This window comes from Flavobacterium endophyticum, assembly GCF_003634455.1.
Classification (GTDB): Bacteria; Bacteroidota; Bacteroidia; order Flavobacteriales; family Flavobacteriaceae; genus Flavobacterium; species Flavobacterium endophyticum.
The window spans coordinates 286,041-343,711 of sequence record NZ_RBLC01000003.1 but is presented as its reverse complement, the minus strand read 5'-3'; the positions used below and the strand labels follow the sequence as shown (position 1 = coordinate 343,711).

At 37.6% G+C, this 57,671-nt stretch carries 52 protein-coding genes and 1 tRNA gene (1 of these 53 only partly in view); 18 read left to right on the top strand and 35 right to left on the bottom strand.

Features of this window, described 5'->3' with window-relative positions; all coding sequences use genetic code 11:
* From cdd to porU, 3 genes are all read right to left on the bottom strand, one after another.
* Positions 1-146, bottom strand: the beginning of a protein-coding gene (gene cdd, locus CLV94_RS13065; RefSeq protein WP_121376931.1) for a cytidine deaminase. It extends 337 nt beyond the left edge of the window; only the first 146 of its 483 coding nucleotides appear in the window; the start codon lies at positions 144-146; the stop codon falls past the left edge of the window.
* A gap of 72 nt (positions 147-218) precedes the next feature.
* Positions 219-1,397, bottom strand: a complete 1,179-nt coding sequence (gene porV / locus CLV94_RS13060; RefSeq protein WP_121376930.1) for a type IX secretion system outer membrane channel protein PorV — start codon at positions 1,395-1,397, stop codon at positions 219-221.
* Between the two features lie 43 nt (positions 1,398-1,440).
* Positions 1,441-5,286, bottom strand: a complete 3,846-nt coding sequence (gene porU, locus CLV94_RS13055; protein WP_121376929.1) for a type IX secretion system sortase PorU — start codon at positions 5,284-5,286, stop codon at positions 1,441-1,443.
* 211 nt (positions 5,287-5,497) lie between these two features.
* Here porU and gldJ point away from each other — a divergent pair, with 211 nt between their 5' ends.
* From gldJ to CLV94_RS13035, 4 genes are all read left to right on the top strand, one after another.
* Positions 5,498-7,162: a gliding motility lipoprotein GldJ gene (gene gldJ / locus CLV94_RS13050; RefSeq protein ID WP_121376954.1), complete on the top strand. Its 1,665-nt coding sequence runs from the start codon at positions 5,498-5,500 to the stop codon at positions 7,160-7,162.
* Positions 7,163-7,226: 64 nt separating this feature from the next.
* Complete coding sequence (locus CLV94_RS13045; protein WP_121376928.1) at positions 7,227-8,510, top strand: UDP-N-acetylmuramoyl-tripeptide--D-alanyl-D-alanine ligase; 1,284 nt, start codon at positions 7,227-7,229, stop codon at positions 8,508-8,510.
* A 146-nt stretch (positions 8,511-8,656) separates the two neighbouring features.
* Positions 8,657-9,373 carry a MotA/TolQ/ExbB proton channel family protein gene (locus CLV94_RS13040; RefSeq protein WP_121376953.1) on the top strand — a complete coding sequence of 239 codons (717 nt, stop codon included), beginning with the start codon at positions 8,657-8,659 and terminating at the stop codon, positions 9,371-9,373.
* Complete coding sequence (locus tag CLV94_RS13035; protein WP_121376927.1) at positions 9,354-9,749, top strand: ExbD/TolR family protein; 396 nt, start codon at positions 9,354-9,356, stop codon at positions 9,747-9,749. The genes CLV94_RS13040 and CLV94_RS13035 overlap by 20 nt, the downstream gene beginning before the upstream one ends.
* Before the next feature lie 144 nt (positions 9,750-9,893).
* Here CLV94_RS13035 and CLV94_RS13030 read toward each other — a convergent pair whose 3' ends face one another.
* The 8 genes from CLV94_RS13030 to CLV94_RS12990 form a co-directional block, all read right to left on the bottom strand.
* Entirely contained in the window at positions 9,894-10,541 is a 648-nt protein-coding gene (locus CLV94_RS13030) for a hypothetical protein (protein ID WP_147406629.1), read from the bottom strand.
* A gap of 75 nt (positions 10,542-10,616) precedes the next feature.
* Entirely contained in the window at positions 10,617-11,453 is an 837-nt protein-coding gene (locus tag CLV94_RS13025) for a hypothetical protein (protein WP_121376925.1), read from the bottom strand.
* A 3-nt stretch (positions 11,454-11,456) separates the two neighbouring features.
* On the bottom strand, positions 11,457-11,648 hold the full coding sequence (locus CLV94_RS13020; protein ID WP_121376924.1) for a hypothetical protein: 192 nt from the start codon (positions 11,646-11,648) through the stop codon (positions 11,457-11,459).
* 110 nt (positions 11,649-11,758) lie between these two features.
* Entirely contained in the window at positions 11,759-12,334 is a 576-nt protein-coding gene (locus CLV94_RS13015; protein ID WP_121376923.1) for a dihydrofolate reductase family protein, read from the bottom strand.
* A 172-nt stretch (positions 12,335-12,506) separates the two neighbouring features.
* Positions 12,507-13,766, bottom strand: coding sequence for a DUF6161 domain-containing protein (locus CLV94_RS13010; RefSeq protein ID WP_121376922.1), 1,260 nt, complete (start codon positions 13,764-13,766; stop codon positions 12,507-12,509).
* Between the two features lie 38 nt (positions 13,767-13,804).
* Entirely contained in the window at positions 13,805-14,395 is a 591-nt protein-coding gene (locus tag CLV94_RS16915; RefSeq protein ID WP_147406628.1) for an SH3 domain-containing protein, read from the bottom strand.
* A 178-nt stretch (positions 14,396-14,573) separates the two neighbouring features.
* Positions 14,574-14,990 carry a helix-turn-helix domain-containing protein gene (locus CLV94_RS13000; RefSeq protein WP_121376920.1) on the bottom strand — a complete coding sequence of 139 codons (417 nt, stop codon included), beginning with the start codon at positions 14,988-14,990 and terminating at the stop codon, positions 14,574-14,576.
* Positions 14,991-15,911: 921 nt separating this feature from the next.
* The gene (locus tag CLV94_RS12990) at positions 15,912-17,006 is read right to left on the bottom strand and encodes a hypothetical protein (protein ID WP_121376918.1); all 1,095 of its coding nucleotides are present in this window, start codon (positions 17,004-17,006) and stop codon (positions 15,912-15,914) included.
* A 366-nt stretch (positions 17,007-17,372) separates the two neighbouring features.
* On the opposite strand from CLV94_RS12990, the gene CLV94_RS12985 reads away from it, so the two are divergent.
* Positions 17,373-18,353 carry a T9SS-dependent choice-of-anchor J family protein gene (locus tag CLV94_RS12985; protein WP_170148801.1) on the top strand — a complete coding sequence of 327 codons (981 nt, stop codon included), beginning with the start codon at positions 17,373-17,375 and terminating at the stop codon, positions 18,351-18,353.
* Positions 18,354-18,462: 109 nt separating this feature from the next.
* Here CLV94_RS12985 and CLV94_RS12980 read toward each other — a convergent pair whose 3' ends face one another.
* A complete protein-coding gene (locus tag CLV94_RS12980; RefSeq protein ID WP_121376916.1) occupies positions 18,463-18,741 on the bottom strand; it encodes a hypothetical protein in 279 nt (92 codons plus the stop codon).
* A gap of 121 nt (positions 18,742-18,862) precedes the next feature.
* Here CLV94_RS12980 and CLV94_RS12975 point away from each other — a divergent pair, with 121 nt between their 5' ends.
* Positions 18,863-19,756, top strand: coding sequence for a hypothetical protein (locus CLV94_RS12975; RefSeq protein ID WP_121376915.1), 894 nt, complete (start codon positions 18,863-18,865; stop codon positions 19,754-19,756).
* An 18-nt stretch (positions 19,757-19,774) separates the two neighbouring features.
* Here the strand turns inward: CLV94_RS12975 and CLV94_RS17065 are convergent, their stop codons facing one another.
* Positions 19,775-19,930, bottom strand: a complete 156-nt coding sequence (locus tag CLV94_RS17065) for a hypothetical protein (protein WP_170148800.1) — start codon at positions 19,928-19,930, stop codon at positions 19,775-19,777.
* 447 nt (positions 19,931-20,377) lie between these two features.
* Here CLV94_RS17065 and CLV94_RS12965 point away from each other — a divergent pair, with 447 nt between their 5' ends.
* The 4 genes from CLV94_RS12965 (at position 20,378) to CLV94_RS12950 (ending at position 23,600) form a co-directional block, all read left to right on the top strand.
* Positions 20,378-22,066 (top strand): T9SS-dependent choice-of-anchor J family protein, encoded by a 1,689-nt coding sequence (locus CLV94_RS12965; RefSeq protein ID WP_121376913.1) that lies wholly within the window; start codon positions 20,378-20,380, stop codon positions 22,064-22,066.
* Positions 22,067-22,073: 7 nt separating this feature from the next.
* On the top strand, positions 22,074-22,271 hold the full coding sequence (locus CLV94_RS12960; protein ID WP_121376912.1) for a LytTR family DNA-binding domain-containing protein: 198 nt from the start codon (positions 22,074-22,076) through the stop codon (positions 22,269-22,271).
* Between the two features lie 257 nt (positions 22,272-22,528).
* Positions 22,529-23,071, top strand: a complete 543-nt coding sequence (locus CLV94_RS12955) for a hypothetical protein (protein WP_121376911.1) — start codon at positions 22,529-22,531, stop codon at positions 23,069-23,071.
* 31 nt (positions 23,072-23,102) lie between these two features.
* Complete coding sequence (locus tag CLV94_RS12950) at positions 23,103-23,600, top strand: hypothetical protein (protein ID WP_121376910.1); 498 nt, start codon at positions 23,103-23,105, stop codon at positions 23,598-23,600.
* Positions 23,601-23,728: 128 nt separating this feature from the next.
* On the opposite strand, the gene CLV94_RS12945 is transcribed toward CLV94_RS12950, so the two are convergent.
* From CLV94_RS12945 to CLV94_RS12925, 5 genes are all read right to left on the bottom strand, one after another.
* A tRNA-Val gene (locus CLV94_RS12945) sits at positions 23,729-23,803 on the bottom strand.
* 58 nt (positions 23,804-23,861) lie between these two features.
* Positions 23,862-25,082, bottom strand: a complete 1,221-nt coding sequence (locus tag CLV94_RS12940) for a bifunctional folylpolyglutamate synthase/dihydrofolate synthase (protein WP_121376909.1) — start codon at positions 25,080-25,082, stop codon at positions 23,862-23,864.
* Positions 25,083-25,119: 37 nt separating this feature from the next.
* Positions 25,120-26,001 (bottom strand): energy transducer TonB, encoded by an 882-nt coding sequence (locus CLV94_RS12935; RefSeq protein WP_121376908.1) that lies wholly within the window; start codon positions 25,999-26,001, stop codon positions 25,120-25,122.
* A gap of 86 nt (positions 26,002-26,087) precedes the next feature.
* Positions 26,088-27,314, bottom strand: a complete 1,227-nt coding sequence (locus CLV94_RS12930) for a Glu/Leu/Phe/Val dehydrogenase dimerization domain-containing protein (RefSeq protein WP_121376907.1) — start codon at positions 27,312-27,314, stop codon at positions 26,088-26,090.
* Between the two features lie 92 nt (positions 27,315-27,406).
* Positions 27,407-28,474, bottom strand: a complete 1,068-nt coding sequence (locus tag CLV94_RS12925; protein ID WP_121376906.1) for an anhydro-N-acetylmuramic acid kinase — start codon at positions 28,472-28,474, stop codon at positions 27,407-27,409.
* A gap of 97 nt (positions 28,475-28,571) precedes the next feature.
* Between CLV94_RS12925 and CLV94_RS12920 the strand changes: the two genes are divergently transcribed.
* Positions 28,572-29,714 carry an acyl-CoA dehydrogenase gene (locus CLV94_RS12920; RefSeq protein ID WP_121376952.1) on the top strand — a complete coding sequence of 381 codons (1,143 nt, stop codon included), beginning with the start codon at positions 28,572-28,574 and terminating at the stop codon, positions 29,712-29,714.
* A gap of 94 nt (positions 29,715-29,808) precedes the next feature.
* A complete protein-coding gene (locus tag CLV94_RS12915; RefSeq protein ID WP_121376905.1) occupies positions 29,809-32,223 on the top strand; it encodes an ATP-binding protein in 2,415 nt (804 codons plus the stop codon).
* Here the strand turns inward: CLV94_RS12915 and CLV94_RS12910 are convergent.
* Positions 32,220-33,560, bottom strand: coding sequence for a sigma-54-dependent transcriptional regulator (locus CLV94_RS12910; RefSeq protein ID WP_121376904.1), 1,341 nt, complete (start codon positions 33,558-33,560; stop codon positions 32,220-32,222). The genes CLV94_RS12915 and CLV94_RS12910 overlap by 4 nt on opposite strands.
* A 159-nt stretch (positions 33,561-33,719) precedes the next feature.
* Positions 33,720-34,013 (bottom strand): hypothetical protein, encoded by a 294-nt coding sequence (locus CLV94_RS12905; protein WP_121376903.1) that lies wholly within the window; start codon positions 34,011-34,013, stop codon positions 33,720-33,722.
* Between the two features lie 384 nt (positions 34,014-34,397).
* Between CLV94_RS12905 and CLV94_RS12895 the strand changes: the two genes are divergently transcribed.
* Together CLV94_RS12895 and CLV94_RS12890 are read left to right on the top strand one after the other, a co-directional pair.
* Positions 34,398-35,342 (top strand): M28 family peptidase, encoded by a 945-nt coding sequence (locus CLV94_RS12895; protein WP_121376901.1) that lies wholly within the window; start codon positions 34,398-34,400, stop codon positions 35,340-35,342.
* 37 nt (positions 35,343-35,379) lie between these two features.
* Positions 35,380-36,057, top strand: coding sequence for an SDR family NAD(P)-dependent oxidoreductase (locus tag CLV94_RS12890; protein WP_121376900.1), 678 nt, complete (start codon positions 35,380-35,382; stop codon positions 36,055-36,057).
* On the opposite strand, the gene CLV94_RS12885 is transcribed toward CLV94_RS12890, so the two are convergent.
* Both CLV94_RS12885 and CLV94_RS12880 read right to left on the bottom strand, forming a co-directional pair.
* Entirely contained in the window at positions 36,043-36,759 is a 717-nt protein-coding gene (locus tag CLV94_RS12885) for a VanW family protein (protein ID WP_121376899.1), read from the bottom strand. The two genes, CLV94_RS12890 and CLV94_RS12885, sit on opposite strands and share 15 nt — an antisense overlap.
* Positions 36,756-37,430, bottom strand: a complete 675-nt coding sequence (locus CLV94_RS12880; RefSeq protein ID WP_121376898.1) for a class I SAM-dependent methyltransferase — start codon at positions 37,428-37,430, stop codon at positions 36,756-36,758. The genes CLV94_RS12885 and CLV94_RS12880 overlap by 4 nt, the downstream gene beginning before the upstream one ends.
* Positions 37,431-37,477: 47 nt before the next feature.
* Between CLV94_RS12880 and CLV94_RS12875 the strand changes: the two genes are divergently transcribed.
* Positions 37,478-38,077, top strand: a complete 600-nt coding sequence (locus tag CLV94_RS12875; protein WP_121376897.1) for a SprT-like domain-containing protein — start codon at positions 37,478-37,480, stop codon at positions 38,075-38,077.
* A gap of 80 nt (positions 38,078-38,157) precedes the next feature.
* Positions 38,158-39,216 carry a mannose-1-phosphate guanylyltransferase gene (locus tag CLV94_RS12870; protein WP_121376896.1) on the top strand — a complete coding sequence of 353 codons (1,059 nt, stop codon included), beginning with the start codon at positions 38,158-38,160 and terminating at the stop codon, positions 39,214-39,216.
* Positions 39,217-39,242: 26 nt separating this feature from the next.
* Here CLV94_RS12870 and CLV94_RS12865 read toward each other — a convergent pair whose 3' ends face one another.
* The 6 genes from CLV94_RS12865 to CLV94_RS12840 all read right to left on the bottom strand — a co-directional run bounded on the left by CLV94_RS12865 (position 39,243) and on the right by CLV94_RS12840 (position 43,937).
* The gene (locus CLV94_RS12865) at positions 39,243-40,031 is read right to left on the bottom strand and encodes an ABC transporter ATP-binding protein (RefSeq protein ID WP_121376895.1); all 789 of its coding nucleotides are present in this window, start codon (positions 40,029-40,031) and stop codon (positions 39,243-39,245) included.
* Positions 40,028-40,777 (bottom strand): MlaE family ABC transporter permease, encoded by a 750-nt coding sequence (locus CLV94_RS12860; RefSeq protein WP_121376894.1) that lies wholly within the window; start codon positions 40,775-40,777, stop codon positions 40,028-40,030. Before CLV94_RS12860 ends, CLV94_RS12865 begins: the two co-directional genes overlap by 4 nt.
* Before the next feature lie 133 nt (positions 40,778-40,910).
* The gene (locus CLV94_RS12855) at positions 40,911-41,759 is read right to left on the bottom strand and encodes a glycosyltransferase (RefSeq protein WP_121376893.1); all 849 of its coding nucleotides are present in this window, start codon (positions 41,757-41,759) and stop codon (positions 40,911-40,913) included.
* 13 nt (positions 41,760-41,772) lie between these two features.
* Complete coding sequence (locus CLV94_RS12850; protein ID WP_121376892.1) at positions 41,773-42,303, bottom strand: methyltransferase domain-containing protein; 531 nt, start codon at positions 42,301-42,303, stop codon at positions 41,773-41,775.
* 72 nt (positions 42,304-42,375) lie between these two features.
* Positions 42,376-43,434: a 3-oxoacyl-ACP synthase III family protein gene (locus CLV94_RS12845; protein ID WP_121376891.1), complete on the bottom strand. Its 1,059-nt coding sequence runs from the start codon at positions 43,432-43,434 to the stop codon at positions 42,376-42,378.
* 125 nt (positions 43,435-43,559) lie between these two features.
* Positions 43,560-43,937, bottom strand: coding sequence for a group III truncated hemoglobin (locus tag CLV94_RS12840; RefSeq protein WP_170148799.1), 378 nt, complete (start codon positions 43,935-43,937; stop codon positions 43,560-43,562).
* A gap of 119 nt (positions 43,938-44,056) precedes the next feature.
* Here CLV94_RS12840 and CLV94_RS12835 point away from each other — a divergent pair, with 119 nt between their 5' ends.
* Positions 44,057-44,581 (top strand): hypothetical protein, encoded by a 525-nt coding sequence (locus CLV94_RS12835; protein WP_121376950.1) that lies wholly within the window; start codon positions 44,057-44,059, stop codon positions 44,579-44,581.
* A 133-nt stretch (positions 44,582-44,714) separates the two neighbouring features.
* Here CLV94_RS12835 and gcvP read toward each other — a convergent pair whose 3' ends face one another.
* Complete coding sequence (gene gcvP, locus CLV94_RS12830) at positions 44,715-47,564, bottom strand: aminomethyl-transferring glycine dehydrogenase (RefSeq protein ID WP_121376890.1); 2,850 nt, start codon at positions 47,562-47,564, stop codon at positions 44,715-44,717.
* Positions 47,565-47,701: 137 nt separating this feature from the next.
* Between gcvP and CLV94_RS12825 the strand changes: the two genes are divergently transcribed.
* Entirely contained in the window at positions 47,702-48,511 is an 810-nt protein-coding gene (locus CLV94_RS12825; RefSeq protein ID WP_121376889.1) for a UbiA prenyltransferase family protein, read from the top strand.
* Between the two features lie 41 nt (positions 48,512-48,552).
* Here the strand turns inward: CLV94_RS12825 and CLV94_RS12820 are convergent, their stop codons facing one another.
* The 6 genes from CLV94_RS12820 to purE all read right to left on the bottom strand — a co-directional run bounded on the left by CLV94_RS12820 (position 48,553) and on the right by purE (position 57,649).
* Positions 48,553-49,458: a TIGR01777 family oxidoreductase gene (locus tag CLV94_RS12820; protein ID WP_121376888.1), complete on the bottom strand. Its 906-nt coding sequence runs from the start codon at positions 49,456-49,458 to the stop codon at positions 48,553-48,555.
* Positions 49,455-50,282 (bottom strand): DCC1-like thiol-disulfide oxidoreductase family protein, encoded by an 828-nt coding sequence (locus tag CLV94_RS12815; RefSeq protein ID WP_121376887.1) that lies wholly within the window; start codon positions 50,280-50,282, stop codon positions 49,455-49,457. Before CLV94_RS12815 ends, CLV94_RS12820 begins: the two co-directional genes overlap by 4 nt.
* A 76-nt stretch (positions 50,283-50,358) precedes the next feature.
* Positions 50,359-50,862, bottom strand: a complete 504-nt coding sequence (locus tag CLV94_RS12810) for a GbsR/MarR family transcriptional regulator (protein ID WP_121376886.1) — start codon at positions 50,860-50,862, stop codon at positions 50,359-50,361.
* A 128-nt stretch (positions 50,863-50,990) separates the two neighbouring features.
* Positions 50,991-54,794, bottom strand: coding sequence for a gliding motility-associated C-terminal domain-containing protein (locus CLV94_RS12805; protein WP_121376885.1), 3,804 nt, complete (start codon positions 54,792-54,794; stop codon positions 50,991-50,993).
* Between the two features lie 151 nt (positions 54,795-54,945).
* Positions 54,946-56,973, bottom strand: coding sequence for a M3 family metallopeptidase (locus CLV94_RS12800; RefSeq protein ID WP_121376884.1), 2,028 nt, complete (start codon positions 56,971-56,973; stop codon positions 54,946-54,948).
* A 196-nt stretch (positions 56,974-57,169) separates the two neighbouring features.
* Complete coding sequence (gene purE, locus CLV94_RS12795) at positions 57,170-57,649, bottom strand: 5-(carboxyamino)imidazole ribonucleotide mutase (protein ID WP_121376883.1); 480 nt, start codon at positions 57,647-57,649, stop codon at positions 57,170-57,172.
* Positions 57,650-57,671: the final 22 nt, after the last annotated feature.

The following is a 57,671-nucleotide window of genomic DNA, read 5'->3' as shown; positions in this document are numbered from 1 at the left end:
GCGGCTCCGACTCTGAATTTTGAATAAGGCGCATAGGCTCTTTTTCGTATTTCAATAGCTTGATTCATCAGATTTTGCACATCTTCTGGCAATTCTTCTTTGTTGTCAAATACTGAGAAAGTGGTCGTAATGTTGATTTGTTTCATAAATGTTTTGAGGAAAAAAAATCCAAATTACTAATGAAAGCAATTTGGATTTTTTAGACTTTAAATTATATACTAATATTCATCATATTGATCTCCGAAGGCAAAGCTAAGAGAAAAACGCAATGTGTTTTCTAATGGGTTTCTGACTTTTGAAGCAGAGAATAAGTACGATACGTCTAATTTTACGATATTGTATTTAAATCCGGCCCCAAGCGAAATGAACTTTCTGGCTCCTTTTTCTTTACTTTCGTTAAAGTAACCTGCTCTTACAGCAAATGAATCTTGGTACCAATATTCAGCTCCTAATGCCCAAGTAACTTCTTTTAATTCTTCTTTTATTCCGTCAGGCGCATCTCCAAATGATTTGAAGATTCCTTCTGTCCATCCGATGGAACGGTAATCTCTATTGTTTTGTGCTCTTTCCTCATCGGTGATGTCGCCGTCACCATTTAAATCTGGATTCTGTGGAGTTGGAACCAATAGCTTGTTTATTTCTGCATTTAAAGAAACCTTGTTGTATTCGTCAAAGATAAAGTCGAATCCTCCTCCAAGTTTCAAGTTTGATGGAAGGAAGTTTGAGCCTTCATCTGAATCGTCTAAGTCATAATTGATTTTTGGACCTAAATTTTGGAAATTGAAACCACCTCTCCATCTTCCGTTAAAATCTTCGTAGGCTACTTCTTCAGATTGATAGTAACCAGAAATGTCGACTGCAAATGAGCTTGCTGCCGAAGCATCATTGCTCAATTGCGCCAATCTCAGGTTGGAACGAATGTATCTTCCGGCAACCGACATAGAGAATCTTTCACTTAATTTCAAAGAATAAGATAAGTCTACGGCAAATTCGCTAGGATTTACTTCCACCGCTGGATCGTCTGGGTTGTCGTTTCTGAATTCGATAACTCCAAGGCTGAAGTAACGCAAGCTTCCTGCAAAAGCACTTCTTTCGCTGATTCGGTTAAAATAAGTCAACTGGCTTAAGGAAATATCATTTACAAGTTCTGGAAGATAAGGTGTATAACTTACAGAAAAGCCTTGTTTGTCTAACGAAAAGGCATATTTTGCAGGGTTCCATTGCTGTGAATAAGCATCTGGAGACGAAGCAACACCGATGTCGCCCATACCAGCAGATCTTGCATCACCAGCAATAAGAAGAAAAGGCACTCCTGTCGTAATCACTCGGCTTTCTTCTTGGGCATTGGCTATGTTGAATCCTAATATGCAGATAATAAATAATGCGGTTTTTTTCATTCTGAGATTGGTATTAATTGAATTGAACAAATATAGTATTTTATTAAAGTATAACAAGTTTTTCGTATTTTTCTGTTTTTTTGTTAGTCAGGGTCGATTTGACTGTCAGCTTATAGACATATACTCCTTTGCCTATCTTGTCGCCAAAATCATCTTTTCCGTCCCAAGAAATCTCTCTAGACAAGAAGCCTTCTGTCGTTACTATCTGATTGATTGTCTTTACGATCTTTCCAGTAATGGTAATGACTTGTACCTGTACTTCTAGCGGCTCATACGGGCGGTTATGGGTGAACCAAAACTGCGTGTAGCTCACAAACGGATTAGGATAGTTCAGTACATTTTTTAAGGTCACGGTTTCATCTCCAACTACAATAAATTGTATTTCTGCTGTGACCGGATTGTTATATACGTCCCAAGCCTTGAAGGTAATTGTGTGCAATCCAACTGCTAAATTTCGGAAAGGAAAGCGTACTTTTCCTTTCGTATGATTGTCTAATTCGGTTTCGTAATAGTCATTAAGTATGTACGGATTGTTCTCGTCTCCGTCTAAAATTGCGACAATATCGTGACCGATTCCGCTGGCGGTGTTGATTCCGTTTTCATCTTCCAAGAAAGCCAAAAATATAGGCGACTCGTTGGTAATGCCTCCCGAAATAAACGTTTCGTCGTTCATGTACAATCGCACTCTCGGGCCTATGTTGTCGGCGACGGCATTCGGATTGATTCCTCCAATTTTAATATCAGTATTGTATCCTGTCTGGTCTTCGAGGACTTGGTTCTTTTTCGCGTAAAAGCTGATTCTTCCGTTTCCGACAGGTATAGAAATGTCTCTTGGCACTACAAAATTAAATTCAAACTGTCCGTTGGTAACCGATGCGTTGCCGCGGAAAACAGTTTCTCCTAATAACACAAAATCCATCAAGATTAGGTTGCCCGTCCCATCGGTTATGCCATCGTTTCCTAAAGTGGTTCGCTGTACGTTTTTATCGAATATATTTACGGATAAATTGCCGTTGTAGTTTGGAAGTATAGCATTTCCGTCTACGTTTCTTACCTCACCTGACAATTTTACCGGACTCAAGGCATTAAAAACAAAAGTAGAAGAAGCTACTGGCTGGTCGTTTATTTTGGTCAAGACGATCGTAGGCTTAGGGATGGCTAATCTTAACGCAGGGTCGCCGACATATGAGACCATCAAGGCCGTGCCGTTGTAATTGTTTTTTGCAACCCTTAGAGCTTCTGATATTGGAACATTGCTCGTGGTACCGTAGCCGTATAATTCACTAGAAAAAGCTTCATTAATATCTTGTCCGGTTGTCACGCTTATCTGTCTCGTGGTCGTTACCATTGATATAGCACCGCCTTTCGGATTCCAATACGTATATTCTCCGGCCGTTGGTCTAAAAGGATTATCAAATCTTGTGAATTCACAAGTCACGGTCACAAACAGCGGATACTTATAACGGTTGTTTAGGTTCTGAGCGTCGGCTTTTTCAAAAATTCTTTCCTTTGCCAGTCCGTCTTCACCGCCATGTCCGAAATAATTAAAGACCAAAGCGCCTTGGTTTATCGCATCCACAAAATCCTTTCTGGCTTTTGGATAACGGAAACCTCCTGCCGAAGCTTCTTGTACATAAGAATCGGTGTGTATTTTTTCTACGTTCACGAATGGTTTCTGTGCTGCAATCTGGTTTCCTAAAGCATCAATTCCAGTTTGGATTGAATTTTCCCAAGCCACATCCACGTCGTCAGAAACCAATACAAAGTTGTTTCTCCATTTTCCATACGATTCAATGGCGTGGTATTCGATAACTTTAGTGACCATTTCTTCTGCTTGTCTTGCATCCGAAACGAGCATTCTTCCAACAGCAAGTTCCATATCTTGGACAGATCCGCTCAAGGTCATTGTTCCTTCGTTATCGTCTAGCATGGTAAAATAATCGTCGGACATATAAGAGCCGCCTAGTGAAAAACTGTTCAGCGCTTGGAATACGGGTACGATGTTCGTATTGTTTGAAATCCTGTTTTTGTAATCGAAAGAAGCATCTCCAAACAAATTCAGGTATTTGATTCGCTTGGTAGGAATCGATCCGTTGTTATAGATGTATTTTACAAAATTTCTGATTGCTCCGATATCTTGCTTTCCAGAAGAAAACTCTTCGTAGATATTTTCAAGATTGACAACTTTTACGTTCAATTGCGAATGTGTCCTGTGGAAATTTGCCAATCGTTCTGCTTGTGAATTCAGAAATGCAGGAGTCACGATTAAGTAATCGACGTCTTGAAATGCGCCTTGAGAATTTTTAAGGATAGTTCCTTTCAGGTTCTGATTTGCTACGCGGGTTTTGGATTCCTTTAATGGCGAGTAATAATCAGAGGCATCAATGGCAATGTATTTTCTGTCTTCGCCCAAATATGCTTTAAAAGCAAATGTGGCCGCTCCGTTATTTTCTACTTTTCTTACATTATAGATGTCTGTAATATCCCATATCTGCGTTATACCTGCCGCGTTCGAAAGCTGGTATTGAATTACTCCCGTGTTGACATCGGCATCATTATATTGGAATCGGAATTGTTTTCCATAACCTTGCAGGTTTCTTTTGGCTTCTACTATAATGTAGTCCAGATAAGCGTCGGCGCTAGGAACGCCTCCGTTATTATAGCTTAATTTTACTGCAACATTTTCTGCCGCAGGGAAATTGCCTGTAAGGCTTCGTTCAAATGCAACATCGCCATCAGTACTTGTAGGTGGGAAATTCATCGCGCCTATGTTTTGGCTGTTAGCAGTAACGCTCATAGTCGTTGCCGAAAAAGCAGCTGCGGCTGTGTTAACGGTAAGTTTTATCTGGGTTCCTGTAGCAATATTCGGGAACTTGAAATCAAAAGTCTGCTCGTTTTCGATATTAAACCGTTCTCCAAACCATTTTCTTCCTAAACGGCCTATGTTTGTCTTGTCTTGCTCGTGATATTGGTAATCGTCAAAAGTAGTAGCGTTAAGTGTCGGATTGTCGTTAATAACGTCCATATTTCCGATTCTTTTCCCCGGTCCACCTTGTGCTGTTACATAATAATACGACCGGTCTGCATACAAATTGTTGTGTGTATGGCTTTCGCTGTTCCAGTTGTCAAGTCCTTCGGCATAAAAAAGAATGTAATCTTGGTTGTCAAGAGAGCCGTCGTTTTCTCCTATAATAGTAATGGCGTTTTCGGCCAAATCTTCGGGATAAAAAGTTCCGTTGAGCAGCGGCAGCATTCGACCTCCGTTGCCATAAATTTTTATGTTTCGGGCATCTACGCCATTCAGGTTCATGCCTAAACTCTGCAAGAAACTCCTTGATATTTTATATACTCCAGATTTTAGGACGTAAAATCGATACCAGTCACCCGAACTCAAGACAGAATTTGAAATAGACGCAGAACTCTGGGTAGAATAACGGCTCGGCCTGTTGGCGGTTGTCGTAAATGAATAGGTGAACGATTTTACTCTTTGAAAACCTGTGCCCGATTTAATGATAGGCGACAAGGCAAGCACCGCTCTTTGAGAAGCAGCGTTGTTCATATTCGTGATAGTCGCTCCTATAGTAGAAGGAATTGATGCTGTTCTTAAATCGCCCAGCTGTTCGCGACTAATCGTTTCGTAAACAATATTGGTAATCTGCAGGCTGCTTTCGTCGGCAAAACCCGATACAGGGATTTTAATATTGAAAAAAATAGCTTTCTTGTCATAATCATACTGAAAGCTGGACGATTTAAAGATAGGTGCTTTTATCTGGATCTGCTCCGAATAAATACCTGAGTTGTCAATCCATTCAATGGAAATATTGTCTCTCTGCTGGGCAAAAGAAACATAAGAACACATAAGCAATAAGAGGAAGGTAATCTTTTTCATTAACTTGAATAACGCTGACTGCGCTTAATTATTACGAAAAGTAAAAATAATTTTTTTAACTTAATATTAAGTACAATAAACCCATTAAATTTGCGTTCTTAAAAAAGGCTTTTAACAAAAAATTAGTTTTTTATTAATATTTGAAAATTGTTGTTGCAGTTTAATGGTTAATTATTATATTGCGGCTCGAAATTTATTACCTACTGAAAGTATGAAAGTAAACAAAATTATGGCTTTGAAGCTGATGCTGTCCTTAGCATTGGTTATGGGTTTTACTAGTTGTAGTAAAAAATCCAGTTCAAAAAACGCATCTTCTGCCACGGGTTGGAAAATCAATGACAAGAAAGGCGGGTTCCAATACAACTCTAAATTCAAGAAGCAAGAGACTGCACCTGGATTGGTTTTGGTTGAAGGAGGAACGTTCACTATGGGTAAGGTTCAAGACGATGTGATGCACGATTGGAATAATACTCCTAACCAGCAGCACGTTCAGTCTTTCTATATGGATGAGACTGAAGTTACCAATCTTATGTATATGGAATATCTTGACTGGTTAAAAAGAGTTTTTGATCCAGAAGATGAAAATTATAAAAATATCTACGAAGGTGCACTTCCTGATACATTGGTTTGGAGAAATAGATTAGGTTATAACGAAACAATGACCAATAACTATTTGAGACATCCTGCTTATGCAAACTATCCTGTAGTTGGTGTAAACTGGATCCAAGCTGTTGAATTCAGCAAATGGAGAACAGACCGTGTTAACGAAAATGTTCTTGAAAGAGAAGGCTACCTTAAAAGAGATGCTAAAGTTACAGATGCTAAAGGTGACAACACTTTCAGTACTGAGACTTACTTGAATACGCCGACTAAAACGTACGGTGGTAACGAAGAAATCGTCTTGAAAGGAAGAAGAGGAAAATCTAAAGACAGTGTTAACCTATATGCGCAAAGAACTTCTGGTATCATACTTCCAGAATACAGACTTCCAACTGAAGCTGAGTGGGAATATGCTGCTGCTGCTGATGTAGGAAACAGAGAATACAACCTTTACAGAGGTCAAAAGAAATATCCTTGGAAAGGAAACTACACTCGTTCTGGAAAAAGACAAGTTAGAGGTGACCAATTGGCTAACTTCAAACAAGGTAAAGGAGATTACGGCGGAATTGCAGGATGGTCTGATGACGGTGCTGATATCACAAACGTAGTTAAATATTACCCACCAAACGATTTTGGATTGTATGACATGGCAGGTAACGTTGCAGAATGGGTTGCCGACGTTTACAGACCGATTGTTGATGATGAAGCAAACGACTTCAACTACTACAGAGGTAACGTCTACATGAAAAACAAAATCGGCGAAGACGGAAAAGCTGAAATCGTTACAGGAGAAAACATCGCTTATGATACGCTGGCAAACGGTAAGATCATCGCAAGAAACTTCCCTGGACAAATTGCTCAAGTTCCAGTTGATGAGAAAGAAACTTACTTGAGACAAAATTTCGACAAGTCTGATAACAGAAACTATAGAGATGGTGACAAGCAGTCAACTAGATATTATGACTTCGGAAGTTCTGAAGACGGTGAGAAAGTAGATGATTCTAAAAGAATGTACGATTCTCCAAAACATAATGTGACTACTGACAGTTTAGGAAATATGGTTCGTAAATATGACCATTCATCAAAAAGAACAACTTTGGTAGATGATAACGTTAGAGTTTACAAAGGTGGTTCTTGGAGAGATAGAGCGTATTGGTTAGATCCAGCTCAAAGAAGATATTTCCCTCAAGATATGGCTACTGATTACATCGGATTCAGATGTGCAATGTCGAGAGTAGGTCCTAAATCTGACAAAAAGAAAAAAGCAAGAAACTAATTTTCTATACTAAATTCTACAAAAGCCCTTTTATTAGGGCTTTTGTTTTTTTAAACCACTTGTAATGGAAATTAAAGACATACACGATTTATTTTTAAGATGCACTTCCGTCTCGATCGATACCCGAAAGATTGAAGATAACTGCATGTTCTTTGCTATCAAAGGCGAGCGTTTTGACGCCAATACTTTTGCCGCAGAAGCCTTAGAAAAAGGAGCTTCATTTGTTATTATTGACAACAAGGAGTATTTTATAGACGACAGGACAATTCTGGTTAGCAATACTCTGGAAACATTGCAGGAAGTAGCTAAGTTCCATAGAGATTATCTAGGACTGCCGATTATTGGGTTGACAGGAAGTAATGGAAAAACAACTACTAAAGAACTAATCAATGTAGTGCTTTCAAAAAGATACACTACAAAAGCTACGATCGGAAACCTAAACAATCATATCGGTGTGCCGCTCACATTGCTTTCTTTTAATTCGGATACTGAAATCGGAATTGTAGAAATGGGAGCCAACCATCAAAAAGAAATAGAATTCTTGTGTAGCATTGCCCGTCCTGATTTTGGCTATATTACCAACTTCGGAAAGGCGCACTTAGAAGGCTTTGGAGGAGTAGAAGGCGTTATCAAAGGCAAAAGCGAGATGTACCAATTTCTTTCCGAAAACAATAAATACGTCTTTGTAAACCTTGATGATACTATTCAAAGAGAAAAGACAGAAAAAAATCTCCGCATTACATTCAGCCATTCCGACAAAAATGCTTCTGTCTTGATTAACAAGATTACGGCGAATCCATTTGTTGCTGTTGAATTTGATGGAATAAAAGTCAAGTCGCACCTAATTGGCCTGTATAATGCAAACAACATCAACGCTGCCATTACGATTGGCCGTTATTTCAAGATTTCAGACGACGAAATAAAAGAAGCCATCGAAAGCTATATTCCAGAAAATAACCGCTCGCAGATGCTGGTCAAGAATTCTAACGAAATCATTCTAGATGCCTATAACGCCAATCCGAGCAGTATGGAAGTAGCCATCAAGAACTTCTTGCAGCTCGACAAGCCAAATAAGGTTGCCATTTTAGGCGATATGTTTGAGCTGGGTAAAGAGAGCTTGCGCGAACACAAGCATATTGTAGCTTTGCTTAAGAATGAAAAAGAAGTTATTACCTATTTTATTGGCAAAGATTTTTATTCTAACATGCTAGACAAAAAAAACCTGTTCTTTTTTGAGACATTCGATGAATTTTCTGAAGCCTTTAGACAAGAAAAGATGGAAAATAAAACGATGCTGATTAAAGGATCGCGAGGCATGGCATTAGAAAGAACGCTAGAATTGTTATAGACGAAAGGGCAATTAGAGAGGACAAAGAGATACTATATTTTAAAAACTGCCGTTATACTTTTAAAACTAAATAAAAAACTTATTTTTGTCTTGAAGCAATAAATGCTTTACGATTCAAATAACCAAAATTCCGAACGATATTTATGATATTTTCAACCATTTTACTGCAGACTGATACCATTGCAAAAGCTTCTACCAATACAGTAATTGAGGGAATCGCAAAAAATGAAGAAATGAATCTGTTTAGTTTCTTGATGAAAGGAGGAGCTTTCCTGGTTCCGATTGTCATCCTTCTTTTTTATACCATCTATCTGATTTTCGAAAGATACCTTTCGATCAAGAAAGCAACCAAGCAAGATTCGCACCTGATCAAGGATATCAGCATACAGTTGAATTCTGGAAACATCAACGCTGCGTTGTCTTTGGCCGAAAGATCAAACACAGCCTCTGGCAATGTATTGAGAGAAGGAATCCTGACCATCGGAAGACCGATTTCTGAAATCGAATCCAACATGGAAAGAGCTGCCAATATCGAAATTGGCGAAATGGAGAAAAGAATGGGACACTTGGGGCTTATTGCCGGTATTGCACCGACTTTAGGTTTCGTAGGTACGATTTCTGGAGTTATCAAAATTTTCTACAGCATTTCGCAGACAGAAGATATTAGTATCGGTAATATTTCTGGCGGTCTGTATGAAAAGATGATCAGTAGTGGTGCAGGACTTGTTGTAGGAATCATTGCCTATGCAGGCTACCACTTGTTCAATGGGGTGATTGATAATTTCTCCCTGAACGTCCAAAAGCAGATATTGGAATTTGTAAGTATAATCCAAAGACCTAACGATGGCTCTAAAACGAAATAGAAGATTTCACGCGGAAGTAGCTACTTCTTCCCTAAGTGATATTATGTTCTTTTTGCTGTTGTTCTTTTTGATCATATCAACACTGGCAAATCCGAACGTAATCAAGATGACGTTGCCTAAAACGCAGCAAAATGATAAAACGAACAAGCAGCACATTACGCTGTCGGTTTCGGAAGAGAAACAGTATTATGTAGACAAGCAAAATGTTTCTTTCGAAGAATTGGAAGCGACGCTATTAAACAAAATGGGCGATGCCAAAGACCAGACCGTAATTGTAAGAATACCGTATAACCTGCAAGTACAAGACTTGGTCGATCTGCTTCAGATTGGTGTCAAGAACAACTTAAAGTTTGTCATTGCGACAGATAAAAAATAAAAAAAACGCTTCGGGAAACCGAGGCGTTTTTTGTATAACTAAATTTGCTTTTGAAGCAAGCTGGTCATTTTTTTAATTAAGAGACATATAAATAGCTTTGTCCTGAAATCTTCTTTTGTTGCCCAAACAGGATTCGTTCTGTTTTTAGTAAGCAATTTGTTTTTTCGGCATGTTTAGCTCCTCCTGTCCACAATCTATAAATTCCTCCTCCTTTAAAGGCAGCAATCCAATTTCAATTCGGGCCTTATTGGTTGCTTCTTTGGTCTGAATACAAGGTTTTCCAAATTCTGAACCATAAAAAACTTTTCTTTTCTTTTTATTAGGACTGTTGATCCAATAATATTTATCCAATACCGATGCGAAAAAGTTGCTGTCAATGTTTCCTTTTTTGACTTCCTTTAGAAACAGGTCAAAATATACTTTTTCGTTTACGAGTCGATGCGGATTATGTAGCAAGATGGCAACTGCTGCAGATTCCACACATTCTTGCTTTATATTTCTTTTTCCCAGTAATGTCTCTGTAGGATAGCCGTTCTTGGTAACAAAATTGACAAGATTAGCAAAAGAAATAGAATCGACCTTAGGCATTAATTCTTTTTTGTTGAATGTCAGTTTGCTGTCTCTGATGCCTTGGTCAAAACCATACATTTTGCATAATTCAAATGCCAGGCTGTCTTGTTTGAATGTGATTTCAGAAATCGCAACGTTTGTTTTAGAAGTATGCTTGCGGCTGCAGCCATAAAATGCAGTTGCTGCTATAATAATCGGAATTATATTTTTGAAGATGTTCACAGTATGCATTATTTTGACAATAATTTTAGGGATAGCCTGAAAAAAAACTCGGTTTCCCGAAGCGTTTATTATGATTTATTTACATCTTGAGGAATACTCTTTAATGACATCCAAATAGAATTTCAAATTGTATTCCGTATCCATGTCATCTGCCATTTTTCTTCTTTCACGATTATTTTCTATCTGTTTCAGCTTTTCTTTTTTATCCTTTTCATGTTCCTTAAAGTCGGCTAAGCGTTTTTTTCCATAACCTTTGCCATTATATTCAGCTTTCTTCTCCGCAACATAGCTTAAGAATTCAGAACAATCTTTCCCAACTTCTTCAAAGGCCCTAAAGAACTTATCATCAATCTTTCCTAAGTTTAAGAGATTTACTCTGTTATAGTCAACAGGAACAAACGCAAACTCATCATTAGGCTTCTTTACATAAGTTAGTATCCACATTAAAGTACAACCCGGAGAGCATTCATATACTCTCAGCCCGTACACATTGATTTTTCCTTCTTTAATAAGCGGAGCCATTATTTCGCGTTTCAGGTCAACCAATTCTAATTTAGAATTGATTGTTTTTAGTTTTAATTTTTCATACGTAATAGTATCCTCGCTTTTTAAAGTAATCGATTGGATGGTGCTTAAATCTATTTTTTCAGAAGTGCTTTCAAGAGTTTTCTTAAAGTTGAATTTTGTCCGGTCCAGACGCAGTTCAGACTCAAGATTAGTACTAAAAGAAAACTCCGGAAATTCAACAGCATTTGGCACATTAAATTCTTTAATATAACCTGTGATAATTTCTCCGTTGGTCAATTTTATTTCTGCTGGAATAAAATCTTTTTTTGCAGTATAAATTAAAACGGTCTGACAAAAATGAGTTTGCCAAACAAGAATCATTGTCAATAATAATAGTTTTTTCATCTTTTATTTTCTAACCTTATTTTTATAGTTTTTTACAAGAATATAAACAGAAAACACAAAAACTACTAAGTAAATAATACCTAATCCAATATTTTTAAACTTTAGATTTTCAAAATCGAATTCCTTATACAATGCCGATCCTACAATGATGGCTATAATGCCAAAAATAAATGATGATGCTTGTTTGTTTTCCATGTTTTTAAGGTATTATGCGACAGAAGTTGATTTTAAAAAGTTAAGAAATAGAATAAGTAAATAGCGACTGATTATTTATGCTAAAGATAAAATTTTTCATCAAAAAAATATCAAGACGAGGGTTGCTTTTCTTTTCTTGGCTCATAATAAAGGATAATTGCCCCGCCGCGAAAGATTTTTGTTTTTATGAGCTTAAAGATAGTGCTGTCGTGTATATTTTCAAATAAAGGCAAACTGCCTCCCCCAACAATCGGATAGACACAAAGCTGGTATTCATCAATCAGATTGAGTTTCATTAATTGCAGAATCAAACTCCTACTGCCCACAAAAATAGCTTTGCCTGATTGCTGCTTGAGCTGTAAAACTTCTTCTTCAAGGGTTTGATCAGACAATCTAGCGGTATCCCAATCTATAGCTTTTAGCGTATTCGAAAAGACAATTTTGGGTATTTTGTCTATAACAACGGCAAAATCATTCATTGATTTTTCTTCCGAAGGTTTTTCTAATAGCGTTTTCCAAAATTCCATAAGTTGGTAGGTTTTTCTGCCATACAAAATGGCATCTCCGTGACTTAGCAGCTCTCTATAATGTTCATGTATTTCGTGCATTTCTTCCTCTGGAAGTGAAACAGTATGATCGCAAAATCCGTCAATGGTCAAATTGATTGTTGCAATTATTTTTCTCATAGCTGATTTAGATTTGTTGTATGCAGACAAGCATTATAATGATTGAATAATAAAATTACATAAAATTTTCAGTCACAGTTAGTTGATTGCAGTTTTTTGTTGACGATAGGGACGAAGAAAATATGTCGAAGCTGAATAAGCACTAGCTCTTGCTTAAAATTGCTGTAGTAAGTTAATTTTTTATTTTATCTAATATTCCTGGCATTGTGGGACTTGATTCTTCTTTCAATAAACCGGTATCCGATCTACTGAATAATGCCTGCAACACCAAACTTCTATCTTCTTGTGTAATTGTACTATCTTTAATTAAAGACAAATAAAAAACGGTTAATTTTTCACGTTCTTCTGCATCACGAGCTAGATGATAGCTTGAGAACATAGCTTTTTTTATAGCTTGTATACCAACAAATAATAAAGACATTAACGTTATAAAGATTATTGACCACCTAATAGCTTTTGAAGGACTACCAGAAAAAATACTTTCTAGCATATCTTCAGGTGTAAACCAAAGTAAAGAGAATAAGATTAATATACCTAATATAACAAGTCCTATAAGCCAACTAAAAAATTTCTTCCCTTCTGAATTAAGGAATGTCGCTCTTTCTTTCCAATATTCTGCAGGAGCTTGAAATCTCATTTGTTCTCTGTATGCTTGTTCTAGTTGAATCTTTTTAGTGAGAGATTTTTTAAGGAGTGCTTTTCCTGCATCATTACTTTTATCTATTTGATTGTTCGCCAAAGATTGTAATTCGGTCAGATGTGTGCTGTATTCTGAATCCCAGGAATCAAATAATCTTTTTAGATTTTCAACTTCTGAATCTGCCTGAGTTTGAGTTGTGTTAACTAAATTTTCAAAATTACTGAGAATGTCGATTTTTTCTGTTTCAAATTCAGTTTTGAATTGCATAAAAGATTTTCTATCTGCTTCTTCAGATGATAACGTGTCGGTATTTTGTGTGTCAAATTTTAATGCTAAAAAAACACCTCTAAAATAATCAGCCTTCCCAAGCTGACCATATTCAATAGAATTAGTCATTACAGCCATCGCTCCAGTAAAATATTGGTTATAGTTGGAATGTAAATTTTGAAGAAACAAAGATTTTGAAGAATCTGGAAAAAGAACATTTTTTGTTACTCTATCCAAGCTATTAATAATATCCTGATGAAAGCTACCATCTGTTTGCTGATTTCCGATTGCAGCTTCTATTGAATTGAATAAGTTATTGAAAAATTTCAGTGAATTTGAAAACTCAGTAATATTAATGTCTTCTTCCCACTTTTTCTTTTTTTCTCCAATAATTTTATGAAGTCCAATCAAATCATAATTGTGGTCGTAATTTTCAGAAGGAATTTTAAGCGAATAGTTTTGGTTTAGTAAGATGCTATCCTCTGGCTTTAGATGAAGAGCTTTTTTAAATTCTGAATTTTTCATGATAATTTACCGTTACACTGTTGTTAGAAAGCAGTTTTTTATTTTATAATCTCAATATTCTCAGCCTTCACATACCCAAAATTCTCACTTTTTGTAATCGATACAAAAACCCATCCGTCAATTACGCTTCCAAGTATTTGTCCGTAGTCTGTCTTATGAAGTTCCTGGATGGTATCATAAGTTATACCTGGCCCACTTCTAAGATTCAGTTTAGTTCCCTTTATCATAAAGAAGGAACCTTTTTTTATTGGCTTGTAATCCTCTGTGTATGATTCGTGATTACTTGTATTTGTATTAGAATTCGAGCCGCTATAAAAATTATTAGCGGGCCTTACCTTTTTTGTTTTCGGTTTCTTTGCAGTAGATTTTGATGGAGTGTAATAAGTTGTAGTACTATATGATCTTGAAGGAGCTGATGATGCACATACACCGCATGAACCGCCGCTATTACAATATTTGCAGCCACTACAGTTTGTACATGCCGTGCAATACGCACTTCCTGTACAGCGGCCTACTTTTTTTGTATCACAACATGATGCAACCAACTTTGCGTTTTGGGAATAGGAGAAATGTATTGCGAAAAACAGAAATAAACAATAAAGACCTTTCAATACGTTTGTATCTTTCATTAGCTAGGGGATTAATCAAAAAAATCCACATAACCTACCTCTTTGAAGAAAGTAGTTTATCTGGATTTTTAGTTTTTTAGCAAATGTGGTTTTTGCTTACGTCAAATATAATAATTTTTTAACATAATCGATATTTAATCAAAAAAGTTGAATTGACTTAGGCCTTATTACAAATTGTTTACTTCCCAATCAACCTCTCCAACTTCTCAATCATCTCATCCTTTTCTTTTAACATACGCTCATAAAGTTCCACCATCTTATCAATAGGATTGAAGGATGGTTGGTAATTAAATCCTGAGGCACTGGCATTATCTTTAAAATCTTGAAAAGAATAAGTATTCGCAATAATATTCACAGCCTGTTCTTCATCAAAATTCTCAAAAGCTTCTACAGGTACTTTTAATATTTTAGAAACCTGAGCGAGTATGTTGGCTTCTACGGTTTCTTTCTGCTCTAGTAAAGATATTTTCTTTTGGTTCCAGTCGTCACCCAATTCAAAAGCTAGAGCTTCTTGCTTGATGCCCAGCATTTCGCGAAAGCGCTTGATGTTTCGGCCTTGGTGTATTTTTTTGTGTGGCATGTCGTTGTGTATCATAATCGTAAGTATAAAATTTTTGTTAAATATAGAAAAATATAGTTTATAGTCGACAGTGAATAGTGGATAGTGGAAAGTTATTAAGATTGGAACTGGAGGCTACAAACTGGAGCAAGTAACCTACCTTTTGTTCTTGGCCGGCGTCACTATATCTGCTGAACGATGGGATGATTTTTAATCTTCTTCATAATGATTAATTTTTAATGTTAGTATAAAATTTCTGAAACTCCGTATAATATCTTATGATGCAGCATAAAATCAGCTCGATACGGCATAGAAGAACTTTTTGCTCTCTACTATTTGCAATTGCAGTATTACATCTGCTTGGCGCTGTTTGCAAAAGCTTTTTGCTAGATTACATTTTGCAATTGTTATATTACATTGACCAGATGTAGTCATACAAAAAAACCTTTCGTGCATGCTGTTTTATAGTTGTTGTTTTACATTTGTCTAATGTTGTATTACAAAAGCTCCTTGCTAGATTGCATTTTGCAATTGTTGCTAGCATCTGCCTGATGTTGATTGCGGCAACTTTTTGTAACATGACATTTTGTAATTGCAGGACAACATCCGTTCTATGCACGCTGAATCGACATACTGTAATGCTCATTTTTCTGTATGTTCTGATCAATAGCTCCATCTACGCTTTTTTTATCACGAAGCAGTCCAAAGTCGGACTACTTCTGTTTTTCTTGATACAATACTAAAAGTTCAATCGGAAAAACGCAACCGGAAAGTAATAAGTGGTCAAATACGGGCGTAAGTGGTCAGTTTTTGGGTGTAACTGTTTTTTTGACCTGGCTCAAATTGGGAGAAAATAGGGTAGGATGAAGTTTGGTGGAAGTAAAAAAAGTAAATCCGATAATTCAATAAATTATCGGATTGTAAATGTATGAATACTAGATTTAGGACATCTTGCCTTTATTTCATGTATTCGACTTCTCTTTTGTATTTTGAAAGCTCATAACGCTGTTCCTTTCTGCCGTCTGCAAGATGATGTGTCACCAGTTGCTTTTTTTTCATTTCGATTGCGTTTCCTTTAGCGTCAACTGTATAATCATATTGCGTACTTAGCACATCTTCTTTATAATAGACCGAATAGGTTTTTAAGTTGCCATTCTTATCATAGGCAAACTCATGACGCGATTGCATGCTGCCATCGGGATTAAAATTAATGGTCTTTATTTCATTGCCTTTGGCATCATAATACACTTGCTTTTGTATGTAGGTTACATTTTTAAGTACGTTGGTTGTATTAAATTCTGTATAACCGTCTTTCGCTGTACGATTATATTTTTGGTGAGATTGCAACGCACCATTATGATACGTCAAAAATTCGGTGTTATTGCCTTGCTTGTCATACGACCAAGTATATTTATATTCGCCTTCTTTTGGCCTATTGATTGTTTGGCCTATCTGTTTTCTTGCCTTGTCATAAGTATTTAGGATGGTTTCTTCCAGATTTCCGTCAAAATCATACCGTTCTTTCTTTATCTCGTTATTGGCAGCATCATGCCACAGCCTTACTTCCGATGTCTTATAGCCCATTTCAAAATAATTGCTTACTACGGCTGCATTGCCGCGTTTGTCGAGCTGTGTTATTTTTACAAACTTTGTAGGTTCTTGCCCTGTGCCGTATCCTCGCATTTTCTTAAGTTCGGCATTATCTCGTATTTCAAATTTTTTTATAAAAGCATCAATATCCTTGCACTGGCAGCTGTAATTGGTGACGGTAGTGTCGTTAAAGATATTGACCTCGTTAGATTGGCTCCCTCTCTCTGTTTCGGCAAACGAAGTAAGCAGGCGGTCCTTTTTATCATACGTTACTTTCTTGACAACAACCGAAGAAGGGTTTAGGCTGTCGCCAAAAAGTCTGTAGGTTGTATAGGATTTGATTTTTCCTTTTAGCGGAATCTTAGAAAATTCATCTTGTGCAAAAAGGCTAAACGGCAGCAGTAGGAGCAGAGCAAATACGCCTATGGTTTTGAAGGATTTCAGTTTTTTGCTTTTGGCCATTTCAGTTTATTTTAGGCAAACATACCATATTTTTTAACATGTAAGCATCCAATTGCTACTGGCACTTAGTAGTATACTCTTTCCTTAACAAACGTAGTTATTAAAAATGTTATAAATTTTCAGTAAAAGGAGTCTGTCTTGCTTAATAAGCTGCTTTTGTTTGAAAAATTCTTTTTTGTTGTATAATTAATTATTTTTTTATAAATTGCCCTCGTATTAACTAATTTTTATGAAGATGCATTGCTTGCTTCTAGGAAACTAAAAGGCATGATTTTTACTTGCGAAAATATGCCTCCAAGTAGATTTTTTTAGTCTTTCTAGAGTATCAAAATGTATTTTATTATTAATTTTTTAATACTTTATTTTATGAAAAAAACGCTACTTTCTGTTTTTTTACTTTCTGTTTCAGGATTCGCTACTGCTCAAACCGTTTACAGTTTCGGTTTTAGTGGCACCACAGCAGAAATGGAGACCGCCGGATGGATGAGGACTAACCAAAGTAATCCTATAACAACAGCATTATGGACGATTGCCTCTTACACTCCTGTTACTGTAAATACTACTGTAACACCCCAAATTCAAGGCAATCCATTCAATGACAGGGTCTATACTAACGGTGAGGTAAGTCCAGTTCCGAATGGCCAATCGGGAGGGCCTAATTCCTTTGCTTTGGTTAATTTTAGAAGTACGACTGGAACTGGAACAATCAGCAACTGGTTGATCAGTCCTGTGGTTACAGTACAAAATGGCGATGTTGTTTCTTTTTGGTCTAGAAAAGGAACTTCGGCTACAGACGATTATCCGGATCGTTTGGAACTAAGGATGAGTACGGATGCAACGCATGTCAATCCAACCGGAGGCGCGACAGATGTAGGATCATTCACTACTGTTGGTGTTACTGTTAACCCAACATTGGCTGCTGGATTTGTGTATCCTAAAGTTTGGACACAGTATAGTTTTACAGTTTCAGGTCTTTCGGGTCCAACAGCTGTGAAATTTGGATTTAGATATTTTGTGACAAATGGAGGGCCGAGTGGTGCCAATTCAGATATTATCGGAATTGATACTTTTGATGTAAACAGGGCATTGAGTACGGATGATTTCTTTGCAAATAATTTCTCTGTGTATCCAAATCCATCAACGGGGATAGTAAATTTAACAGGCAAAAACAACATGGCTATCAATACCATCCAAATCACAGACTTGAACGGACGTGTCGTTAAAAATGTCAATGCAAAAGGTGTTTCTGAAACTCAAATCAACATCTCTGACCTGACTACAGGCATGTACTTTTTGAATGTACAGACCGATTCTGGATCAGGAACTACAAAAATTATAAAAAACTAATTTCATTACGTTAATATAATAAGACAAGCCCGCTCCTAAGAGCGGGCTTTATTGTTTAAAGCAAAAAATAAAGATGTGTTATTGATAAGACTGAACGTGCAATAATAAACTACTTCTTAAAACCAATCCTTGTAATACCTTGTTCAGGGAATTCCTCAATAAAAGGAGTCAGCGAAATATGCTTTTTCTTTTTATCGAATATCGTCATGTGCCATTTGTTCATCTTTCCTGCAGGAACATTTACATAAAGCGAGTTGGCTTTTTTTATTAGATATCTCGTTCGATATTCTTCTTCAGGATTGTAAAACTGCGAGGAATCAATCCCAATAATCAGTATTTGCCTGAATAGGGCTTCAACCTTTTTTATGTCATCGTCATTTAGTCTCATAATACAAATTTAGGATTATTTCAGATAATTGTGGAAACCCGTAAGGAACTTATAAATAATAAGTTAACTTTTGTGAGGTTAACTTTTAAAAAACTACCAATTATTAATTAACCTTATTTTTATGAAAGCAAAATTATTATTTTTCTGCCTTGTCCTGTTTGCTGCAGGCACGCAGATGGCATTTTCTCAATGGATCCATAGGAACGCCGGAGAAGGCATCATCGTCAAATATGGCGTCCAGTTGAATGTCGCTAACCGTGATACCGCCATGGTCATCAGTTTAAAGATCAAGGATGATGTCTTGAGAAAGACGATCGATTATGGCAGCATTTCCTTAACGCCGTCAAATGTAAAAGATACTGTTGCCTTGAATGCGATGTTAAAGGACAAATACAGAACCCTTTTTAGAGCAAATGGAAGAACTCCGGTATTAAGACATAGTGATTTCGTGGAGACTATGGCTCTTTCTATTCACGATACGACAGATGCAAAATTCCAGCGTTCTTATGTCTATCAGGGATTGCTCATGTTTAGTTCCCTGCTAAAAGGTGCCAGACGAGATGTGGCCAATACAGGAAGCGTCAATTATAGAGTAATGGAGACTTTTCCTGTTGTGGTTTCTGGATTTGTATGCGAGCAAGACGTGGTTATCAACGCTGCAGAATTTAAAGCGTATCTTCGTGAACGCCAGCCAGACGATCCTACTAATGGAGGTATACAACATTATCTCAATGCACTCGAATATTTGAATGGGAATATGACCATGTCGCAAATTAGGGTACAGCTGAATAATTATTTTATGACGAGCAGATGGCCCCAAGGCGGGGAATGTGGCTGTTGCGGTAATTATAGTGGCAATTGCTATTATTGGAATGCTGGCTGTCTGGCACACGATATGGCATGCCAACGATGCCAACATTCATGGTGCTTCAGCGGCTGTAAGCCAACCAGCTGTTCGGGCAATACTATTGCGTGGTATTGGTTTGCAGTAAAAGTAATAACACCTTATCCATGATACTATGAATAATGTACATCAGGGAAGAAGCAGGCTAAGGATGGCTACTGTTCTTCTTGTCATTTTGCTTCTCTTGTTCCTGTATTGGTTTATAGGAACGCAGGTAAACGTATATGACAGGGCGAGCGTAGGAGCTGTTTTCGAGATTCTATGGTTTCCTGCTGTTGTTCTCACATTTTTTCTGCCGATTTTTTCTGCCTTTCAATGGTATAGAGACAATTGGAATATAAAATCTATTTTTTTGCTGATAGTACTCTTATCTATAGCATTGCTTTTGTGGCTTGCTGTTTGATAAAAGCAAATAGAATACAAAGACGGCGGCCTAAGGCCGCCGTCTTTTTTTTGTACCCTAGTACCTCATGAGTATCTTTTTAGATTCTATCATTTTTTTATGAAAAAATACAGAATCAAGACCCAGCAGAGCAATCAAAAATCAAACTTCTTTGGGAAAAGTATATGGAACACTCAAAAGAAAACAGCCAATAAATCCAAAAGCCGTCAATCTTAATGTTTTAGTAAAAATGCAAATCGGTTTTATTTGTATGTTTGCGCTCAACAAACATTTTCTATACAGCTCTTGGCAATTTTCTTGTTGGCTGTTCAGATCGATACCCCTACAAAATGCAAAACTATTTTAGATTGCTTATTTTATTGGTCCTTTCAGGCCTTGCTCCAAACCTGTCATCGGCGCAGACCACAATTCTAGACCAGACGTTGCTTACGGCACAAAGTTTTAATACGTTTAGCGCTTTTAGTGTTACGGGTTCGCAAAACTGGTCGCATAGTACGATTTATGGAGCCATGTGCAACGGGTATGCAGGTGGACAAAGCTTTGAAAACGAAGACTGGCTTATCAGTTCGGCAATGAATCTGTATCAGACAGATAACGTAAAGCTCACGTTTAACCATACGCGCGGCAATGCTGGCGTCCTAAATGTAGGCGTGGCAGAAGGCTGGTATAAAGTTTTTGCTACAGCTAACTACACAGGCGATCCGGCAACAACAACATGGATTGAACTGACAGGATTGAACCAAACGGTTCCTACTGCCTGGCAATATGTGTCTTCGGGACAGCTTGTGATACCAGATGCTGCGAAATCAGAAAACTCACGAATTGCTTTTCGCTATAAAAGCAGCGCAACCCAGAGCGCTACATGGGAAATAAAGAACGTAAAAGTTGTAGGTCAACCGCAAGCAACAAATCCGAATGCCGGTGTTTTTAAAATTACAAACTGGAATACGGAATGGTTGGGCTGTACTTCATTCGGGCCGACTAACGAAAGCCAACAGATTGCTAATGTTGCGGCGGCCATGCTTTCGATGAATTCGGATATATACTGCATCCAAGAAGTTTCCAACTCTGCAGCAAATCCTTCTATCGCAACACTCGTGTCGCTTTTGGGTAGTGACGAATGGGAAGGCAAGATCGTGCCTACAACAACAGGCGATTGCGACCAGAGACAAGGTATCATCTATAAAAAATCAAAAGTGCAGTTTGTGAGCGCTACGCAATTAAGCAGCGGCAGTCCGTCGCAAGGCAACTCTTATAATTATAATTGGTCTGGCGGACGCTATCCTGCGTTGTATACCGTAAATCTTATTTCGGGAACTACATTAGTTCCGGTATCTATCGTAAACATTCATGCTAAGGCTGAAGACGGTAATGCTACTAGTTATACGCGCCGACTAGGGGCTTCACAAGCCTTAAAGATGATTCTTGACGGAACTAGCTATAATTCAAAGAACCTGATACTGATTGGAGATTTCAACGATTATCTTATCGGAACAACAAGCGATGCGTGCGCCTGTACGCTGTCGCCCTATAAAAACTTTGTCGACGATGAGGTCAATTACAACAGCATTACCAAAAACATGGTTGATGTGAACCAGACTTGGGGAGCGCACCCGATTATCGAAAACATCATCATTTCTAACGAGCTGTCCGCCAACTATGTTTCGAGTAGTACGGCTCAAGAAGCGGCGATAGTGCAAAATATCAGTAATTATTATAATACGACTTCCAACCATTTGCCGGTAAGTGCGACTTTCCAATTTTCGGTACTGGGAACTCCAGAATATACTTATACTCAAAAAAGCCTATTGTCGATTTATCCGAATCCTGTAAAAGAAGAATTGAAGTTTGATACGGCTGGACTAGAAGACAATGCGATAGCACAGATATTAGACCTGACCGGCAGACAGATGAGTTGTCGTCAAATAGATGTAAATACAGTCAGTGTTACTTCTTTGCCAGCCGGAATTTACATTTTGAAAGTGGGTAATAGAAGTGGAAAGTTTGTGAAGGAGTAGGGAAGATATTGTAAGTTGCGAAGCCGATAAGAATTACACGACCTTCAACTTTATGAATACGCCAAAACTCGTCGTTTCTGCCAATCTCAAAGAGTACGAAACGATGCTTTCGCCGTACAGCTTTTTACGCACGCACAAATCGTACTTGATTAAGATGGCGTATTTTGACCATTTTATCAAGGCTGATGGTGGTATACAATCGTGATGCAGAACAAACCCAGTGTGTCGCTATCCGTACGTAAAAAAAGAAGAATTCCTCTTGCTGCTCGAAAGTCTGTCTTATATCCTTAAACGCTTTTCCTCTCATTGCCGACGATAATCTCGCAAAATAGCGCGTATGTTCATCGGCCAAAAATTATATTTCTTTTTGATTTAGTATTGCAATACAGTTCAGAAACGATGCTGTTTATGGAACTGTGCAGACTTAACTTTTTATGTAAACTAAATCAATTAAAAAAGAACATGAGAACAGCATTACGAATTTTTGGAATCCTTGTCATTTTATTTGCATTACTATTTGGAACCATGTCAATCTGGAGAGCCCAGCGCGATAAGGATGATCTTCGCGAAAGTCGCATGGAAATTGTTGAAGCGGAACAAAGCCTTTCTTTATTAAAAGAAGAAGCAAAGAACATGACAGGCGAATCAAAAACGCAAATGAACCAACAGATTGCTACGGCAGAAGAGGGTTTAAAAAAACTTCCGTCAGAATCAGTATATACGACGGTACAAATGCTACTTGGTTTTCTTGTCGTAATTTCATTAATACTAGGCGTATTTCTTTTTCGCCCGAATTTAAATTTTTCCAGAATGTTACTAGTGTCTTCTGTAGTGCTTTTGTTGGCGGCCTATTTTGCTTCTCCTAATCTCGAACGAAGTGAATATTCTGGACTTCCAAGCAGAACATTGGCTCTTTTAACAGGGATTCCGGTAGTCATCGCAGCAGTGTTCGCGTTTTTAATTGCCAAAAATAAGCGCGCTGAAAGCTTACGCAGTGGCCGCTAAACGAAATTACTAACAACTTAATATTTTACTTATGAAATTTAAAAATCTAATGCTCGGACTAGTCATTGCGCTGGCCGTATCTTGCGGGTCAAAAGAAACTAAAGAAAACGATGCGGTCACTAAAGACACCACTGCTACTGAAATACCAGCAGCTGAGACGCCTGTATCGGTAAAGGAAACATTGACGAAAGTTTGGGTCTTAAACGACATAGACTATAAAGTAGGACTTAATGCTGCCGAGGACAAAGAGGCATATAAAGCCAAGCTTGAAAAAGTACTGGCCGATATGAAAGGCAAGAGTGAATTAAACCTTGGCGCCGACGGAAAAGTCAGCGTTGAAATGATGGATCACACGAATACGATCAAAAACTACAACGGTACTTGGTCGCTGACCGATGAAGACAAAACGCTGAACGTGATGCCTGCTGGTTCGCTAGATCCGCTTCAATGGACGATTTGGGAACTCACTCCTGATAGCTTATCACTATTGATCAATAATACGACGATGAAATTCGTTCCTAAAAAATAATTCAATATCTTACTTAATTCAATTGTAAACCACAGTCATATAAGGCTGTGGTTTTTTAGTAAATAGGCTAAATCTTTTCAGACTTTGTAGAATGCAAAAAGCCGAAACTTACGTTTCGGCTTTTCTTGTGGGCGATGAGGGATTCGAACCCCCGACCCTCTGGGTGTAAACCAGATGCTCTGAACCAACTGAGCTAATCGCCCTGATTGCGAGTGCAAATATAGACTGTTTTTTTATATCTGCAAATTATATTTACAAAAATTATAAAATTTCTGCTACTACAAATGTGCTTCCACCAACATAGATAAAGTCAGATTCCAAAGCATTTTCTAGAGCGTTTTTGTAAGCTTCTGTAACAGAGTTGTATACTTTTCCATTGAGTCCGAATGATGTTGCTTTTTGCTGTAAAGTCGAAGCATCTAATCCGCGAGGAATATCAGGCCTGCAAAAATAATAAGTAGCGTTTTTTGGGAAAAGAGGCAATACATCGTCTAAATCTTTGTCGTTTACGACTCCCAATACGATATGAAGCTTGTCAAATTTCTGATTGTTTACTTGATTCATTACGATTTCAAGTCCGTGTTTGTTGTGTGCCGTATCACAGATTACTTTTGGAACTTCTTTCAATTGCTGCCAACGGCCTTGCAGTCCGGTATTTTTGACCACATTCCAAAAACCATTTTTTATATTTTCTTCCGAAATTTGAAATTGTTTTTGAGATTGTAATACGCGAATCGCTTGCAGAACCGTTTTTTTGTTCTGCTTTTGATAATCGCCAAGCAGCACCGAAGGATAGGTTTCTTGGATTATATCGGAAGCAAAGAAAATTTCGGATTGGGTTTCACTCGCTTTTTTCTCAAAAACTGGCTTTGTTTTGGAAGTGTATTCTCCGATGACAACTGGGATTTTTGGCTTGATGATTCCCGCTTTTTCAAAAGCGATTTTTCCCATCGTATTTCCTAAAAACTGCACATGGTCCATTCCGATATTGGTAATGACAGAAAGGAGAGGAGTAATAATATTTGTAGAATCTAATCGTCCGCCCAGACCGACTTCGATAATCGCGATATCAACTTTTTCTTGGCGGAAATAGTCAAACGCCAAACCGACAGTCATTTCGAAAAAGCTCAATTGGTTTTCTTCAAAGAAGGATTTGTTTTGGGCAATAAAGCTTACAATAAAATCTTCGGAAATGTCTTTTCCGTCAATCTTTATTCTTTCGCGAAAATCTTTTAGATGTGGAGAAGTGTATAATCCGGTCTTGTATCCCGCTTCTTGTAAAATCGATGCTAAAAAGTGCGAGGTAGAGCCTTTTCCATTTGTTCCAGCAACGTGAATTGTTTTGATTTCTTTTTCCGGATTATGCAGGTGATTTGCTAATAAAATAGTGTTTGTCAAATCTTCCTTATAGGCAGAAGCACCTTGTTTTTGGTACATTGGCAACTGGTTGAACATCCAGTCTAAAGTTTCAGGATAGGTCATTTTTCAGAATTGAAAATGATGAATATACGTTTGAATATTAATTCAAGCTGAAATTATATACGATTGTTCCGACTTGTTTTTCGGCGGCATCATTGTCTGAAGACCATTTGGTATTCATTGCGGCAATTTTTGCCTGATCCAATAAACAACGTGCAGCATTAGTTGTTCCTTTTACGCCAGGAACAGCACCTATTGTTTTTCCGCTTCTGTCAACAGTCACTTGAACAACAACTTTTCCTTCTTCATTGCATTTGTAAGCAGGAGCTGGTTTGGATATGGCTTTTCGGTTTCCTAATGAATAACCGCCGCCTGTTCCTCCTCCAGAACCTGGTCCGCTTCCAGGGCCATTGCCTGGTCCGTTTCCAGGACCATTACCACCGCCTGTTCCTCCTCCAGAACCTCCATCGCCATAATAGTTGTTTGAATTTTTATCGCCATTGAGTTTTCCTTTGTTTCCAGCAACGCCATCGTCGCCATCACCACCTTTGTTATTTCCGCCTAAGATATTCGCAAGCGCATCATTAGTGGATTTTGAAGGTTTAGGCTTTTCAGGAACAACAACAGGCTTATCCGTTTTTTTAATTTCTGTTTTGACTGGCCTTTTATTTTCAACCACAGAAACCGCGTCTTCATCATCAGAAGCCTGAGTCAAAATATCTTCTTGAGCACTCGCGGATGATTGCGGAGCTGATTTTGCAGTTTGGCTTACTTTTAAAACCTCGCTCGTATAATCAGCTCCAGAACCAAACTCGCTGTCTCCAAAGTTTACAGTTACACCGCCTCCACCGCCTCCGGCAAGTTCTTGGATTCTCTCTTCGGTAGCAAATTTTATTAAAATCAAAAGCAGGATGAAAATCACAAACAATACAGTTGTGATCGCCAACGACTTTTTTTGCTCTTCAGAAATGGTGTAACTCATAGCTTTAAAAAATTATTCTTTATAAAAGTATCATAAAGATAACGGAATTATTGAAAAAATGTTATCTGAACTACTATAATCAATAATTAGACCAACTGTTTCAAGGCAATCTCGAAAGCAGTCGCGCTGATGTTTTTCTTGTCAGAATTTAAGGCGTGTGCCTTTTGGATCGCATTTTTGATTATTTCAGAAGTATCGTTAAAGATAGCTTCATCAGTCATGTGAACTTTTTTCTCCATAAAATAAGCAAATACTCTGGCCATACCGCAGTTAGAGATAAAGTCAGGAATCAAGCTTACTTTTTTATCGGTCGCTTCCATAATCGGACCGAAGAAAATTTCTTTGTCAGCAAACGGAACGTTCGCACCGCATGAAATGACTTCTAATCCAGAAGAGGTCATATTGTCTAATTGTTCTTGAGTAACCAATCTTGAAGCGGCACATGGCGTGAAGATTTCTGCTCCGATGGCCCATATTTTTTGGTTGATTTCTTCAAAAGGAATCATATTGTCGGCTACCAGCTGGTTTCCGTTTTTGTTTACAAACAAGTTTCGGATTTCTTCAAAAGTAAATCCGTTTTCATTGATAACACCGCCGTTACGGTCGATGATACCCACAATTTTTGCTCCAGAATTAGCTAAGTAATAGGCTGCTGCTGAACCTACGTTTCCGAATCCTTGAACGATAGCTTTTTTTCCTTTGATGCTTCCGCCATAGATATCATAAAAATGACGCACTGCTTCGGCTACGCCAAAACCAGTAATCATATCGGCTACGGTATATTTTTGGTTGACATCTGGAGAATAAACTGGATTTTCAATCACTTTTACAACGCCTTGACGCAATTGTCCGATTCGGTTGATTTTGTCAGCTTCAGTCGGTTTAAAATGTCCGTTGAAAACACCTTCTTGCGGATGCCAAACGCCACATTCTTCGGTCATCGGAATTACTTCGTGGATTTCGTCTACATTCAAGTCGCCTCCGGTTCCGTAATAGCTTTTCAACAACGGAGAAACAGCTTTGTACCATCTTTGCAAAACGCCTTTTTTTCTTGGGTCATTTGGATCAAAGTTGATTCCAGATTTGGCACCGCCAATAGCAGGCCCAGAAACTGAAAATTTTACTTCCATAGTTTTTGCCAAAGAAAGAACTTCGTTCATGTCCAATCCTTTTCTCATTCTTGTTCCGCCACCTGCAGCACCACCGCGAAGCGAATTGATAACTGTCCAGCCTTCTGCCTCTGTTTCGGCATCTTTCCAGTTGAATACTATTTCAGGTTCTTTATTTTCAAATTTCTTAAGTAAATCTTTCATTATGTGTACTGTTTGTATGTATTGTTTTATTGGTTTGCAAATATAGTTTTAAAGCTTCAAAAGAGCAAAGTTTTGAGAATCACAATCCTAATTTAAGGCAAGAATATTTTTCCGGAACTGTGATCGTGTTTGGCACCGGTCACGCTTGCCAACACATTGATTTCGTTTCGCAATTTCAAAACGCCTAAGAGTCCGAAAATTAGCGCTTCCTTATATTGTATGGTTTTGTCGTCGGGAATTTCAAATGTCATTTGCGGAAGATGAAAGGCCATTCTTTCGAGCAAGAAATCATTATAAGCGCCGCCGCCTGTCGCCAAAAGCCTTCCCGATTTTTTTGGAACGGCCAAAGCAGTCTGGATTGCAATGTGTTCTACAAAAGTCCGCAATTTGTCTTCTAACGGGATCGGATGTTTTTCAATCATCGGAAGAACGATTGTCTTTACGAATTCAAAACCTAAAGATTTAGGATAGCTTTTCGAATAAAAATCAAGGGCATTCAGTTCTTGCAATAGTGCTTCGGAAACTTTTCCGCTTCGGGCTATTTTCCCCTTATCGTCATATTCCAATTCTGCTAGATCAGCATAATAATTAAGGACAGTATTTACGGGAGAAATATCAAAGGCAATTCTAGTGTTGTTTTCTTCAAAAGAAATGTTTGAAAAACCGCCCAGATTTAGGCAGTAATCATAGTCTGAGAATAAGAATCGGTCGCCGATCGGAACAAGAGGAGCGCCTTGTCCGCCTAATTGAACATCCTGCACTCTAAAATCGCAGATTATTTTTTCTCCGACCAAGTTCGCAATGTTTGGAAGATTTCCAATCTGCAATGTGAAGCCGTTTTGTGGCTGATGCAAAATAGTATGTCCATGCGAACAGACTGCATCTAAATTTTCCAATTGATTGTCTTTAATAAAGCTGGAAATCACGTTCCCTAATAATAAGGTATATTCTTTATTTAAAATCTCGAGTTCTGCAGTTGAAAAATCCACGGCATTTTTAAGCCGGGCTATCCAATCTTCAGAATAAGGGATAGCAACAGCTTCTTTAATTTCAAAGCGCCATCGGTTCTCATGGCGGCTAAGAAGGATATGGGCCAGATCGATACCATCTAAGGATGTTCCCGACATAACCCCGATAACGTTATAGTTTTCTTTGACCATAGGGCCAAAATTAGGCAATCTTATTGAAAATTTGATAATTAATATTTACATTTGGGCACAAAAAAACAACGAACGGCAAATAATACCTTTACAAATTATGGATTTTAAATTAACCGAAGAACACCTAATGATTCAGCAAGCGGCAAGAGATTTTGCTCAAGCAGAATTGCTTCCAGGTGTAATTGAAAGAGACGAACATTCAAAATTTCCGACAGAACAGGTCAAAATGATGGCTGAACTAGGGTTTCTAGGCATGATGGTTGACCCTAAATACGGAGGTGCTGGATTGGATAGCGTTTCTTATGTTTTGGCAATGAAAGAAATTGCAAAAGTAGACGCTTCGGCAGCCGTAGTAATGTCTGTTAACAACTCTTTAGTTTGTGCAGGTATTGAAAAATATTGCAACGAAGAGCAAAAGCAAAAATATCTTGTGCCGTTGGCAAAAGGTGAGGTAATTGGTGCCTTCTGCCTTTCTGAGCCAGAAGCAGGAAGTGATGCAACTTCTCAAAAAACAACAGCAATCGACAAAGGTGACCATTATCTTTTAAATGGTACAAAAAATTGGATTACGAATGGAGCTACCGCTTCGACATATATCGTAATCGCTCAAACTGATATTGAAAAAGGACACAAAGGAATCAATGCTTTTCTTGTTGAAAGAGGATGGGCTGGATTCGAGATCGGTCCGAAAGAACAAAAAATGGGAATCCGCGGATCTGATACACATTCATTAATGTTTACAGACGTAAAAGTTCCTAAAGAAAATAGAATCGGAGAAGATGGTTTCGGATTCAATTTTGCCATGGCAGTATTGAACGGAGGAAGAATCGGAATTGCTTCTCAAGCTTTAGGAATTGCTTCCGGAGCTTATGAATTGGCTTTAAAATATTCAAAAGAAAGAAAAGCTTTTGGGAAGGAAATTTCCAAACACCAAGCCATTGCTTTCAAATTGGCCGATATGGCAACGCAGATTAGCGCGGCAGAAATGTTGTGTATGAAAGCAGCTTGTGAAAAAGATGCTGGACAAGATATTTCTCAGTCGGGTGCGATGGCAAAATTATTTGCTTCTCAAACAGCAATGGATACTACTATTGAAGCGGTACAAATCCATGGTGGTAACGGTTACGTAAGAGAGTATCATGTAGAAAGAATGATGCGTGATGCAAAAATCACTCAGATTTATGAAGGTACATCAGAAATACAAAGAATCGTAATTTCTAGAAGTATCTTGAACGGATAATTTCAATGACATTGGCATAGCCAAATATAAAAATCCAGCAATTTCAGCTGGATTTTTTTTGGAACAGATTATTTTTAAATACTATCTTTATCTCATGAGTCAGAAGCCGAGATCGTTAAAAGGTAAAGTTATTGTTGGTTATCTATTGCTTTTTGTAATAGCCGTTTTGTCTATTTGGTTTGTCTATTCTGAAATTTTAAAAATAGCAACTCCCAATAAAGATGTCACTGCTGACAATCAAAAGATTATCCGAATTAGTAATGCTATTGCGAGCTTGTATGCTTCTGAATCGGCAGGAAGAAATTCTATATTGACAGGTTCAAGAGCCGATTATAACGAATACAATAAACTGCTCGATAGCGTAAAGTCTGAAATCGAAGCGATAAAATCCGAAGCAGACAAAACACAACTTGCTAAGCTGGATACGATTCAATACCTGCTTCAGAAAAAGAAAAATAGCATCAATGAAATTATAAAATTCCAAAATTATGTTGATGAAAAATCAACTTTCAAGAGAGCCGTACGGAAAATTTATAATACCAAAGATTCGCTGGTCAAAAAAATAAAGCCGGTTAAGTTTTCCGGCCGACAGCAGTACAGGGCCTTTTTAAATGAAGTCCTTACGAAAAATCAATTAGATTCTTTGAGCAGGTTGCCACTTTCGAATGATTCGCTTACGATGGCATTTGAAGGCGTGCTGACAAAACTGCTTATAAAAGATAATAAACTGCACTATGAGCTGTTTGAGAAAGAACAAAAAATGCTGGATGAGAACCGTTTTATTTCTGATCAGCTAAGAACGGTTCTTTCATCTCTTGAAAAGCAGATATTGCAGAAATCGTATGCAAAAATCAATGAATCCAAACACGCAATTGATAATACTATTCAAACCATTGCCTGGGTGGGAGCCATAACTTTTTGCTTGCTGATTCTTTTTGCCTACATCATTATCAGGGACCTGACCATCAATCAAAATTATAGGAACCAGCTCGAGGTTTTGAATGCTGAAAAAGAAGATTTGTTACGAAGCAAGATGATGCTTTTGGCAACTGTAACTCATGATATACAAACACCTTTAGGAAGCGTTATCGGCTTTTCGGACTTATTGAAAAACACGCAGATTAATCCAAAGCAACAACAGTATCTCGACAATATAAAACATTCGTCTAATTATATATTAAAGCTTGTCAACGACTTGGTCGACTTCTCAAAACTTGAAAATGACCGTATTACTATAGAAAAGATCAGCTTTAATTTTAAAGATTTGATAGAAAGTACCTGCAAGCCGTTGGAGCCAAATGCCGAAAACAAAGATATCGAGCTGAATTGGGATGTAGAAGAAGCGCTTGATGATAATTTTGTTTCGGATCCTTATAGATTGAAACAGATATTGACCAATCTGGTTTCGAATGCGATAAAATTTACGCAAGAAGGCTCTGTTGAGGTCTTGGCGAAGATTGAAGCAAACAATATCGTGGTTTCGGTTATCGATACAGGAATCGGGATTGCCAAAAACAAGCAAAAAGCTGTTTTTAAAGAATTTACGCAAGCGCATGCAGGAATCGAGAAGAAATTCGGCGGAACCGGTCTCGGCTTGACAATTGCCAAAAGAATGCTATACCTTTTAGATGGTAGCATTGTCTTGGATAGTGAGGAAAACAAAGGATCGATATTTACGATTACTATTCCGGCCATCAAGTCGGGAATAAAAGCAGTAGAGGAAAGCGTGTCGATTTTAGATTCTGAAACGGAATTTTTACGAGACAAAAGAATCTTGATTGTTGATGATGATGCGATGCAACTTTCTTTGATGAAAGAAATTTTCTCGAATTATCCGGTATCAATAACCACGTTGGTCGATGCTTCTAAAGTAAGAAATTTGCTGGAGCATGAGCATTTCGATTTGGTCTTGAGTGATATTCAGATGCCGAATATCGACGGATTTGAATTGGTGAGGATTATAAGGAATAATAACAGTCCAGAAGTAGCATCTATTCCTGTGATTGCCTTGTCTGGCAAAAGAAATTTGAATCCGGAAGACTTTACAAGCAAAGGATTTACAGCTTTTCACCCAAAACCATTACGATTGGAAGAATTGCTTCTTTTGATGAAATCTATTTTCAATGGAAAGCCGATGGATGTTGCTGTTCAGGTGACCAATGCCAAAAAGGACGAGAAATTGTTTGATTTGTCCAGCTTGAACAAGTTTACGCAAAACGATCCTGTTTCTTTAAAACTAATTGTCGATACGTTTATAACCAGCGTTGCCGAAAATTCAGAATCGTTGCGAACAGCCGTTGCGGAAATGAACCATCAAAGGATGGCTGAAATAGCGCATAAGATGATTCCGATGTTGAAACAGATGGAAGTCTATACAATTTCAGATTTGCTGGAGCCGATAGAAGACCAAACTTTAGGGTATGACAAAGAGGACATGGAAAAGTATGTCGAAGTCGTTTTTCAAAAACTATCGGTACTAATTTCAGAGCTTGAAAAGGAAATTAACTAAAGGTCTATACTGTATAATTTCAGCTTGTTGTAAAGCGTTTTTCGGTCTATATTCAAAAGTTTTGCCGCCTTGGTTTTGTTGAAACCTGCTTTTTCCAAAGCAGAGCGAATTGCAGATTCTTCATTTTCTTTTGAATAATACGAAACAGCATTTTCTTGCTCAATAGCCGAACGCATTTCTTGAGGCAAGACATCAATAGGCACTGAATTGGTTTTGGTAAGCAATACAGATCGCTTGATTGTATTTTTCATCTCGCGAAGATTTCCTGGCCAGTCATAATTCATAAACAATTCAATGACTTCATCATCAAAGCCTTCAATGTCTTTTTCTAAATCTTCATTGGCCAAAGCTAAGAAATGATGCGCAAACACCATGATGTCATGTTTTCTTTCGCTTAATCTAGGAGCTTGGATGCAAAATTCATTGAGCCTATGATATAAATCTTCCCTGAAATCGCCACGCTTAACAGCTTCTGATAAATCTTCGTTTGTAGCCGCAATGACCCTGATATCTACTTTGATTTCGTGATTGCTGCCGACAGGTTTTACTTTGCGTTCCTGCAAAGCACGAAGCAGTTGGATTTGGACTTCATACGAAAGGTTTCCAACTTCATCTAAAAATAAAGTACCACCATTGGCCGCTTCGAAATGGCCCGTCTTGTCATTGATAGCTCCCGTAAAAGAACCTTTTATATGTCCGAAAAACTCGCTAGAAGCCAATTCTTTTGGAATGGCACCGCAATCTACTGGAATAAAAGGCTTATCTTTTCGCTTGCTTTGCGTGTGTATGGTATGTGCAATATATTCTTTTCCCGTACCGCTGTCGCCAATAATCAGTACTGACATATTGGTTGGCGAGACAAGGCTGATGTATTCGTGTAATTGGTTTGAAGTAGAACTTATCCCTTTCACAAAAGCAAGATCGGTAGTTTCTTTCTTTTCGCTTTTTGTGGCAACAGGTTCCGGTTTTTCAGCTCTCTTTTTTAAGGATTGTTCAATGGTATGAAGAATCTCGTCAGGATTGATAGGCTTTCCGACATAATCATAAGCTCCCATTTTCATGGCGCTTACGGCTGTTTTGATATCTGTATAACCGGTCATCAATACGACTTGGGTTTTGAAAGAAGTTTCTTTGATGGATTTTAGGATCTGGATGCCGTCGCTGTCAGGCAGTCGGATATCCGTCAAGACCACATCGAAAACTTGATTTTTTATTGCTTCTTCTGCTTCTCTTGCAGTGAAAGCATTGGTAACATCATAACCTTTTTTTTGTAAAAAGGTTTTCAGCATTACGCAAAAAGACGTGTCATCATCAATCACCAAAATTTTCGAACTCATAAGACAGGGGTGTAGTAATGTTTTTCACAAATTTAAAATTTTAAACCAATTTTAAGTGTTAATATATGTTATAATATAAAAACAATAAAGGAGATGCCCCCACATCTCCTTTAATATTGCGAAGAATATAAATTCTTCCTTCAACAAACTTAACTTAAACTATGCTTCTTTTATAAACTCACCTTTTGACGTGAAGTATGCAGTTACAGTCTTATCATCTTTTGACAGAATCAATTTGTACTCTCCATCGTCAGCTACGTGAGCTTCCTTTATTGTATATCCACCATATTTTGAACTGATGGTTTTTAACGCATCAGCTGGAATAGCAGATGGTTCAATTGGTTTATATTGTTTTTCCTGGATAACGGAAATTTCAGTTGTCGTTTTTTCTGATGCCGTAGCGTTTATTCCAAAACCTAATACTAATGCGGCTAATATTAAAATCTTTTTCATAACAATTTTTTTGTGGTATTGTGTTGTTTTCTTTTTCGATTAGTTAATAGAAATAAATGTGCCATTACGTGAAAGGTAATGCTGATTATGTTTAAATATCTGATAATCAATGGTTTTTGTTTGTTTTTATTTTTTGTTGCTAATGGGGAATTTGTGTAATTGTGTGGAAATCTAACAGAAAAAGTGTGGAATTCAACAAATTTAGTGGCGTTTTGAGAATGTGGAATCGCTGATATCAGATATAAAAAAATGCGAAATGACATCTTTGTGCTCTATTTTTAGAAAAATGCGATGTAATTGCCTCCTTATTTATCCTTTACAGATTCTCAATTATTGCCTTATTTTTTTTACTTTAGCCAAAGCCAACCCGTCAATTATAGACCGATGATTAAAAAAATAGTTTCTCTGTTTTTTTTGTGTGCCCTAGTAAGCTGCAAATCAAATTCCCCAGTTGTTGCTTATAAAGTAGAGCAGCAGTCAGTCGCTAAAACATTAGAGTTTCTTGCTTCCGACGAACTGCAAGGGAGAGCTGCGGGTTCACCCGGAATTGATAAGGCAGCCCAATATCTTGAAAAAGTTTTTTCAGAGAATTCCATCAAGCCGTATTTCTCCACTTATAAAGATACACTCTCCAACTATCCTAAAACCACTTATAATATTGTAGGTTATTTGGAAGGAAACGATCCAAAGCTTAAAAAAGAATTTGTAGTGGTCAGTGCCCATTATGATCATATCGGTTTGGCGGAAAAGGCAATTAGCGGAGATAATATAAATAACGGAGCAAATGATAATGCTTCTGGAACTACAGCGGTAACTGAAATCGTGAAATATTTCGGTAAGACAAAATCGAATAAAAGAAGCATTCTTTTTGTGTTCTTTTCTGCCGAAGAAGAAGGACTGCTAGGTTCAAAGCATTTGGCTAAAAAGCTAAAAGAAAAAAACTTTAATATTTATACGATGTTGAATTTTGAAATGATCGGAGTTCCTATGAAGCGTGATTTCACGGCCTATATTACAGGTTATGGAAAATCGAACATGGCTTCAAAATTCAATGAATATTCAGGCAAAAATCTGATTGGGTTTGTACAGCAAGAACTCACCTATAGGCTGTTTATGGCTTCTGATAATTATCCGTTTTTTACAGAATTCAATATTCCAGCCCAGACAGTTTGTACTTTCGATTTTGAGAATTTCGACTATTATCACCAAGTACAAGATGAGTTCAAGCTAATGGATACGGCCCACATGACTTCCTTTATCCAAGACATGCTGCCGGTAATCGAAAAAATGGCAAATACTTCTACAAAGGAAATTACCCTAAAAAAATAATGAATGCGGTCCGAAAGGGATCGCGAGTTTAATTGAAATGAAAAACATCATCATAACAGGAACAAGCAGGGGAATCGGTTACGAATTAGCCTTGCTGTTTGCAAACGCAGGACATCAAGTTTTGGCAATTTCTCGAAAAACGCCACAGGCACTTTTAGAAAATAAAAACATTACATGCTTGTCTGTTGATTTATCAATTGAAGAAGATCTAGCAAAAATCGAAAATTTCCTTTCTTCTGCGTGGAAGCAAGTCGATGCGATAATACATAATGCAGGAGCGCTATTGCTGAAGCCATTTTCTGAAACCTCTACTCAAGATTTCGAGAAAATTTATAAGGTAAATGTTTTCGGAGTTGCCTCGCTGACACGAATTTCTTTGCCTTATCTGAAACAAGGAAGCCATGTCGTTACCATCAGCAGCATGGGCGGAATACAAGGGAGCATGAAGTTTGCAGGTCTTTCTGCCTACAGTTCCAGCAAGGGAGCAGTAATAACACTTTCCGAACTGCTTTCAGAAGAATATAAAGAAAGAGGAATTTCTTTTAATGTCTTGGCATTAGGCTCAGTACAGACAGAAATGCTTGCGGAAGCCTTCCCTGGATATCAAGCTCCGCTTTCAGCAAAAGAAATGGCAGATTATATTTATGATTTTACCTTAAAAGGGAATAAGCTTTATAATGGCAAAGTCTTGCAGGTTTCTTCATCGACTCCTTAATTTGTTGTAAAAAGAAATAGCAACCTTTTTGGTGTCTATAAAAGTAATTACTTCTATTTTTTTACCCTTATCGACAATATTGAAGGTTATTTTATGCTCTTCTATTTCCTGTGGACTGTTTAGTGCGCAAACAATATGAGAACCTTTAATTTCGATTTTGAATTGTATCGGAAAAGGATTATTGTTTACAATTCTCAAATCTTTGTAGCCATAAACTACAGTAGCATCGGCACCTAAAGGAGTGAACCGTTCTTCTTCTGAATAGATATCGACGGAATGATTGTGCCTTTCCAATATCTTAAGATTGGCTTTCAATGCCGTATGATAGATGATCCCCGAAAGCTGGCAGAGTCCTCCGCCGACTTCTTCGGAAATTTTTTGGTTTACGATATTCCGCCCTTTTTTAAATCCGTTTCTTTCCGAAGGATTTCCAACTATTTTCCAAAAAGAAAATAATTCGTTTGGGAGGACGCAAATCTCATTAATGGCTTTTGAAGCCACCTGCAAGTTGTGGATTTTGTTTTCTAAAAAAGCTCCTTTTTTTATTTCCTGCTCGGTTGTGATTGAGAAGCCAGAAATATTTTCTAGTGGTCTTTTTTTTGCAAAACGATTTTTAGAAATAAATTCTAGATCAGTAATATACCTTTTTAGTATTTTGAATTTTAGCTTTACGACCGTCGGGATAAGTCTTTTCGCATTCATGTTTTTTCTAATTCAATAATGAGGTAAGAAGAATACTCTTTGAGAAAGGTCTTGCAAAAAAAAGTATCGATCTTTTGCAATAAGGGTCGGGTAGAAGAAGGAAACCGATGGATAGGAAAAAAAAGAATTCCCTGACGGTGCTTTATCTTCCAATTTGATTCGATCAAGTTTTCTATGTCTTTAATTGAGAAATCATTAGCGCCATGCCAGCCTTCGTTTTTGTATTTGAACAGTCTTCTTCTCTTTTTAGAAGGAAAGTCGAAAATCAACCGGCCTTCTTTTTTTAATTTTTGATGTGATTCTTGAAGAAATTCATTAACGATTGTCTTGTCAAGATGCATAAGCACATGAAAAGAAAATATGACATCGAAAAAAGCATCGGGATATGGAATTTCAGAAACACTGCCCAATCTGATTTCTTTATCTGAAAATTTGCTTTTTGCAACTTCAATCATTCTTGGACTAATGTCAGCGCCATGGGTTGCATAATCTAAAAATCTTCCTGTTCCGCAACCTAAATCCAAGATGTTGCTGGAATCAAGAAGAGGCAAGTTCTTTTTCAAGTAGGCTCTTTCTTGAGAATCGATATAATTTCCATACGAATTCCCAAACCTATTCTGATCATAAGTCGATGCTAATTCATCATAATATATTTTTATTTCTTCAATCATATCATAAATGTATAGCATTTCTACCAAAAATAAATAAATTTGTAATAATGAGTGAAGTCTTGTCAAAATATCTCCCTGAACACGCTGTAGAGCCGTGTTTCGAGTTAATTAAAGCCAACGAAGTCCATCTAAAAATTGTCAATGAACGTATGACACGCCATGGCGATTATAGGAAAGGAGCCAGTGGCAAACATGAAATCACTATAAATTCCAGCCTGAATAAATATAAATTTCTCATGACTTTGATTCATGAAATAGCGCATCTGGTCGCTTTTAAGAAGTTTGGCAGGAATATCAAGCCCCATGGCAATGAATGGAAATATACCTTTCAGCAATTGATGGTTCCTTTTATACGCCCTGAAATTTTCCCAAGCCATATATTGCCACTGATGGCAAGGCATTTTAGGAATCCGGCGGCAAGCAGCGACACGGATGCGACCTTGTCTTTGGCCTTAAAACAATTTGACGAAGGAAACGATAAGAATTATATATTTGAGATACCTTATGGAAGTTTGTTTAGAATCCATAACGGAAAGATATTTAAAAAAGGTGCTCAAAGGATCAAACGGTTTGAATGCCTAGAAGTAAGTTCAGGAAGGATTTATTTATTTAATCCGAATGCAGAAGTAGAACTTTTGCCCAGCTGATGTTAAATGTTAATTAAACCATTTTGATTTAAGTTTAGAATTAAGAATATTTACATAGATTGTAAAAATATAATCCAAATATGAATAAGAATTATTTTGCCATACTAATGGCTGGTGGTGTTGGCTCTCGATTTTGGCCAGTGAGCACTAGCGAATTTCCAAAGCAGTTTCACGATATGCTGGGGACAGGGGAAACTCTCATCCAAAAAACATTTAGCAGATTATCTAAGCTGATTCCGCCAGAAAATATTTTTATCCTGACAAACGAAAAATACAATGATTTGGTCTTGGCTCAACTTCCTGAAGCCAAACAAGAACAGGTTTTGTTGGAGCCAGCAATGAGAAATACGGCGCCTTGTATTTTATACGCTTCCTTAAAAATAAAAAAAATAAATCCGGATGCCGTAATGGTTGTAGCGCCAAGCGATCATTGGATTGAAGATGAAGGAGCATTCATAAACGATCTTCAGGTTGCTTTTGACTTTTGCGAAAAAGATAATGCTTTAATGACTCTAGGTATACAGCCGACTTTTCCTAATACAGGTTTTGGCTATATTGAATATGATAAATCGGATGAAAATCCTATAAAAAAAGTAAGCCAATTTAGAGAAAAACCAGATTATGAAACCGCCAAAGAGTTTTTGAAAAGCGGAAATTTTCTGTGGAATGCAGGCATATTTATTTGGAGCGTAAAATCAATTATCCAAGCCTTTGAGATTTTTCAGCCACAGCTGTATAGCTTGTTTATGAAAGGCTTTGAAAACTATAATTCTGATTTGGAAAAAGTCTTTATTGAAGAGAATTATGCCGATGCGGAAAATATTTCTATCGATTATGCGGTTATGGAAAAAGCATCAAATGTATTTGTGCTTCCGGCTACTTTTGATTGGAATGATTTGGGTACATGGGGTTCATTGTATGAGAAACTTCCTAAAGATAATCAGTTGAACGCTGTGATTAACGCTACAGTTTTTCTAGAAAATGCCTCAAACAATATCATCCGAACCGATGCAAAGAAATTGATTGTTATTGATGGACTGAATGATTATATAATCGTAGATAGAGAAGACGTATTACTGATTTATCCAAAGGATAAGGAACAAGAGATAAAACGAATTACAGCGATTATAAATAAATAAAAAAAGCCTGCTTCTGCAGGCTTTTTTTATTTATTGTTGTTTTCTTCTTCATCAGCATCAGCCAAAAGGCTTTCCCTGACTTTTTTGAATAGGTCTGATGAGTAGACAAACTCAACGATAGATTTGTTCTTAGTCTCTAAAATTTCTTCGTTGTTTCCTTCCCATTCTTTCAGTCCGTTTTTTAAGAAAACGATTTTTTCGCCAATTTGCAAGACGGAGTTCATGTCGTGCGTATTTATGACCGTAGTCATATTGTATTCTTTAGTAATTTCTTGGATCAGGACATCAATAAGGATAGAGGTTTCTGGGTCTAACCCCGAGTTTGGCTCATCACAAAAAAGATATTTCGGATTGTTTACAATAGCTCTTGCAATGGCAACACGCTTCTGCATACCTCCAGAAATTTCAGAAGGAAATTTTTTATTGGCATCCACAAGATTAACTCTTTCTAGTACTTGATTGACGCGATCGCGGATTTCGCTCTTTTTCTTGTTGGAAAACATTTTTAGCGGAAAGCCCACATTTTCTTCCACTGTCATGGAATCAAAAAGAGCGCTTCCTTGGAAAACCATTCCGATTTCTGTTCTTAATTCTCGTTTTTCATCTGGAGTCAATTCCGAATAAATTTTTCCGTTGAAAGATATAGATCCTTCATCTGGAGTGTGAATTCCAAGCAATGTCTTAAGCAAAACGGTTTTTCCAGAGCCGCTTCGCCCGATAATAAGATTGGTTTTTCCAGCCTCAAAAGTAGTAGAAATCCCTTTTAAGATTTGTGAATCGCCAAACGATTTTTTTATGTCTTTTACTTCGATCATGAGCTTAAAAGTAATTGTGTTAATATAAAGTTCATGAGAATAACCACGACACTCGTCCAAACAAATGAAACCGTACTCGCTTTACCTACTTCTAAAGCACCGCCTTTCATGTAATAACCATGAAAAGAAGGAATGGTTGCCAAGATAAAGGCATAGACCATTGTTTTTATAAACGCGTACACAATGTGAAACGGAATAAAATCGGTTTGTAATCCGGTAATAAACTCATCGCTAGAGGTCAGGTCGCCATAAACAGAAGCCATATAACCGCCTAAAATTCCTAAGAACATACTTAATGCAATTACGAACGGGTAAAGCATCAAAGCAGCTATTTTTGGGAAAACTAAGTAGTTTAGCGAATTTACTCCCATAACTTCTAAAGCATCAATTTGTTCTGTAACTCTCATTGTCCCAATGCTGGAAGTAATGAAAGATCCTACTTTTCCGGCCATGATGATCGAAATAAAAGTAGGCGCAAATTCTAATATTACAGACTGCCTTGTTGCAAAAGCGATCAAGGTTTTTGGAATCAGAGGATTGGTCAAGTTTAAAGCAGTTTGTATCGCAACAACACCACCAATAAAGAAAGAAATAAAAGCAACGATTCCTAAAGATCCGATAATCAAATCGTCTATTTCTTTTAAGATGAGCTGCTTCATATAGGACCATTTTGTCGGTTTATTGAAGATTTCCTTCAACATGATAAAATAGCGGCCTATTTGGGTTAAGTATCGAATTATCATTATACGTTTCTAAATTATGGCTAAAATACGAAATTTGTTATGAGTTGCTGGTTATGGATTATGAGTTTTTTTGAGAAACTGCTAAATAGATAAAAGCGATTGGACTAAAGATAGTCATGAAAATGGTAACGTACCATTAAATTAACTTTTCCTTCATTTTTTTCAGGCGGTAGCTTCTAATAAATCGGGCTTGTTCTTCTGTTACCAAAAGAGGTTTTTTTGCCGTTTTTGCCTTTAGAAAACCTTTGATGTAGTCAAAAAATAAGAAAGGTTTTTTCTTAAGCATTGCTAATTTAGCCGAAGCAATTGCCGTAATCAGAAACCCATAGCCTAAACTATAGAATGCTTCGCCTTGTTTATAACGGGCAATTTTGTTGTAGTTAGCTCCAGTCGGTTTGAGATGTTTTACTTTTAAGGAGGCGTCGGTTACTACTTTCCAGCCGTAGAATTTGCAAAGCAGTTCGTCTACAGTGTCCCAGCCCATAGCAGGCTTTAAAGTTCCGATCTGTAGAAAGCATTCTTTTCGATATGCTTTAAAAGCGCCACGTATATGATCTTTGTCGGTAAGGTTTTCAAGTATCCAATCACCGTTTTTTTCGATATACGCAAATCCTCCGGCCATGCCGATTTTTGAGTCCGATTTGAAAATAGTGATAATCGTTTCGAAATAATTTGCTGGCAGAATCAAGTCGGCATCCAGTTTTACGATTACATCATAATTTTCGTCCAACGTTTCATATCCTTTGTGAAAAGCCTGGATGACCTTGCTTCCAGGAAGATGGATGGCTTCAGAAGTTCTTTTTACCAGATGTATAAAAGGATATTTTGCAGCAAATTCTTGAACTATTTTTGATGTCTTGTCTGTCGAATTATCATCAACCACCACGAGTTTTGTAGGCAGGAGCGTTTGATCTGCTAAAGACTGCAAAGTTAAAGCGATAAAAGCTTCTTCGTTATGCGCTGGAATGACGATATAATAGTTCATAATGAATTATGAATTATGAATTATGAATTTTCTCAGCATAAACAATATAATATCTGTTCGTGAATCTTCGCAATAAGGGTCTGATTCCAAATTTCTTGACTGGATTTGTCCATTTTTGCCTGTCGATTATTTTCCAGCCTGTTTTTTCCAACAGCCAGTCGAGCTGCCAATCCTCAAATTCGTGATAATGGCGGTCCCACATATCAGTTTTGCTGCGATAGGCCGGTGAAAACCAAAGACGCAACGGTATAGAAATAAATAGCTTGTCGGATTTTATATTTTGCAATACGGTATAAGGATTCAACAGATGCTCGAATATTTCAAATGCTGTTGTTACAGTATAGTGCTCTCCCTGAAGCGCAGCCTGGTCATTGTCCAGATCTTCACCTGTCGTGTTTAGGACTTTAAAACCTTCCTCTTTCATGATTTTTGAGAATGGATTTTCCACTCCTAAATCGAGGATTGTTTCTGAAGTAGTAATATGCTTGTTTAAAAAATCCAGCGTATGCTTGAATCTTTTATTCGGAAACGTTTTTTCGTACATCGTGTTTCAAGTTTAAGGTTTCAAGTTTTCAAAGTATTGCAATGACAGCTTGAAACCTGAAACTGGAACTTTTTATAGTCTATAAGTAAATGCGTTGACATTCATTCCTGCGCCAACGGATGCAAAGATAATAACATCTCCCTTATGAAGTTTCTGATTTTCGATTTTTCCTTTCATTAAAAGGTCGTATAAGGTTGGGACTGTTGCAACGCTGCTATTGCCAAATTTATGGATGCTCATTGGCATAATGTCTTTGGGCGGCGTTTGCTGAAATAATTTATAAAATCGGTGAATTATTGCCTCGTCCATTTTTTCGTTGGCCTGATGTATAAGAATCTTTTTGACTTCAGAAATATCAATACCGCTTTTCTCAAGGCAGCTCTTCATGGCACAGGGAACTTGGCTCAATGCAAATTCATAGATTTTACGGCCGAACATTTTGATATAACGTACGTCTGGATCCAAATCTTTATTATAGGATTCTCCAAAATACAAGTAGTTGGCTTCTTCATATGCAAATGTGGCGCTTTCATACGATAATATTCCTTCGCTATCTTCCGTGCCTTCTACAATGGTCGCTCCGGCACCATCGGCATAAATCATCGAATCACGATCATGCGGATCGATAACTCTTGAAAGCGTTTCAGCTCCAATCACAAGGCAGCGTTTGGCCATTCCTGATTTGATGTAAGCGTTAGCTTGGAGCGTACCTTCAATCCATCCCGGACATCCGAAAAGAATATCATAGGCCACGCATTTCGGATTTTTAATCTGAAGCCTATGTTTGACTCTTGAGGCCAAACTCGGAATCATGTCTGACTGAATTTTGCCGTGTTTTACATCTCCAAAATTATGCGCAAGTATGATATAGTCAATTGTTTCAGGGTCAATTTTTGCATCTTCTATGGCACGTTGTGATGCCAAAAAAGCGATGTCGGAAGCAAGCAATTCGTTGTCGACATAACGACGTTCTTCTATTCCGGTAATATCTTTAAATTTTCCAATAATGACTTCTGTAGAATGAGACAAAGGCGTTCCATCTTCACTTAGAAAAACATGCTTATCAAAATCTTGGTTTGTTATTTTGATTTCTGGAATGTAACTGCCAGAACCAATTATTTTTATATTCATCTTGAAAGTTTATAGATTATGCTAATGTATTAAAAATTAATGGGCCGACAACAAAAAATGCTATGCATGCATATAATTATGATATCGTCATTTTTTTGAAAGAATATTAATGATATGCTTTTATTTTATGCTGATTTGTGTAATTTAATCTGCATAACGGTCGAAATGGATAAAGCTTTGGTTTTAATCCGTTCCGAATTTTCTCCTGAAAAGTTTTCATCAACAGTCAAATTAAAGGTAGCAAGCCATGTTTTGAAGTGTTCAGGCGTTAAATTTGACTTTTTATTGAGGTCTAAGTGAAGTTGGAGTACGTTATTTTTATAATTGCCTTTGCCAAACAAGCTCAGGTTCCAGAAATCTGTAATAATAGGAAGATGTTCTTCAAGGTTTATTTTGGCGATGTCAGTAAATAAGTAGCTTATCGTGTTGTCTTTAAGTAGTTTATTGTAGAATTTGGACATTAACATTACTAAATCCTCACGATTTTCAATATCTTTTATCATGTTATTTCGGAAAAGTTTAAAATTAGGTTAATATCTTGAGGATTAAAAAACAAATTATGTTTTTTTTGTAAGTAAAAATGTTATATTTGGCGCCAAAATCAACAATTAACTTAGAAAAAATGAAAAAAAGTATTTTATTACTGATGTTGTTAATGACCTCTTCATTAATTTTTGCACAGACTGACAAAATCTTCAAGCACAATGGAGAAACTGTTAATGGAAAAGTAATCCGCTTGGATGAATATGTTATCGTGTTTAAATATGATGGTGAAGATGCAGAAAATTCTATTGGTAAGTATGCCATTGAAAAAATCGTTTACGGAAAAAGCGGAAGAGTAGAAGAGGTTTCTGAAAAAATTATTGTGAACTCTGAAAAAGATTGGGAAAAAGTCGTAATCCTAGAAGAAAAATCGTATATCGCTGGATTGAAAAAAGGTGAAGAAGTTAGAGGAAAAACAGGTCTAATTAACTTCCAAACAGGAAATACAGGAGATAAAAAAGCAGAGAAAAAACTAAAAATGGAAGCAGCCAAACTTGGATGTCCTTTTATTTTATTAACTGCTGACAAGACTACTGTTGGAGCTAGTTCAAATTCATTAGGCGGCTCTCAAGCTATCAAAAAAGGAGTAGCTTACAAATACTAATATAAGTTTTCTTAATAAATCAAATGCCTCGAGAAGTCGGGGCATTTTTTTATGCTGTAATTTTTTATGTTCAGATATAAAAAAAACCGATAGATTTTAAAACTATCGGTTTTTATCGATCTATTTTAAGGAATTAACTTTCCATATAAGCTTCTATCGGAGCACAAGAACAAACTAAATTTCTGTCTCCATAAGCATCATCAACCCTACGAACTGATGGCCAGAATTTATTCTCAGCAATATATTCTAATGGGAAAGCTGCGTCTTCCCTTGTGTATGGAAAATCCCAAGTGTCCGCCGTTAGCATTGCCAATGTATGAGGAGAATTTTTCAAGACGTTATTTTTGTCGTCTGCAGAAGCGTTCTCGATTTCTTTTCTGATGGAAATCATCGCATCGCAGAAACGGTCTAATTCTTCTAAGTTTTCGCTTTCTGTTGGCTCAATCATCAAAGTTCCAGCTACAGGGAAAGAAACTGTCGGAGCATGGAAGCCGTAATCCATCAAACGTTTTGCGATGTCTGTTACTTCAATTCCTTTTTCTTTAAACGGACGACATTCGATAATCATTTCGTGAGCCGCACGTCCCATTTCTCCAGAATATAAAGTCGCATAATGACCGTTTAATCTTTCTTTGATATAATTGGCATTCAAAATAGCATGATGTGTTGAGCTTGTCAAGCCTTCAGCACCAAGCATTGTGATGTATCCGTAAGAAATCAAGCAAACCAAAGCAGAACCCCAAGGTGCTGCAGAAATTGCCGTGATTGCGTTGTCGCCTCCTGTTGCAATTACTGGATTTGTTGGCAAGAATTCTACCAAGTGTTTTGCAACACAGATCGGTCCAACTCCAGGTCCGCCACCTCCGTGAGGGATAGCAAACGTTTTATGTAGGTTCAAGTGGCAAACATCAGCACCAATAGTTGCTGGGTTTGTCAATCCAACTTGTGCATTCATGTTGGCACCGTCCATATAAACTTGACCTCCATTTTCATGGATAATTTTTGTCACCTCAATAATAGATGCTTCGTATACCCCGTGAGTCGATGGATAAGTTACCATCAAACACGCCAAGTTATCTTTATATTGAATTGCTTTTGCTCTTAAATCTTCAACGTCAATATTTCCGTTTTCAGATGTTTTTGTTACCACAACATGCATTCCTGCCATTGTTGCCGTTGCTGGGTTTGTTCCATGAGCCGAAGCTGGAATCAAAGCGATATTTCTGTGTGATTCGCCTCTTGACTGGTGGTACGCACGAATAACCATCAAACCTGCATATTCGCCTTGAGCACCAGAATTAGGCTGTAAAGTTGTTCCGGCAAAACCAGTCACAACGTTTAACTGCTCTTCTAATTTTTTAAGCATGATTTGGTATCCTTCCGCTTGTTCTACTGGAGCAAATGGGTGAATGTTATTCCAATTTGCCATGCTTAGCGGCAGCATTTCTGCTGCAGCGTTCAATTTCATCGTACAAGATCCTAATGAAATCATCGAGTGGTTCAAAGCCAAATCTTTTCTTTCCAGCATTTTGATGTAACGCATTAAAGCTGTTTCCGAATGGTGTTTGTTGAAAACCTCGTGTGTCAAGAAAGTACTTGTTCTGTTTAAGCTTTCTTGGTAGCTGATTTGTGTAGCTAATTCGGTTACTTTCACAGTTTCTTTTCCTGCAGCTTCAGCAAAAATAGCCACAATCGTGTTGATATCTGCCAAACTGGTTGTTTCGTTAAATGAAATGGAAACCGTTTCGTTATCGATATAATAGAAATTGAATTCGTTTTTCTCGGCAATCGCTTTTACTTTTTGAGCATCTGCTTTCACGACAATCGTGTCGAAGAAAGAAGTGTTCGTTTGGGTAATTCCGATTTTATTCAAGGCTTCTGCTGTAGTTACTGCCGAAGCATGAACTTTGTCGGCGATATATTCCAATCCTTTTGGACCGTGATATACTGCATACATTCCGGCCATAACAGCCAAAAGTACTTGAGCCGTACAAATATTTGAAGTTGCTTTTTCGCGTTTGATATGCTGTTCACGAGTCTGCAAAGCCATACGAAGTGCACGGTTTCCGTTCGTATCAACAGTCACGCCGATGATTCTTCCCGGCATGCTTCTTTTGTATTCTTCTTTTGTAGCAAAATAAGCTGCGTGTGGGCCGCCATAACCCATCGGAATTCCGAAACGTTGCGTTGTTCCAACAACTACATCAGCTCCCAATTCACCAGGAGAAGTTAATTTTACCAAGCTTAAGATGTCAGCAGCAACGGCTACTTTTATTTCGTTTGATTTTGCTTGAGAAATAAATCCAGCGTAATCATAGACTTGTCCAAATTTACCTGGGTATTGAAGAATAGCTCCAAAGAAATCATTTCCGAAAGTAAATTCTTCATGGTTTCCGATAACTAATTCTACGCCAATTGGAGTCGAACGAGTTTGTAGGACTGATAAAGTCTGTGGCAATATTTCTTCAGAAACGAAGAATTTGTTTGTATTGTTTTTCTTTTGGTCGCGTGTTCTTACGTCGAAAAGCAACGCCATAGCTTCTGCAGCGGCAGTTCCTTCGTCAAGTAAAGAAGCGTTGGCAATTTCCATTCCTGTCAATTCGATAACAGTCGTTTGGTAATTCAATAAAGCTTCTAAACGGCCTTGTGCGATTTCAGCTTGGTACGGCGTATATGCCGTGTACCATCCTGGATTTTCAAAAACATTTCTTTGGATAGCCGCAGGAACGATAGCTGGATGATAACCCAAACCAATATATGATTTGAATACTTTATTTTTATTTCCTAATTTCTGAATGTGATTCAAATATTCATATTCAGTCATTGCTGGTTCTAAATTCAATGGCGCTTTTAGACGGATATCATCCGGAAGCGTTTCATAAATCAACTGGTCAATTGATTCAACACCAATAGTTTTCAGCATGTGCTGCAAATCGTTTTCTCTCGGACCGATATGTCTTAAAGCAAAAGCATCTGTTTTCATATAATATTGTAGTGGGTTGTTTTTTGTGGCACAAAAGTACTTATTAATCTCAAAAATAAATCCTTTTTTAACATGGTTTTTTTAGGAAATTTTCAACGAAAATACCGTGTTGTTAACAGTTTCGTTATTTTTGCAGTATGCAGGCTATCAGACGACTATTTGATTTTTATATAAATGGAAGCATCCATGTAGCTGTTGCTGTTCTGTCGCTGGTTCTGATGACCAATCACATGTTCCAAAATAGCTTTGATTTACCGATGGCCGGCTTTGCGTTTTTTGGAACAATTTTCGGATATAACTTTATCAAATACGAAGATTTTTTTCGGAATAAAAAGCCATTACGATTTGAATTAAAAGCGATTGCAATAGTGAGCGTTATTTCGCTTTTGACTACTGCTTTTTTCTTTTTTTGTTTGGGCAGTGTTACTCAGATAACTGCGATAATCTTCTTTGGACTGACATTTTTGTATACGGTTCCCGTTTTTTCGAAGAAAAAAAATATACGGAATTGGAGCGGTGTCAAGATTTATATCGTAGCTATTTGCTGGTCTGGCGTTACCACTTTGCTGCCTTTGCTGAACGCAGGAACCGAAGTCTTTTCAGATGTAATTCTCAAATGCTGCCAGCGATTTTTATTAGTCATCAGCCTAATTCTGATATTTGAAATCATCGACTTGAAAACAGATGATCCTGCTCTGAAAACCGTACCTCAAAGAATAGGAGTGGAAAAAACCAAAATCTTAGGAATACTTATACTTATTCCGCTTTATTTCTTGGAGTTTTTGAAAAGCACAATCGATATTAACCAGCTTTTTGTCAATGCTATTTTGGTTATTACGACTGCTCTTTTTATGCTATTTGCAAATCAAAATCGTTCGAAATATTATACTTCTTTTTGGGTGGAAAGTATTCCGATTTTTTGGTTAGGGATGATTTATTTGGTTTGATTGTTATAACCCTGACAGCGTTTCAACGCTGTCAGGGTTGGTTATTTTAAATTCTTTAAAGCCATTTCCAAATCTCCAAATTCAAACTCAAAACCATTTTCTAATAATCGTTTCGGAATTACATTTCTGCTTTTTAATACTAATTCTGTTTCGGTACCAATGATTTTTGCTCCAAATTTCAAAAGCTTTTCATTAATCGGAATTCCGGCTGGAATGCCTAAACTTTTGCGAAGTGCTTTCATAAAAGAAGCATTTCGAATCGGTTTTGGAGAAACAATATTTACGACTCCGGTCAATTCTTTTTCAAGAATAAATTCTAACGCCCTGGCAAAATCCTTTTCATGAACCCAGCTGATAAATTGGTTGCCTTTTCCTTGTTTACCTCCAAAACCTATTTTCGCTAGATTTTTCAAAGGAAGAAATGCGCCTCCTTTTTTGCCTAATACTATTGAAGTTCTCAGCGCTGTTTTTCTAGTTGTTGGCGTTTCGGTTTCAAAAAAAGCCTTTTCCCAAGATTTGGCAACATTCATAGAAAAATCATCTCCGATTTCACCATCGACCTCATCCATTTGTTTGTCTAATGAATGCCTATATATTGTGGAAGTTGAAGAGTTTAGCCAATGTTTTGGAGGGTTTTGACAATGAAGAACGGCAAGATTTAGAATGCGAGTGCTTTCGAGTCTTGAATCGAGAATCTCTTTTTTGTTTTCTTCCGTATACCTACAATCTACAGATTTGCCTGCAAGATTAATAAGCACGTCGGTATTTTCTAATTCTTTTTCCCAACCAGAAAATGTTTTGGCATTCCATTTTATATAGTTGATGCCGTCTTTTATTTTAGAATCTCCTCTGGTAAGGATAATTATTTCTTTGAATTTATCTTTAAAATGATTCGCCAAAACTTGGCCTAAGAATCCTGTTCCTGCTGCGATTATAAGCTTTTTCATACGTATAAATTTAAGATGATAATTAAGGCAATAATCCTGTAGACTGCCCAAGTGTAAGAAAGATAGGGAGGGAGTTGTAGAATTTTAATTCTTCGGAAATGTTCGATGAACATCAGCAGAACGGTAATAGCGAACCAGCTTAGAATTATAATTTCTGGGATTTCTAGGAATTGATTTAGCAGTAAAACCGGAGTCAAAAGAAGAGAGCCAAATAGGGAAACTGTCATCAGATTTCCGACATAATTTAGAACAGTCTTTTTGTCGAATTTTAATAGAAATGGGCTTTGAAAAATAATTTGTCCGAAAGCTAAGATAGCTTCCCTGCTAAAATTCCCTTTTGGTAAATCTTGAAACAATCCTGAGTAATTATAAAGCGTGAAAGCCGTAATGATTATTGCAAAAAGGATGTAAATAATTCTGTATTTGTAATTAAAACTTGGAATGCATTGCAAAATATTCTGTTCTGTTTTTTTATTCGGAATAATTACTTTTCGGTTATAAGAGATAAATGAATACAGTTTTTTCAATAAGTATTTTATTGGAGAAATGTTTCCGACTTTTTCCATCCAAGGAAAAGAATTTCCAATCACTTTCAGCAAGCTGTCGATTCCATAAGTTACGGTTTTGTTTTGGTTATCGACTAAAGCAATTTCATTAGAAGCTCTTTTAAAATCAATGAAACTGTGTTCTTCATCAGTAAGTTTTGAGAAAGGTTTTTTGCCATTCTTATCCAACATTCCTGCTTTTATAAAACCTGTTGTATAGGCTTGACAGAGCGGACAGTCTTCGTCATAAAGTAAGGTTTGGTGCTCAAGTGTTTTCATAATCAATAGTTTTGATTAATGGTTATAATAGTATTTTAAACTTTCAGAAAAAAATGAAACTTTTAATTAAATTTTTTTACTTCATGATTTTCATAACCAAACGGCCAATCCAATTGTCTTTAAACTCAGTTACTTTGTCAATCATATTGTCGGCTTTTAAAACAAAATCGTATAGTTTGGAGGTCTGATCTACAAAATGCTTTGTTTCTTTGGTTTCGTTTCCTTTGATAGAAGAGACGTCTTTTAAGACTCTTAAGGCTGGCTTGATTTCTCTTTTGCTTCTTTCTTGTGCAATTTTTACGGCCAATTCATCTAGGTCTTTTTCGGCTGTAAAAAATTCTTTTCGTTCGCCCGATTTGTATTCTTTGTACACGATACCCCAGTCCATCAAGGCACGGAGGTTCATGCTGGCATTTCCTCTAGAAATCAATAATTCTTCCATGATGTCTTCCATAGAAAGCGGTTCTGGAGAAACCATCAGCAGTGCATGAATTTGAGCCATCGTTTTGTTTATGCCCCATTGTGAGCCTAATGCTCCCCACGTCTGAATGAATTTGTTTTTTGCTTCCTTGAATTCCATAGTCCAAAGGTAAGAATATATTTTTAAACTTTCAAAAATAATTGAAAGATATTTTATCTTCTATCATTTTCAAATTAAAAAGGCTGCCAGCAGCTACTGGCAACCTTTTATTTTGTGTCAAAAAGTTATCAATGCACTTCTCGATTCAGATAGACCCATCCGGTTTTTTCTTTTCCGTTTCGGAAAGAGATATAGTAGTAATAGGTTGCTGTTGGCAATAATTTTCCATCAGAACATTGGCCATGCCATTGGTTTACGTAGTTGTTCATCTCATAGACTTCCATTCCGTAACGGTTAAAGATTTTTACCCTCAAGATGTCGAGTCCGGCCAAATTCCATGTGTCGTTATCATTATCTCCATTAGGAGAAACTCCTTTCGGAATCTTGCAATAGCTTTTTTCAACAGGAATTGATATGGTTTCAGAACATCCTTCCTCATTTGTGACTACGACAGTATAAGTTCCTGACTCTAATCCAGTAATGTCTGTAGATTGCGTCGTGGCATAAAAATTATTTGGGCCTGTCCACACATAGCTAGCGGTTGACTCGTTAAAAGAATTATCGATTGCATAGGCAGAAAGCATATAGTGGTCGTCTTCACATTTTGCCTCGGCTCCTACGGAGAAAGTATCTGTGTTTTCCTCAACTTCAATTGCTTTCGAAAATGTACAGCCGTCTACATCAACAAGTACGTTATATAATCCGGGTTCGTTTACTTCAACTTCTGCAAAATTTCCTCCGATGACTTCTCCGGCTTCATTGCTCCAGAGGTAAGAAGCTTGTAATTCGTTAAAATTATCAGGAACAACTTTTAGCGAAATTTCTTGTCCGGAACAGATTCTGTTGTTTTCGTTAGCGAAATGGAATTCCGGCAATGGCGTCACAACCAATTCAAATGTTACGGGCTGCGACGGACAATTCACTAGATTGGCCGTGACAGAATAAGTTCCCGACATGGCTACGGTCGCATTAGGAAACACTGGAGCGATGCCCGTTGCCGTAAATCCGTTAGGTCCCGACCAAACATAATGGTAAAGAATATTCGGATTCTGGATTCTCAGATTTATCGGAGCTCCGACACAAACTGGCCCTATACTATTGATAATAGGAGCAGGTAAGATATTGAGGAAATGAATCGCTATTATGGCTTCATCCTCTACGCCGCAGAAACCATTTACAACATAGCTAAAATAATAAGTAGAACCCTGTTGGGCGCCTTCTGTACTCCATACGTTGGCAGAAAGAGTTCCGACTGGAGTGATTTGCTCCCAAGTACCGTTTCGGTCTGCATTATCTAATAGATAGTCAAATAAGTTGATAGAAGGTGGAATGTCGCATATATTAACCGTATTGTCTTCTCCTGCATTTGGCTGTATTCCTGCATTGATTTCGTAGCTCAAAGTCTGGTTCAAGCATGAATCAGGTTCTGCAGGATAGGTGACAGCTACATGATAAATACCAGAATTAGTGCTGACATTTAAAGGATTAAAGCTGAGGCTGGCATTTGTGCTCAATGTAACGTTTTCGGCACCTTGCTTATACCATCTGTATTGCAAGTAAGGGAAATTCGGAACAGAAAGACTGCTGTTCTGTCCGTCGCATAATGTGGCTGCTATAGAAAAGACAAATGGCGTTGTCACGTCATGAGTATAAGTGCTTGTGTTTTGGCATTCGTCAACTATTTGAAAGACGTATACTGCAGATTCTAAATCTGTAAATAAAGGACTGTTGCCATTTGAAAAATTAAAAGGGACGTCATTTTTTTTAATGATGCTAAAAGCATAATTTCCTTCACCTTCTACATTTAATAATACATCAGAAAGCGTGCCTGAACATGAAAAATTTAAGGCTCCCTTTATTTCTGGAAGGCTTCCTGTCTCAAATTCTTTGATTACAAATAAGCAATTGCTGCTAACGCCCACGCTACCATAAATAGATGATGCAGTTAGAACTCTGAAGCGCCCTCCGATAGCTAAATTCAGATTCCAAGCATTGTTGGCAATAGTAATTGAGTTATTACCATTTGGAGTAGTGTTTTCTGGATAGGCTACATTGGTGTTCGGATGTCCCCATTGGCCGGTTACCGGATTGAATTTCTGCAACCAATACCCAAGATTTGGAAAAGAGCCGTTGTTGTTAGTATGGTTGATCTTGAAATTAAACGAAGAACATCCTTCAACAATTTCAAAAGTTGTATTTCCAATGTATTCCTTAATCTGTAGCGTCAGTATATACTCGGAATTACAGGAATCTTTGATCTTGATGCGATAAGTCCCGACCGGAAGCGAGCTCATCATAAAATAGGCTCCCCGGATATTGCTAGAGACATTCATAGGACCGCTATAAGTACTTGGTACTGTTATGAACTCTGCGTCTAACAACTGCACATCCTGTGCGCCTCCAATATAGACTGAACCGAAACTAGGAGCACATCCTCCTAGATAATTAACTCTCGGAACATTGGAACTGGCGGGAGGTACCGTTATGGGTTTTGTATAAGAATTTCCACAATCATCATAAAGAATGATAGTATATTGGCCAGGGACCAGTATGCCCGAGATAAAAATAGTTCCATCTGGCTGAATATAAGCATTGACGTTATAAGGCGTAGGAAAAGCAAAATCTGAAGGAGCAATTTGTATAGTGGCAGAAACAATATCGGAGCCCAAAATTTCTCCGCTAATAGTTCCTGAAGCACCGCAAGAGCCCGTTGCTGTCACTTCGGCTGTGGTTTCATGGACAATATTTACCTCAGCGGTATCTGTTCTTCCGCAGGCATCCGTTACCCTAACCAGATAACTGCCTTCGGGAAGTATATTTGTAGTATTTCCATACGTCGGATCGCTAAAAAAAGTAGGATGCGATGGGTTATAGAGATTCGGATTAAAACCAGCTGGAGCAGAAAGAAATTGCACCGTAATAGGGTAGACGAAATTTGATGCTTTGACAGAAAATGTTTTTATGCCACAGTTGTTGATTTGCGTTTGTATGGATGCTTCATACATTTCAGTGACTTGATTACTTTCTTTTTGGAATTGATTGCCGCAGGCATCTGTAATCAATAAATTATAGCTGTAAGGTTGATCGTAATAAGGCAAGTCGGCCTCAAAACCGTAAGTATTTGGGTTAGATGTAAGGTCGGATGAAGTAAAATCTTCAATTCTGTTGATAGTAAAAGTTCTTATGATCGGTGCGCCGCCGCCCGGCGGATAAATAGTATATACAATGGTAAGGGGATAATTGATGATATAGTCTGGATTGACGCTTAATACATGTCTCACTCCAACCGAGCTGCACGCAGACAATTCTGGACCTGGAACTAAATGTTCCGAAATAGCAAGCGGATTTGATATACTTTCAGGCGTCACTAAAGTATACGATCGTGTTACCGCATTGCCACAAGAATCATATACTTTGATAAGGTAATTTCCGGCTACAAGATTGGTAAAAACATTAGATGGCTGTCGCGGCTTTATAATAGGTCCTGCTATAATTTCATATCCTGTGGGATTTCCTGAAGTAACAATAACATTGATGTTCCTATTAAGACTACAGGGAATATCACTGTATGTCATGTTGAATTGTAATGCAGTGACCGTGCTGTTGATGACGGCATCCTGCTGCTTGCTATTGCTTTCGGTTCCCAAGGTTTGGGTAGCAATGACCCTATATGTACCTCCAACAAGACCCGACAAGGTATTTGTGCTCACTGTTGCGTACGGAGAGGTTGTGTTCGGCAGCTTGTAAATAGTATAGATAATGTTAGCATTGGGATGTGTCCCGCTTACTGTAAAGGAAAGCATTCCGTTTCTATTACAAGTCTCATCAGCTGATGTGACCGTAAGAGTGAAATCTGGTAGCTGCCCGTAGGAGCTGATTACATTCAAGGAAAAAATTAACGCAAAGATAAAGTTCTGGTAAAGTTTTTTCATAAAAAGAAGTTAAGAAAGGTATCAAATATATGAAAAACTGTAAGAAAAATTATGGATTTCCATAATTCCAAAAGTTAAAGTATAGAATAAAAAAAGGGATTGCCTTATTTTACTGGCAATCCCAAATATTTTAAAATCAAATAATTAAAAACTAAAGCAGTCCTGCTCTTTTGAGCAGTGCGTCAGGTTTTGGCTCATTGCCTCTAAATCTCTTGTATAAAATCATTGGATGCTCCGTTCCGCCTTTAGAAAGGACATTTTCTTTGAACTTAGTAGCCACTTCCGGACTAAATATTCCCTGTTCTTTAAAATACTCAAAAGCATCCGCATCCAATACCTCAGCCCATTTGTAGCTGTAATATCCAGAGGAATAGCCGCCTTGGAAAATATGTGAAAAAGCAGTGCTCATAGCATTTTCTTTTATATCCGGATACAGCTTCGTCGAGGCAAACTGCTCATTCTCAAATTCCTTTACATCTTTGATAAACGTAGGATCCTGACCATGCCATCCCATGTCAAGCAAGCCGAAGCTCAACTGTCTCATAGTGGCTATGCCTTCTTGGAAACTAGCGCTTTCTTTTATTTTCTGGATGTATTCCGTAGGAATAACTTCTCCGGTTTGATAATGGCGCGCGAACAAAGCCAGTGCTTCCGGCTCATAACACCAATTTTCGAAAATCTGACTTGGCAATTCCACAAAGTCCCAATACACGCTGGTACCCGATAAGCTAGGATAAACCGTATCCGCCAGCATCCCGTGCAAAGCATGTCCGAACTCATGGAATAAAGTAGTCACTTCATTAAAAGTCAATAAAGAAGGTTTGGTTTCTGTAGGCTTTGTAAAGTTGCATACGATAGAAACATGCGGTCTTTCGTTGACACCGCCTAAAACATATTGCGATTTGAAAGACGTCATCCATGCACCATTTCTTTTCCCTTTTCTCGGAAAGAAATCCGCATAAAAAATAGAAACGAGATTGCCAGCAACGTCTTTTACTTCATACGTTCTTACATCAGGATGGTATTTCTCGATATCATTTATTTCTACAAACGTCAGCCCATATAATCGTCCGGCCACAGTAAAAGCACCCTCCAATACATTTTCTAGTTTGAAATAAGGCTTTAGCTTTTCATCGTCCAGATTGAACAACTGCTGTTTCAGCTTTTCAGAATAGTAGGCGCCGTCCCATTTTTCCAACTGCTCAATGCCGTCTAGTTCCTTAGCAAAATTTGTCAGCTGTTTGAATTCTTTTTCGGCCGCAGGTCGTGCTTTTGCGAGCAAGTCATTAAGGAAGGTAGTTACTTTTTCAGGACTTTCTGCCATTCTTTCTTCGAGCACGAAATGCGCATGCGAAGCATAACCTAAAAGCTTGGCTCTTTCATAGCGAAGCTTGGCAATCTGCAAAACAATTTCCTGATTGTCATATTCATTTTTCTGGAAGCCTTTAGAGCCGAAGGCAACTGCCATCTTCTTGCGCAGTTCCCTGTTATCTGCATACGTCACAAAAGGCACATAACTCGGATAATCCAGCGTAAAAACCCAGCCTTCTTTTTCTTGGCTTTGGGCCAGTTCTCTGGCAGCTTCTATCGTTCCTTCTGGTAATCCGGAAAGGTCTTTTTCATCGGTAATATGAAGCTGGAAAGCATGTGTTTCCGACAGTACATTTTCTCCGAATTCCAAGCTCAATCGCGAAAGTTCCTTATCGATTTCACGCAATTCGCTTTTTTTGTCTTCAGATAGATTGGCCCCATTTCGCGAAAAGCTTTTGTACTGCTTGTCGAGCAAGGTATCCTGTTCTGCCGTGAGAGAGAGGTTATTTTTATTGTCATATACGGCCTTGACCTTTTTGAATAAGTCGGCATTAAGTCGGATGTCATTCCCAAATTCAGATAATAGGGGAGAAACTTCCTGTGCTATCTTTTGAAGCTCGTCGTTGGTTTCGGCCGAATGCAGGTTAAAGAAAATATTCGATATCCTGTCTAACGTAGCACCGCTAAAAGCCATGGCTTCTATAGTGTTTTCAAAAGTAGGCTCTTCTGGATTATTGACAATCTCGTCTATTTCTTTTTTGGCATCTGCAATAGCCTCTTGGAAGGCAGGAAGAAAATCATCATTCTTGATTTGGGAGAAAGGTGCTGTATCGTATTTTGTCGTAAATTTTTTTGTAAGGACTGACATATAAGGTCTTTTTAATATTTTGAGAATAGAGAATATGTTTTTTTAGGCACGAAAATTATCTCTCGGCATGCTGTTTTCAAAAGTATAAAATTGATCGATAAATACCTATGCCGTTATGAAAACGTTACCGTTTAAAACAAAAAATCAGGCCCTTGCTTTATAGCTGGACCTGATCCTTTAAAATACTGTCGCATTATTATTTCAGCCCTTCCGAAGCCTTGATGACTCCTTCTTTTAAGTTTTCTTTGTAAGCGATGATTTTGTCTAATACAGATTTGTCGGAACTCCCGATAATCTGTGCGGCCAATATGCCTGCGTTTTTAGCGCCATTCAAGGCTACTGTTGCCACAGGAACGCCGCCTGGCATCTGAAGGATAGAAAGAATGCTGTCCCAGCCGTCGATAGAATTGCTTGATTTTACAGGAACTCCAATTACAGGAAGCGGCGACATTGACGCTACCATTCCCGGTAAATGTGCTGCTCCGCCGGCTCCAGCAATGATGACAGCAATGCCTCGATTATGGGCATTTTTGCTGAAGTCGAACAATTTCTCTGGCGTGCGGTGTGCCGAAACGATATCGACTTCCGTCTCGATTCCGAATTCTTTTAGTATGTCGATGGCTTCTTGCATGACTGGCATGTCTGAAACACTTCCCATTACGATTGCGATTTTCATTGTATACGATTTAATGGTTTAG

Coding starts and splice junctions, on each gene's coding strand:
- CLV94_RS12885 (WP_121376899.1), bottom strand. CDS start 36,759: ATGAATGCGAAAAGACTTATCCCGACGGTCGTAAAGCTAAAATTCAAA.
- CLV94_RS12920 (WP_121376952.1), top strand. CDS start 28,572: ATGGATTTTAAATTAACCGAAGAACACCTAATGATTCAGCAAGCGGCA.
- CLV94_RS13000 (WP_121376920.1), bottom strand. CDS start 14,990: ATGATACACAACGACATGCCACACAAAAAAATACACCAAGGCCGAAAC.
- CLV94_RS13045 (WP_121376928.1), top strand. CDS start 7,227: ATGGAAATTAAAGACATACACGATTTATTTTTAAGATGCACTTCCGTC.
- CLV94_RS12805 (WP_121376885.1), bottom strand. CDS start 54,794: ATGAAAAAACTTTACCAGAACTTTATCTTTGCGTTAATTTTTTCCTTG.
- CLV94_RS12955 (WP_121376911.1), top strand. CDS start 22,529: ATGAGAACAGCATTACGAATTTTTGGAATCCTTGTCATTTTATTTGCA.
- CLV94_RS12845 (WP_121376891.1), bottom strand. CDS start 43,434: ATGAATATAAAAATAATTGGTTCTGGCAGTTACATTCCAGAAATCAAA.
- CLV94_RS12820 (WP_121376888.1), bottom strand. CDS start 49,458: ATGAAAAAGCTTATAATCGCAGCAGGAACAGGATTCTTAGGCCAAGTT.
- CLV94_RS12875 (WP_121376897.1), top strand. CDS start 37,478: ATGAGTGAAGTCTTGTCAAAATATCTCCCTGAACACGCTGTAGAGCCG.
- CLV94_RS12850 (WP_121376892.1), bottom strand. CDS start 42,303: ATGTACGAAAAAACGTTTCCGAATAAAAGATTCAAGCATACGCTGGAT.
- CLV94_RS12975 (WP_121376915.1), top strand. CDS start 18,863: ATGAAAGCAAAATTATTATTTTTCTGCCTTGTCCTGTTTGCTGCAGGC.
- CLV94_RS13020 (WP_121376924.1), bottom strand. CDS start 11,648: ATGGAAAACAAACAAGCATCATCATTTATTTTTGGCATTATAGCCATC.
- CLV94_RS12935 (WP_121376908.1), bottom strand. CDS start 26,001: ATGAGTTACACCATTTCTGAAGAGCAAAAAAAGTCGTTGGCGATCACA.
- CLV94_RS12890 (WP_121376900.1), top strand. CDS start 35,380: ATGAAAAACATCATCATAACAGGAACAAGCAGGGGAATCGGTTACGAA.
- CLV94_RS12880 (WP_121376898.1), bottom strand. CDS start 37,430: ATGATTGAAGAAATAAAAATATATTATGATGAATTAGCATCGACTTAT.
- CLV94_RS12905 (WP_121376903.1), bottom strand. CDS start 34,013: ATGAAAAAGATTTTAATATTAGCCGCATTAGTATTAGGTTTTGGAATA.
- CLV94_RS12865 (WP_121376895.1), bottom strand. CDS start 40,031: ATGATCGAAGTAAAAGACATAAAAAAATCGTTTGGCGATTCACAAATC.
- CLV94_RS12800 (WP_121376884.1), bottom strand. CDS start 56,973: ATGTCAGTCCTTACAAAAAAATTTACGACAAAATACGATACAGCACCT.
- CLV94_RS12910 (WP_121376904.1), bottom strand. CDS start 33,560: ATGAGTTCGAAAATTTTGGTGATTGATGATGACACGTCTTTTTGCGTA.
- CLV94_RS12815 (WP_121376887.1), bottom strand. CDS start 50,282: ATGAAAACACTTGAGCACCAAACCTTACTTTATGACGAAGACTGTCCG.
- CLV94_RS12895 (WP_121376901.1), top strand. CDS start 34,398: ATGATTAAAAAAATAGTTTCTCTGTTTTTTTTGTGTGCCCTAGTAAGC.
- CLV94_RS12915 (WP_121376905.1), top strand. CDS start 29,809: ATGAGTCAGAAGCCGAGATCGTTAAAAGGTAAAGTTATTGTTGGTTAT.
- CLV94_RS12950 (WP_121376910.1), top strand. CDS start 23,103: ATGAAATTTAAAAATCTAATGCTCGGACTAGTCATTGCGCTGGCCGTA.
- CLV94_RS12940 (WP_121376909.1), bottom strand. CDS start 25,082: ATGACCTATCCTGAAACTTTAGACTGGATGTTCAACCAGTTGCCAATG.
- CLV94_RS12930 (WP_121376907.1), bottom strand. CDS start 27,314: ATGAAAGATTTACTTAAGAAATTTGAAAATAAAGAACCTGAAATAGTA.
- CLV94_RS13025 (WP_121376925.1), bottom strand. CDS start 11,453: ATGAAAAAACTATTATTATTGACAATGATTCTTGTTTGGCAAACTCAT.
- CLV94_RS12965 (WP_121376913.1), top strand. CDS start 20,378: ATGCAAAACTATTTTAGATTGCTTATTTTATTGGTCCTTTCAGGCCTT.
- CLV94_RS12985 (WP_170148801.1), top strand. CDS start 17,373: ATGAAAAAAACGCTACTTTCTGTTTTTTTACTTTCTGTTTCAGGATTC.
- porV (WP_121376930.1), bottom strand. CDS start 1,397: ATGAAAAAAACCGCATTATTTATTATCTGCATATTAGGATTCAACATA.
- CLV94_RS12835 (WP_121376950.1), top strand. CDS start 44,057: ATGAAAAAAAGTATTTTATTACTGATGTTGTTAATGACCTCTTCATTA.
- CLV94_RS12870 (WP_121376896.1), top strand. CDS start 38,158: ATGAATAAGAATTATTTTGCCATACTAATGGCTGGTGGTGTTGGCTCT.
- CLV94_RS13010 (WP_121376922.1), bottom strand. CDS start 13,766: ATGAAAAATTCAGAATTTAAAAAAGCTCTTCATCTAAAGCCAGAGGAT.
- gldJ (WP_121376954.1), top strand. CDS start 5,498: ATGAAAGTAAACAAAATTATGGCTTTGAAGCTGATGCTGTCCTTAGCA.
- purE (WP_121376883.1), bottom strand. CDS start 57,649: ATGAAAATCGCAATCGTAATGGGAAGTGTTTCAGACATGCCAGTCATG.
- CLV94_RS12825 (WP_121376889.1), top strand. CDS start 47,702: ATGCAGGCTATCAGACGACTATTTGATTTTTATATAAATGGAAGCATC.
- CLV94_RS12980 (WP_121376916.1), bottom strand. CDS start 18,741: ATGAGACTAAATGACGATGACATAAAAAAGGTTGAAGCCCTATTCAGG.
- CLV94_RS12855 (WP_121376893.1), bottom strand. CDS start 41,759: ATGAACTATTATATCGTCATTCCAGCGCATAACGAAGAAGCTTTTATC.
- CLV94_RS16915 (WP_147406628.1), bottom strand. CDS start 14,395: ATGAAAGATACAAACGTATTGAAAGGTCTTTATTGTTTATTTCTGTTT.
- CLV94_RS12840 (WP_170148799.1), bottom strand. CDS start 43,937: ATGATAAAAGATATTGAAAATCGTGAGGATTTAGTAATGTTAATGTCC.
- CLV94_RS12990 (WP_121376918.1), bottom strand. CDS start 17,006: ATGGCCAAAAGCAAAAAACTGAAATCCTTCAAAACCATAGGCGTATTT.
- CLV94_RS12810 (WP_121376886.1), bottom strand. CDS start 50,862: ATGGAATTCAAGGAAGCAAAAAACAAATTCATTCAGACGTGGGGAGCA.
- gcvP (WP_121376890.1), bottom strand. CDS start 47,564: ATGAAAACAGATGCTTTTGCTTTAAGACATATCGGTCCGAGAGAAAAC.
- CLV94_RS13035 (WP_121376927.1), top strand. CDS start 9,354: ATGGCTCTAAAACGAAATAGAAGATTTCACGCGGAAGTAGCTACTTCT.
- CLV94_RS12925 (WP_121376906.1), bottom strand. CDS start 28,474: ATGGTCAAAGAAAACTATAACGTTATCGGGGTTATGTCGGGAACATCC.
- CLV94_RS13015 (WP_121376923.1), bottom strand. CDS start 12,334: ATGAGAAAAATAATTGCAACAATCAATTTGACCATTGACGGATTTTGC.
- porU (WP_121376929.1), bottom strand. CDS start 5,286: ATGAAAAAGATTACCTTCCTCTTATTGCTTATGTGTTCTTATGTTTCT.